This is a genomic window from Streptomyces sp. NPDC002386 (assembly GCF_053593175.1).
The window spans coordinates 286,775-344,445 of sequence record NZ_JBSFBX010000009.1 but is presented as its reverse complement, the minus strand read 5'-3'; the positions used below and the strand labels follow the sequence as shown (position 1 = coordinate 344,445).

47 protein-coding genes (2 of these 47 running past the window's edge) are annotated in these 57,671 nt (G+C 71.3%); 20 read left to right on the top strand and 27 right to left on the bottom strand.

All coding sequences use genetic code 11. The features are described from left to right. The 4 genes from eccCa to ACWCPN_RS20555 all read left to right on the top strand — a co-directional run. On the top strand, positions 1-1,594 hold the 3' end of the coding sequence (gene eccCa / locus ACWCPN_RS20570) for a type VII secretion protein EccCa (protein ID WP_451208010.1). The gene continues 2,381 nt to the left of window position 1, outside the view; 1,594 of the gene's 3,975 nt are visible here — the last part of the coding sequence; the start codon falls outside the window, past its left edge; it ends in the stop codon at positions 1,592-1,594. 177 nt (positions 1,595-1,771) lie between these two features. Next, positions 1,772-2,290, top strand: coding sequence for a hypothetical protein (locus tag ACWCPN_RS20565; RefSeq protein ID WP_451208007.1), 519 nt, complete (start codon positions 1,772-1,774; stop codon positions 2,288-2,290). A gap of 28 nt (positions 2,291-2,318) precedes the next feature. Beyond that, a complete protein-coding gene (locus ACWCPN_RS20560; RefSeq protein ID WP_451208004.1) occupies positions 2,319-4,598 on the top strand; it encodes a hypothetical protein in 2,280 nt (759 codons plus the stop codon). A 12-nt stretch (positions 4,599-4,610) separates the two neighbouring features. Continuing rightward, complete coding sequence (locus ACWCPN_RS20555) at positions 4,611-5,144, top strand: hypothetical protein (protein WP_451208001.1); 534 nt, start codon at positions 4,611-4,613, stop codon at positions 5,142-5,144. Here ACWCPN_RS20555 and ACWCPN_RS20550 read toward each other — a convergent pair. From ACWCPN_RS20550 to ACWCPN_RS20515, 8 genes are all read right to left on the bottom strand, one after another. Then, positions 5,141-7,225 carry a protein kinase domain-containing protein gene (locus ACWCPN_RS20550; RefSeq protein ID WP_451207998.1) on the bottom strand — a complete coding sequence of 695 codons (2,085 nt, stop codon included), beginning with the start codon at positions 7,223-7,225 and terminating at the stop codon, positions 5,141-5,143. The genes ACWCPN_RS20555 and ACWCPN_RS20550 overlap by 4 nt on opposite strands. A gap of 40 nt (positions 7,226-7,265) precedes the next feature. Further along, positions 7,266-9,476, bottom strand: a complete 2,211-nt coding sequence (locus tag ACWCPN_RS20545) for a protein kinase domain-containing protein (RefSeq protein ID WP_451207995.1) — start codon at positions 9,474-9,476, stop codon at positions 7,266-7,268. 11 nt (positions 9,477-9,487) lie between these two features. Then, entirely contained in the window at positions 9,488-10,420 is a 933-nt protein-coding gene (locus ACWCPN_RS20540; protein ID WP_451207992.1) for a serine/threonine protein kinase, read from the bottom strand. A gap of 127 nt (positions 10,421-10,547) precedes the next feature. Continuing rightward, positions 10,548-10,847, bottom strand: a complete 300-nt coding sequence (locus ACWCPN_RS20535) for a WXG100 family type VII secretion target (RefSeq protein WP_143640176.1) — start codon at positions 10,845-10,847, stop codon at positions 10,548-10,550. A 96-nt stretch (positions 10,848-10,943) separates the two neighbouring features. Next, the gene (locus ACWCPN_RS20530) at positions 10,944-11,291 is read right to left on the bottom strand and encodes a WXG100 family type VII secretion target (protein WP_143640178.1); all 348 of its coding nucleotides are present in this window, start codon (positions 11,289-11,291) and stop codon (positions 10,944-10,946) included. 133 nt (positions 11,292-11,424) lie between these two features. Continuing rightward, positions 11,425-12,642, bottom strand: a complete 1,218-nt coding sequence (locus ACWCPN_RS20525) for a S8 family serine peptidase (RefSeq protein ID WP_451207989.1) — start codon at positions 12,640-12,642, stop codon at positions 11,425-11,427. A gap of 90 nt (positions 12,643-12,732) precedes the next feature. Continuing rightward, positions 12,733-12,873 (bottom strand): hypothetical protein, encoded by a 141-nt coding sequence (locus ACWCPN_RS20520; RefSeq protein WP_451207986.1) that lies wholly within the window; start codon positions 12,871-12,873, stop codon positions 12,733-12,735. A gap of 1,651 nt (positions 12,874-14,524) precedes the next feature. Beyond that, positions 14,525-14,926 carry a hypothetical protein gene (locus tag ACWCPN_RS20515; RefSeq protein WP_451207983.1) on the bottom strand — a complete coding sequence of 134 codons (402 nt, stop codon included), beginning with the start codon at positions 14,924-14,926 and terminating at the stop codon, positions 14,525-14,527. Positions 14,927-15,424: 498 nt separating this feature from the next. On the opposite strand from ACWCPN_RS20515, the gene ACWCPN_RS20510 reads away from it, so the two are divergent. The 8 genes from ACWCPN_RS20510 (at position 15,425) to ACWCPN_RS20475 (ending at position 22,524) form a co-directional block, all read left to right on the top strand. Beyond that, positions 15,425-15,880, top strand: a complete 456-nt coding sequence (locus ACWCPN_RS20510) for a hypothetical protein (protein ID WP_451207980.1) — start codon at positions 15,425-15,427, stop codon at positions 15,878-15,880. A gap of 4 nt (positions 15,881-15,884) precedes the next feature. Continuing rightward, positions 15,885-18,176, top strand: coding sequence for a hypothetical protein (locus tag ACWCPN_RS20505; RefSeq protein ID WP_451207977.1), 2,292 nt, complete (start codon positions 15,885-15,887; stop codon positions 18,174-18,176). Between the two features lie 139 nt (positions 18,177-18,315). Beyond that, complete coding sequence (locus ACWCPN_RS20500) at positions 18,316-18,861, top strand: hypothetical protein (RefSeq protein ID WP_451207974.1); 546 nt, start codon at positions 18,316-18,318, stop codon at positions 18,859-18,861. 186 nt (positions 18,862-19,047) lie between these two features. Beyond that, complete coding sequence (locus ACWCPN_RS20495) at positions 19,048-19,401, top strand: DUF4333 domain-containing protein (protein WP_451207971.1); 354 nt, start codon at positions 19,048-19,050, stop codon at positions 19,399-19,401. A 138-nt stretch (positions 19,402-19,539) separates the two neighbouring features. After that, the gene (locus tag ACWCPN_RS20490; protein ID WP_451207969.1) at positions 19,540-19,983 is read left to right on the top strand and encodes a hypothetical protein; all 444 of its coding nucleotides are present in this window, start codon (positions 19,540-19,542) and stop codon (positions 19,981-19,983) included. Between the two features lie 86 nt (positions 19,984-20,069). Beyond that, on the top strand, positions 20,070-21,389 hold the full coding sequence (locus ACWCPN_RS20485; RefSeq protein WP_451207966.1) for a hypothetical protein: 1,320 nt from the start codon (positions 20,070-20,072) through the stop codon (positions 21,387-21,389). 58 nt (positions 21,390-21,447) lie between these two features. Next, positions 21,448-21,945: a hypothetical protein gene (locus ACWCPN_RS20480; protein WP_451207963.1), complete on the top strand. Its 498-nt coding sequence runs from the start codon at positions 21,448-21,450 to the stop codon at positions 21,943-21,945. Positions 21,946-22,011: 66 nt separating this feature from the next. Continuing rightward, on the top strand, positions 22,012-22,524 hold the full coding sequence (locus ACWCPN_RS20475; protein WP_199212222.1) for a hypothetical protein: 513 nt from the start codon (positions 22,012-22,014) through the stop codon (positions 22,522-22,524). Between the two features lie 19 nt (positions 22,525-22,543). Here ACWCPN_RS20475 and ACWCPN_RS20470 read toward each other — a convergent pair whose 3' ends face one another. The 3 genes from ACWCPN_RS20470 to eccB are packed head-to-tail and all read right to left on the bottom strand — an operon-like array spanning position 22,544 to position 25,985. Then, on the bottom strand, positions 22,544-23,152 hold the full coding sequence (locus ACWCPN_RS20470) for a hypothetical protein (RefSeq protein ID WP_451207960.1): 609 nt from the start codon (positions 23,150-23,152) through the stop codon (positions 22,544-22,546). Beyond that, a complete protein-coding gene (mycP, locus tag ACWCPN_RS20465; RefSeq protein WP_451207957.1) occupies positions 23,140-24,438 on the bottom strand; it encodes a type VII secretion-associated serine protease mycosin in 1,299 nt (432 codons plus the stop codon). The genes ACWCPN_RS20470 and mycP overlap by 13 nt, the downstream gene beginning before the upstream one ends. Positions 24,439-24,461: 23 nt before the next feature. Beyond that, on the bottom strand, positions 24,462-25,985 hold the full coding sequence (gene eccB, locus ACWCPN_RS20460; protein ID WP_451207954.1) for a type VII secretion protein EccB: 1,524 nt from the start codon (positions 25,983-25,985) through the stop codon (positions 24,462-24,464). A gap of 206 nt (positions 25,986-26,191) precedes the next feature. On the opposite strand from eccB, the gene eccE reads away from it, so the two are divergent. From eccE to ACWCPN_RS20445, 3 genes are all read left to right on the top strand, one after another. Continuing rightward, positions 26,192-27,562, top strand: a complete 1,371-nt coding sequence (eccE, locus tag ACWCPN_RS20455) for a type VII secretion protein EccE (protein WP_451207951.1) — start codon at positions 26,192-26,194, stop codon at positions 27,560-27,562. Continuing rightward, on the top strand, positions 27,562-28,341 hold the full coding sequence (locus ACWCPN_RS20450; protein WP_199212219.1) for a hypothetical protein: 780 nt from the start codon (positions 27,562-27,564) through the stop codon (positions 28,339-28,341). The genes eccE and ACWCPN_RS20450 overlap by 1 nt, the downstream gene beginning before the upstream one ends. Positions 28,342-28,704: 363 nt before the next feature. Beyond that, entirely contained in the window at positions 28,705-32,208 is a 3,504-nt protein-coding gene (locus ACWCPN_RS20445; RefSeq protein ID WP_451207948.1) for an SCO5717 family growth-regulating ATPase, read from the top strand. 86 nt (positions 32,209-32,294) lie between these two features. Here the strand turns inward: ACWCPN_RS20445 and ACWCPN_RS20440 are convergent, their stop codons facing one another. From ACWCPN_RS20440 to rimP, 9 genes are all read right to left on the bottom strand, one after another. Next, on the bottom strand, positions 32,295-33,242 hold the full coding sequence (locus ACWCPN_RS20440; RefSeq protein ID WP_451207945.1) for a bifunctional riboflavin kinase/FAD synthetase: 948 nt from the start codon (positions 33,240-33,242) through the stop codon (positions 32,295-32,297). A gap of 129 nt (positions 33,243-33,371) precedes the next feature. Further along, complete coding sequence (locus ACWCPN_RS20435; protein ID WP_451208058.1) at positions 33,372-36,956, bottom strand: trypsin-like peptidase domain-containing protein; 3,585 nt, start codon at positions 36,954-36,956, stop codon at positions 33,372-33,374. A gap of 810 nt (positions 36,957-37,766) precedes the next feature. Beyond that, a complete protein-coding gene (gene truB / locus ACWCPN_RS20430) occupies positions 37,767-38,672 on the bottom strand; it encodes a tRNA pseudouridine(55) synthase TruB (RefSeq protein ID WP_451207942.1) in 906 nt (301 codons plus the stop codon). Continuing rightward, positions 38,669-39,130, bottom strand: a complete 462-nt coding sequence (rbfA, locus tag ACWCPN_RS20425; RefSeq protein WP_199212216.1) for a 30S ribosome-binding factor RbfA — start codon at positions 39,128-39,130, stop codon at positions 38,669-38,671. Before rbfA ends, truB begins: the two co-directional genes overlap by 4 nt. 51 nt (positions 39,131-39,181) lie before the next feature. Beyond that, on the bottom strand, positions 39,182-39,475 hold the full coding sequence (locus tag ACWCPN_RS20420) for a DUF503 domain-containing protein (RefSeq protein WP_359556302.1): 294 nt from the start codon (positions 39,473-39,475) through the stop codon (positions 39,182-39,184). Positions 39,476-39,689: 214 nt separating this feature from the next. After that, entirely contained in the window at positions 39,690-42,752 is a 3,063-nt protein-coding gene (infB, locus tag ACWCPN_RS20415; protein ID WP_451207939.1) for a translation initiation factor IF-2, read from the bottom strand. A gap of 149 nt (positions 42,753-42,901) precedes the next feature. Then, positions 42,902-43,198, bottom strand: a complete 297-nt coding sequence (locus ACWCPN_RS20410; protein WP_199212214.1) for a YlxR family protein — start codon at positions 43,196-43,198, stop codon at positions 42,902-42,904. 101 nt (positions 43,199-43,299) lie between these two features. Continuing rightward, a complete protein-coding gene (gene nusA, locus ACWCPN_RS20405) occupies positions 43,300-44,298 on the bottom strand; it encodes a transcription termination factor NusA (protein ID WP_199212213.1) in 999 nt (332 codons plus the stop codon). Positions 44,299-44,300: 2 nt separating this feature from the next. After that, complete coding sequence (rimP, locus tag ACWCPN_RS20400) at positions 44,301-44,810, bottom strand: ribosome maturation factor RimP (RefSeq protein WP_199212212.1); 510 nt, start codon at positions 44,808-44,810, stop codon at positions 44,301-44,303. A gap of 228 nt (positions 44,811-45,038) precedes the next feature. On the opposite strand from rimP, the gene ACWCPN_RS20395 reads away from it, so the two are divergent. The 3 genes from ACWCPN_RS20395 to ACWCPN_RS20385 are packed head-to-tail and all read left to right on the top strand — an operon-like array spanning position 45,039 to position 47,030. Then, positions 45,039-45,587 carry a hypothetical protein gene (locus tag ACWCPN_RS20395; RefSeq protein WP_451207935.1) on the top strand — a complete coding sequence of 183 codons (549 nt, stop codon included), beginning with the start codon at positions 45,039-45,041 and terminating at the stop codon, positions 45,585-45,587. Further along, the gene (locus ACWCPN_RS20390) at positions 45,584-46,069 is read left to right on the top strand and encodes a ferritin-like domain-containing protein (protein WP_451207931.1); all 486 of its coding nucleotides are present in this window, start codon (positions 45,584-45,586) and stop codon (positions 46,067-46,069) included. The genes ACWCPN_RS20395 and ACWCPN_RS20390 overlap by 4 nt, the downstream gene beginning before the upstream one ends. Positions 46,070-46,121: 52 nt before the next feature. Further along, a complete protein-coding gene (locus ACWCPN_RS20385; RefSeq protein ID WP_451207928.1) occupies positions 46,122-47,030 on the top strand; it encodes an aminoglycoside phosphotransferase family protein in 909 nt (302 codons plus the stop codon). Between the two features lie 113 nt (positions 47,031-47,143). On the opposite strand, the gene ACWCPN_RS20380 is transcribed toward ACWCPN_RS20385, so the two are convergent. The 3 genes from ACWCPN_RS20380 to ACWCPN_RS20370 form a co-directional block, all read right to left on the bottom strand. Beyond that, positions 47,144-48,847 (bottom strand): proline--tRNA ligase, encoded by a 1,704-nt coding sequence (locus ACWCPN_RS20380; RefSeq protein WP_392295191.1) that lies wholly within the window; start codon positions 48,845-48,847, stop codon positions 47,144-47,146. A 113-nt stretch (positions 48,848-48,960) separates the two neighbouring features. Then, a complete protein-coding gene (locus tag ACWCPN_RS20375) occupies positions 48,961-49,491 on the bottom strand; it encodes a GNAT family N-acetyltransferase (RefSeq protein ID WP_365129482.1) in 531 nt (176 codons plus the stop codon). Between the two features lie 20 nt (positions 49,492-49,511). Beyond that, positions 49,512-50,360, bottom strand: coding sequence for a GNAT family N-acetyltransferase (locus ACWCPN_RS20370; protein ID WP_451207923.1), 849 nt, complete (start codon positions 50,358-50,360; stop codon positions 49,512-49,514). 265 nt (positions 50,361-50,625) lie between these two features. Here ACWCPN_RS20370 and ACWCPN_RS20365 point away from each other — a divergent pair, with 265 nt between their 5' ends. Then, positions 50,626-52,476 (top strand): SpoIIE family protein phosphatase, encoded by a 1,851-nt coding sequence (locus ACWCPN_RS20365; protein WP_451207920.1) that lies wholly within the window; start codon positions 50,626-50,628, stop codon positions 52,474-52,476. A 180-nt stretch (positions 52,477-52,656) separates the two neighbouring features. Here ACWCPN_RS20365 and ispG read toward each other — a convergent pair whose 3' ends face one another. The 3 genes from ispG to dxr form a co-directional block, all read right to left on the bottom strand. Next, a complete protein-coding gene (ispG, locus tag ACWCPN_RS20360; protein WP_365129479.1) occupies positions 52,657-53,814 on the bottom strand; it encodes a flavodoxin-dependent (E)-4-hydroxy-3-methylbut-2-enyl-diphosphate synthase in 1,158 nt (385 codons plus the stop codon). Positions 53,815-53,983: 169 nt separating this feature from the next. Then, entirely contained in the window at positions 53,984-55,276 is a 1,293-nt protein-coding gene (locus ACWCPN_RS20355; protein WP_199213683.1) for a M50 family metallopeptidase, read from the bottom strand. A gap of 8 nt (positions 55,277-55,284) precedes the next feature. After that, positions 55,285-56,550 (bottom strand): 1-deoxy-D-xylulose-5-phosphate reductoisomerase, encoded by a 1,266-nt coding sequence (gene dxr, locus ACWCPN_RS20350; RefSeq protein WP_451207917.1) that lies wholly within the window; start codon positions 56,548-56,550, stop codon positions 55,285-55,287. 280 nt (positions 56,551-56,830) lie between these two features. On the opposite strand from dxr, the gene ACWCPN_RS20345 reads away from it, so the two are divergent. Next, positions 56,831-57,292 carry a hypothetical protein gene (locus ACWCPN_RS20345; protein WP_392295186.1) on the top strand — a complete coding sequence of 154 codons (462 nt, stop codon included), beginning with the start codon at positions 56,831-56,833 and terminating at the stop codon, positions 57,290-57,292. A gap of 29 nt (positions 57,293-57,321) precedes the next feature. On the opposite strand, the gene ACWCPN_RS20340 is transcribed toward ACWCPN_RS20345, so the two are convergent. Further along, positions 57,322-57,671: the 3' portion of an acyl-CoA dehydrogenase family protein gene (locus tag ACWCPN_RS20340; RefSeq protein ID WP_451207913.1), read on the bottom strand. It continues 1,588 nt past the right edge of the window; the window shows 350 of its 1,938 coding nt (coding positions 1,589-1,938); the start codon falls outside the window, past its right edge — the gene reads right to left on this strand; the stop codon is at positions 57,322-57,324.

The following is a 57,671-nucleotide window of genomic DNA, read 5'->3' as shown; positions in this document are numbered from 1 at the left end:
CGAGGGCGCGGGCCGGCTCGTCATCCCGGTCGGCCTCGTCGACAAGCCGTACGAGCAGCGGCGCGACCCGCTGTGGACGGACTTCGGCGGCGCGGCCGGCCACATGCAGATCGTCGGCGGCCCGCAGTCCGGCAAGTCGACGCTGCTGCGCTCGATCATCGCCTCGTTCGCGCTCACCCACACCCCTCAGGAAGTGCAGCTCTACGGCCTGGACTTCGGCGGTGGCGGCATGGCCGCGGTGGCCGGCCTGCCGCACGTGGGCGGCGTCGCCTCCCGGCTGGACCCCGAGAAGGTCCGGCGCACCGCGGCCGAGGTCTACGGCGTCATGACCCGCCGCGAGGAGTACTTCCGCTCCTCGGGGATCTCCTCCATCGCGGAGTTCCGCTCCCGCCGCGCGCGCGGTGACATCTCGGTGACCGACCAGCCCTGGGGCGACGTCTTCCTGGTCATCGACGGCTGGGGCAACTTCCGCACGGACTACGAGGCGCTGGAGCCGCTGGTCCTGGACATCGCGGCGCGCGGTCTCGGCTACGGCATCCACCTCATCCTCACCGCCTCGCGCTCGATGGAGGTCCGCGCGAACCTCAAGGACCACCTGATGAACCGCCTCGAGCTGCGGCTCGGCGACCCGATGGACTCCGAGTTCGACCGCAAGGTCGCGGCCAACGTCCCCACCGGTGTGCCGGGGCGTGGCCAGACGCCGCAGAAGCAGCACTTCATGGCGGCGGTCCCGCGCATCGACGGCCTCTCCTCCGACACGGACCTCGCGGAGGCGACGAGCGCGCTGGCCGCCGAGGTCACCCGCCACTGGCAGGAGCCGGGCGCGCCGGAGGTGCGTCTGCTGCCCCGCGAGTTCCCCGCGGCGCAGCTCCCGCCGGGCGACCGCTTCCCGCAGCGCGGCGTCTCCTTCGCGCTCGACGAGGACAACCTCGAGCCGGTGTTCGTCGACTTCGAGCAGGACCCGTTCTTCCTGGTGTTCGGCGAGAGCGAGTCCGGCAAGTCGAACCTGCTGAAGCTGCTGATCAAGCGCCTCACCGAGCGCTACGACGGCAACAGCTGCAAGCTGTTCGTCGTCGACAACCGCCGCTCGCTGCTCGGTGTGACACCGCCGTCGCACCTGGCGGAGTACATCCCCATGTCGAACCAGATGCAGCACCACATGGACGCCCTGGCCGACCTGATGCAGCGCCGCACCCCGACCGCCGACGTGACCCCGGAGCAGCTGCGCAACCGCAGCTGGTGGCGGGGCCCCACGGTGTACGTCGTCATCGACGACTACGACCTCGTGTCCACGTCGAGCGGCAACCCGCTGGCAGGCCTGACGGAGCTGCTCCCGTTCGCCCGCGACGTCGGCGTCCGCTTCATCATCGCCCGCTCCACGGCGGGCGCCGGCCGCGCCGGCTACGAGTCCTTCATGCAGCGCATCAAGGAACTCGGCGCCCAGGGTGTCGTTCTCGCGGGCGACCCGGCCGAGGGCGACCTGCTGGGCGGCGTACGGCCCCGCCCGATGCCGGCGGGCCGGGGCGTGTTCGTGTCGCGGAAGCGGGGCAAGCCCATGGTGCAGGTGGGGCAGGTCGCGGAAGAGGTGAACTGAGCCCGCCCGGCCCCGGAGTCCTCCGGGCACCGTCGCCCGGAGGACTCAGGTGGAGTTTTCGCACGCACTCGGGATTGCCACTGCGTCCGTTCACACCTGTTGCTACGTTGACCGGAACTGGACAATCCAAAGTGGACGACGATCACTGGACGCGCGGTTCGCGAGGATGGATCACCCATGGCATGGGACGAGTGGGAGCAGCTCAAGAGCGACGCGGTGACGCGCCAGCAGGGCGGGGAGACGCACATGCGGCTCAACCAGCTGCCGGCCGATCCCGGAGGCGGCCCCACGGCGGTCCCCAGCCAGACCGGTGACCTCAAGGTCACCCAACAGGACCTGGCGAAGATCGGCAGCCACGCCCACACCCTGTACACCCAGCTCTGGGACCGGGCGCGGCTGTCGAACACCAGCGTGGACTCGGCGGCCGGTGATCTGACGACGCAGGGGTTCGCCCTCGGCTCGGGGCTGCGGTACGTGTCGGACAAGTGGTCCACGCAGCTCGACTCGTTGCTGGACGCGTGTGCCCACATCTCCAACCACATGCAGGTCACCAAGAAGATCCACGCGGGCGACGAGGCGTACATCCTGCGGCAGATGAGCAGCATCGACACCCTGGACGCCGGCTTCGACGAGCGAGTCGGCGGGCCGGGTGACCACAACCCGGTGTACGGCTCGCCGGCCAAGCCCGAGAACTGACCGCGACGCACGACGGGGACGCCGACTGATGGATCTTGACGCTCTGCGCTTCGCCAACTTCAAGCAGCTCGACGACGCCGTCGAGGACTGGGCACGGATGGTCCGGAATCTGAAGGACCTCGCGGACGACGCCGAGAAGGGCCTGCACCAGGCCGCGAACAAGGCCGACTGGGCCGGTGAGAACAGCCAGGTCAGCAGGGAGTTCATCGGCAAGACGGCCGGGGAGTTCCAGGACGCCCACACCCAGGCGGAGACGATCCACAACATCCTGAGCGACACCGCCGGGGAGCTGAAGGGCTACCAGAAGCAGCTCAACGCGGCGATCGAGCGGGGGCTGAAGAAGAACCTGACCGTGATGGACACCGGCCAGGGAAGTTTCACCGTGACCATGAACGTGCATCCCGACCGCGCCGCGTCCGGCTACACGCCGCCGGAACACTCCGAACAGGACGTCACCGCCCTGCGCGACGAGGTCGAGGGCATACTCACCAAGGCGACGGAGAGCGACGACTCGGCGAAGACGGTGCTCATGGCCCTCGCCGATCAGACGGACCAAGGCTTCTCGGACGCGAAGTACGAGGACCGCGACACGGCCGACGCCGCCATCAGGGAAGCGGACCGGCTGGCCGCCCTCGCCAAGAAGGACCCGGAGGACCTGTCGCCCGCCGACTTCGACCAGCTCAACGCCGGGCTGAAGGAGTACGCCGACGACCCGCTGTTCGCGGAACGGTTCGCCACCGGGCTCGGGCCGGAGGGGACCCTCGAGTTCTGGGCCGGGATCAACGACCCCCACAAGGCGGCCCGGCTGGGACCGGAGCGTGTCGACCAGTACGGTGACCTGCAGCGCAACCTCAGTCTGACGCTGGCCACCGCCTCCCACAGCGACTCGGCCGCCATGACGGCGTGGAAGAGCACGATGATCGGCCTCGGCGATCAGCCCGTCGGCGGTCAGACAGGTCCTTCGGGCTTCCAGGTCATGAGCAACCTGATGCGGGCCGGCGACTACGACGACCAGTTCCTCAAGAGCTACGGCACCGCTCTCATGACCACCGAGCGCAAGCTCACCGGCAACGGCGAGCACCCCAACATGGCCTGGCAGCACATGGGCGTGGATCCCTGGCTCAACCGCATGGGCGACGACAGCGGCGACGACCCGTTGACGGGCTATCTGAAGGCGCTGTCCAGCAGCCCCGATGCGGCCACGGGCTTCCTCACCGAGCAGTACCTGCCCAAGGACGGGGACCACAAGGAGGCCGTCTCCAACTTCCAGTACCTCTTCGAGGACCGGGAGTGGCCCAAGGAGACCAGCCTCACGGGTGACGACATCTTCACCGGGCAGAACAACCTGGCGCTGGCCATCGAGGCGGGCACGACCGGGCATCCCGCGGGCGAACTCCCGACGGCGGACACCCCGGCGCACAACGACCGGCAGGCCGGTCTCATGGCGAGCGTGGTCAAGTCCATCAGCGAGGAACCGGACCGCCTGACCGACCACGGTTACATGTCCGACAGCATCGGGCAGATGGCGTCGGAGTATCTTCCGGACATCAATCGGGCGACCACGGATGTGGAGTCGAGCGGGGACTCCGAGCAGTGGCACGAGATCGAGAAGCTTTTCCCGGTAGCCGGTGCGTCCGCGCAGATGGACCACGCCGACGTGTCCCGTTTTTTGATCTCCGTCGGACAGAACCCGGAAGGCTATTCCGCCGTAGAGGTGGGCCAGAAGGCGTACATGGCGAACCTCATGGACTACCACCTGAACCCGGACCTGCCGCCCGACCAGCGGTATGCCGCCAGTGCCGAGGACACGGTCAAGGAGATCTCCCGGCGGTCGGCTGAGATCGGAGGCTCCCTGGCCATCGGCCGTCAGGAGGCGGTGCTCGGCCCCGCCAAGGCGGCGGACGACGCCTACAACCACGCCGTCTCGCAGTGGCAGAACGTGGCGAACGGCGTCGTCGGCACCGGCATCGGCGTGGGAACGAGCTTCATCGCCACGCCGGTCGTGGGCGCAGCGGTCGGAGGTGCCGCCGGTACCGTGAGCAGTGTCGTGCTCGGCGAGCTCTTCGACGGCGTCGAGGGCAGCCACCTGGAGGACAGCGGGCTCAGCTCCGCCCAGCTCTGGGAGGACAGCCGTGAGCGGAACACCGCATTGGCTCAGCGTGCGGCCGTCGAGGCGGCCAAGGCGCACCACTCTCCGTATGCCGGCCGGGTCGGCGGATGGGCGATGGACGCGACTCAGAACGGCTTCAACGACGCATCCACGAACGGGCGTCACATGGCCGATGATCTCGAGACAGAAATCCCCTAGCCAGGAACCCTGATGCCGCGTATCCGACCCCGTGCCCTTCCGATCCGCATCGCCGGCCTGGTAGCCGCCGGTCTGGCCGTGGCCGGCTGTTCCTCGGGAGGGCCTGAGGCCAAGCGGGAGTACGCCGTTCCGGCGTCTCTCTGCGGGGTTCCCCTGCCCGCATCCGCACTTGAACCGCTTCTTCCAGCGGGGAAGAAGATCTCCTCCGTGAAGAGCGGTCCCTCCGGTTTCACACGTTGCCGACTGGTGGTCGACGGACGAATCGCCGTCACCAGCATCATCGAGCAACGGGCCTCCGAAACGACGTTGAGCGGCGTCGCTTACAGCACCTACGGCATGTCCGATACTGTCGAGAGGGAGGGAAAGTACGTCATCTCCGATGCGCAGGCAGTCGGGCACGCCTCGTGCGACAAGCCGCAGAAGGCGGACCACGAGACCTTCACCATGGTCCGGGCGGATGCCGAGGACGTCGGCAAAGCGACCATGGAGAAGGTCATCAGCAAGTTCACCGACGCGGTTTCCGCATCGAAGCGGTGTGCGGGTTAGAAGACCGGCAGCGCGTGGAGTGAGCTGTCGTTCCTGATGAAAGCCCTGTTGCCGTCGACCGCGAGGCCGTGACGGTCGGCTTCGGGCAGTTCGTAGGTCCAGCCCTGGTATCCGTTCGCCACGTACACGGCGTTCACCGAGGTCTTGTAGGAGTGGTCGATCGTCCACACGCCGGTGCCCTGGACGAGGACGGGGCTGTCGCTGCTGCCCCCGCTCCGGGAAATCCACTTCCTGCCGCCGTCGCCGGTGTCGCGGCGTTCGGGGAACATCCCGCCGGACGCGTACACGGAGTCCGCGTGCACGGTCGCCGGCCCCCACTCCGCGGGGGCCCTGTACATGTCATGAGTGGTCTTCGACCAGATCTCCGAGCCGTCGGTGATCTTCCGCGCGGTCAGCGTCCTGCCGTTGAGGTAGACGACTCCGTTCCGCGCCACGGGCTCGACCTGGAGCTGCTCCGCCTGATTGGGGCGCTCCCACGCCGTCCGGCCGTCACGCGTCGTCACAGCGAGCACGCTGCCGTCGGTCGTGGCCAGCACCAGGCGTCCGCTGTCGACAGCCGCATGAATGGTGATCTTTCCGCGGTAGGGCGCCGGAATCCGCATGGTCCACCGGATCCTGGCGTCGGAGCGGCCCACGCTGCGCAGCCGATGGTCCTTGGTCATGACGTATACGGCCTCGTCGTCCGCGGCGACGAGAGCCGCCGCGCCGGCGTCGGCGGTCCATTTGGCCTCGCCCGTGGAGGGGACGAACGTCCGCACGACTCCGTCGGCGCTCAGGACCGCCAACAGCCGGTCGGAGAGCGAGAGATAGTGGCCGGCCAGTACGTCATTCACATGCCAGCGTTGCTTGCCGTCGACGACGTTGAAGGCGGCGACGCCACCGTAGACGCCGATCACGACGACGTCCCTGATCGGCAGCGGGGCGCGGGAGTCGGAGTCCACGCCGACGTCGGTGTGCCACAGCGGTTTCGGAGAGCCGTCGATGATGTAGTCGCCGTCGTCCGCGAGCAGCAGGCGGGCCTTCGGGGTCCCCGCGGCGGGCGGGGTCGTGAACGGGTCCGCCTTCCGGTCGGCTCCCTTCTGCCGGAGCAGCCACCACCCGGTCGCCCCGCCGCTCGCGGCGAGCACCGTGCCGCCGGCCGCGAACCCGGTGAGCAGGCGCCGTCTCGTCACAGGTGTCGTCGTGCCCGTCGCAGCTGCCGCGGTGAGCTGTCGGACCTGGCGCTCCCGTTCCTTGATCTCGTCCGCCACCGGGCCTCGCCGCCACACCCGGCCACTGTTTCCGGGCGGGGCGAACGCCGCGCTGATCTGCGCGGGACCGGGCCGTGCACCGGCTTCCTTGGCCAGGCAAGGGGCGATGAGCGAATGCAAGTGCGGGGCCAGGCCGTCCCAGCGTGGCTCGCCGTGGACGACCTCGTACTGCACTGCGGCCACATGGACGCCTTCGAAGGCACGCCGACCGGTGGCCGCGTAGACGAGCACGGCCCCCAGGGAGAACACGTCGGCCGCCGGGGTGACCCGCCGCCCCAGCACCTGCTCGGGCGCCCCGTATCCCGGCGTGACCGGGATCTGACCGGTCGTGGTGAGAGTCAGACCGTGTTCGGGCCGGGCGATGCCGAAGTCGATCACCCGTGGCCCGCTCGACGTCAGCACGATGTTCTGCGGTTTGAGATCGCGATGGATGAACCCGGCGGCGTGGATGTCCCCCAGGGTCCGCGCGACGGATGCCGTCAGAGCCCGGACGGCGGTCTCGTCGAGCGGCCCATGGCCGTCGATCGCCTCATCCAGGGTGGGTCCGGCCAGGTATTCGGTGGCGATCCAGGGCCGTCCGCCCTCGGTCTGCGCGCCCAGCACCGCAGCGACGCCCGAACTCCGCACGGCCTGCGCCGCGAGGGCCTCGCGGACGAAGCGGCGGGCGAGGTTCTGGTCGTGGGCGAGTTCGGGCCGGAGCACCTTGATGGCGGCGACCCCTCCCCTGCCGTCCTCACCGACGTACACCTTTCCCATGCCGCCCTCGCCCAGTACACCGAGCAGGCGGTACGGCCCGAGGCGGAGCGGGTCACCGACACCCAGGGTCTTCATCGCTGACTGCCTTCATCTCTCGTCATCGGTGGGCGGCCGCTCACTTGAGAGGAAAGGCCGCGAGGAACTTTCCGCCCAGTGCGATGGTCACCTTGGCCTTCTCATGGGCGATGAACCGGTCGCCGGTCGTCTTGTAGGACGCTGTGGGCGTGCGCGAGGCGAGATCGACGGCCCAGAGCGCCGAGGCGCGCTTGACGTAGGCGCAGTCGGTGCCGATCACCGGAGCGGCCGCCAGGTCGGCGCCGGCGTCCCCGTCGCCCTTCTCCGCCCACAGGACACGTCCGCTTCCGGCGTCGAAGGCGACGAGTCCGCGGCCCTTCTCCACGGCGTACACCACTCCGCCCTTGACCGCCGGTGGACCGTACGTACGCCCTGGACTGGAGGACCCGGAGTCCCAGACCTGAGCTCCGTCGCTCAACCGCAGGGCCCGCAACCGGCCGCTGCCCAGGTAGAGGCTCCTGGTATCGGTGGCCGGCGTCCGTTGCATGCGACTTGGCGTGACACCGTCGAGCGGCCGCTCCCAGCGGGTTTCTCCCGTACGGGTGTCGCGTACGACGACGCGGACCTTGCCCTCGTTGGTCTCCTGCAGTGCCACCAGTTGGTGGCCGATGACGTCGGCGGCGAGGAAGTGCAGACGGTCGGTGCGATCCGGGCGCGAGGGCAGCGGCTTGGTCCACAGCCTCTTCCCGGTACGGATGTCGACGGCGAAGACCGACCAGGACTGCGACGCGAGGAAGTACTCGTCGTACGTCCCCTGGCCCGCTGCCGCGTACACGACACCATCGGCCGTGCACAGCACCTGATTCTGGCTGATGACACCGTTGAAGTCGGTGAAGCGGGCGAAGCGGTCGTCCGCGACGCCCGTGTCGAGGTCCACGGAGGCCAGGGAGAGAGGAAACCCACCGGGCTTCCCCGCGTTGTACTCGGAACCCTCCGGAGTCAGCATCCGTACGAGCCGCTCGCCGTCGGTCGCCACCTGCCAGTGGATCTCCATCTGGTCCGACGCCCACCGGACGGATCCGGAGAAGGCGTCGATCCCGCCCAGTCCCTTCCCTGCCACCACCGCGACCATGTCGCCCACCGCGAGCGGCTGTGCGGGCGGCACCGTGCCGTACGGCGGATCGGCGACCTGGATCTGCCACACGGAGTCGAGTTTCTTCCTCGGCAGCTGGCTGTTGCTGGGACCGGCCACCGGCGGCTTCGGCTCGGGCCCGGAACCCCGGCGCCAGGCCCAGACCCCCGTCGCGGCGGCCGCCGCGACGAACGCGACTCCTCCTCCGACCAGTAGCAGCCGGCGATGCGGCATCGGCTTGGCCGGTACGGACGGTGGTCCGGCGAGCTCCGCGGGCGGCGCGGGCAGACGCTGCGGGCTGATCTGCCAGACCTCGGTGGCCCTGCGGGCGATGTCGTGGAGCACCGGGTCAGGCAGGTGCCCGGCGAACTCACCCGATCCGTCGTGCAGTTGTGCGGCCAGTTCCGAAGTGGTCGGCCGTCGGAACGGGTTCTTGTCCAGGCACGGACCGAGAACCGGCAGCAGGGCGGCGGGTACGCCGCTGAGGTCCGGCTCGCCGTAGCGGACCCGGTAGAGGAGCTCCGCGGTCTGACCTTGACCGAACGGGGCGCGTCCGGTGACGGCGAAGACGAGTACTCCGGCGAGCGCGAACACGTCACCGGCCGACGTGTGCTCGTCCCCGCTCGCCTGTTCGGGCGACATGAACGCCGGTGTGCCCACCGCGGCACCGGCCCGGGTGAGACGGTCGTCGCCGGCGGCGCGGGCGATACCGAAGTCGATCACCTTCGGTCCGTACGCAGTGACGAGAATGTTGGACGGCTTGAGGTCGCGGTGCACCACGTCGGAATTGTGGAGCTGCCCGAGTGCCCCGCACAGCGCGGCGCCGAGCGCGCGTACGGTCGCCTCGGGGAGCGGGCCGGCCACGTGGACCGCTTCGTCGAGGGGCGGACCGAGCACGTACTCGGTGGCGATCCAGGGAGTCTCGGCCCGGGTGTCCGCGTCGACGACCTGCGCGCCGTGCTGCCCGCCGATGACGCGGGCGGCGTCGGCCTCCAGGCGGAACCTGGTGCGGGCGCCGGAGTCCGAGGCGATCGACGCGTGCATCGTCTTTACGGCGACGGCCCGTCCACCTCCTGAGCGCGCCAGATAGACGGTGCCCATGCCGCCACTGCCGAGGCGGGCGACCGGGCGGTACGGCCCGATGGCGTGCGGGTCGTCGTGAGTGAGCGGAGTAGCCATACGGATGATCGTCAGTCCTGGCGGGAAGCGGACACGGTGGCGCGCGAGATGTCCGCGGCGAGTACGGCGGCCGACTGGTGGGCGATGGCCGCGATCACCCGGCTCGGCAGCCAGCCCGGACCAAGCAGCGGGGCGGTTCCGCTCGTCTGACCGGCATCACCCGAGGCAGGCGCGAACGCCTGCACCAGTTCGGCCAGTTGAGGGCGAGCTCCGGCGTCCCGCGACAGACAGCGGCCGATGGTCGCACGCAGCGCGGGCGGCAGTTCCTCTCTCTCGGGAGCGGTGTAGCCGGTCGCGGCGTACGCCAGTGTCGCGCCCAGTGCGTACACGTCGCCCAGCGGACGCGGAAGGCCGCCGGCCGCCTGCTCGGGCGGGAGGCTGCCGGGCTCCAGACCCGGCAGCCCGGAACGCGCGGCACCCTCCGCTGCCGCCGCCCGTACGGCGCCGAAGCAGGTGAGGCGTGGCCCGTCGGCAGCGAGGAGCACGGCCGCGGGTGAGACGCCGGCGTAGGTGAGGCCCTGCCCGTGGACGACGATCAGAGCTTCGGCCAGAGCCGCCCCGAGGGCCCGGACGGTCCGCTCGGGGAGCGGTCCCCCGTGCACGGCCAGAGCGGTGGGCAGCGGAAGGGCGGGCAGGTACGGGCGTGTGTGCCAGGCGCTCTGCCCGGGGCCCGAGCATGCCGCGGCGGGCGCCATGAACTGACCGAGCAGGTAGCGCGAGGTCTCGGCCTCGGCCAGGAATGCCTGATGGTCGGCACCGGGAAGAGGTGCGCCGAGCAGGACGGTGTGCTCGCCGTCGGCGCTGCGTGCGATGTAGCGCCGCTCCGGCACCGGAATGCGGGTGTGCGGATCGTCCAGCGGGGTGAGGAGGACATACGGGCCGATCCGGCGCGAGGCGGGGACACCCGGGTGTGCCTCGCCGGTCCGAGCGCCTGTCGCGTGCACGTGACTCCCCAGTCCTTCGTCCGCACGGGAAGGTCACTGCCGGCCGCGGCGGCCGTCTGCGGGCCGACGACAGGGTGGGCGCCTCCCGCGCGCGCCCACCCTGGAGTTGCTTCTTGCGAGCCTCGTCCTACTGGAAGTAGCTGGAGGCCTTCTTGTCGCCTTCCATGTACGTACCGCCGGACTGGGCGACGACGTGGCCGATCCCGGTCAGCGCCTGGTGGATGTCGTTCGCCTCCTTGTCCCAGCGGTGCAGCTTCTCGTGGAAGGTGGTCTGGGCCTGGCCCTCCCAGTACTGCATGCTGCTCACCACCATCTTGCGGAGCTCCTGCAGGTCCTGCTCAAGCTGGCTCGCCTCGTTGCCGATCTTCGTCGCCGCGACGTCGAGCCCGTCGTAAGTTACTGACAGACCCTCAGCGTTGTTGGCCATGGCTGTTTACCTCGTCTCGCCTGTGTGTGCCTGTTGTGTGCGCCGGCTGCCCGGCAGTAGCTCTGAGTGCCGCTCGCCCCGTGAAGAGGCCGAGTCTCAGTAGGAGCTGAGGGAGGAGGACTGAACCGTGGGAGCGCCGTCCTGGACGTCGATCTTGTTGACGGACGCGCGCACCTCGTCTTCCTTGCTGTCCTTGATGTTGCGCGTCGCCGTCATCGCCTCGATGACGTCACCGAGGATGTCGCCGATGTTCTTCAGCGACTCGTTGATCTCGTACTGCTTCTTGTCGAACGCGGCACGGCCGATGCCCTGCCACTGACCCTCGAGGCCGTCGATGACGCCCTGAAGGCCGTGTACGCGCTTGCGGATGCCCTCGTACTTCTCGGCCATCCTCTTCTGCAGGTGGATTACTGCGGCATCTTCGAGCTTCTGCTTGTCGGCCATGTCAGCCCGCCCTTTCTTGTCTGTCTCTTCGGTCCAACTGTTTCGGCTCACCGCGCATGTCGGCGCTGTACGACGGTGAGCCCGCACTGCGTGCCCTATCCCGAGAACACAGGGCTACATACGACTGCCGACGTCACCTGGCACGCCGAGCCCGCATGACGGCAGCCCCTCCGCCGCCGATCACGATGACCGCGGCGACGGCGCCGAGTGCGATCCAAAGGGTGTTGCTGTCGCTCGACGACTCCGCGCTCGATCCTGCCGCCGAGGTGCCGCCGGTAGAACCCTTCGCGGGGGCTTGTGACGGGGTTGATGCAGAGGAGGAGGGAGATGCGGAGGGCTTCGTTCCGGACTTTGCCAACACGTCACCGCCGTTCGCCTTGGCGAGCGGGTCCACGTTCGCCGGGCCGGCGTCGTAATGGGGGTCCGCAAGGACAAGTCGAGGACGAACAAGCCCATAGCCAAGGTACTTACTCGGCTTACTCTTCGGCCACTTACGTCCCGCGGTGTCAACGAGCGAACGAACGACCTGATTGACGTTCCAGTCCGGGTGAGCGGACCAGATCAGGGCAGCGGCAGCCGAGGTGATCGCGGTCGCCGCGCTCGTACCTTGACGGTTGCAGTAAGAACGGAACTTGGCGTCACACCAACCGGGAATGCCTTCACCTGGAGCAGCAAAGTCGGCACTGCCGTCGCTTGAGGAGAACTTCGAAACCGAACCAGACTCACCGATTGCCGATACACCAACGACATAGGGGTACCCGGCAGGATAGTCAGCGAGGCCGTTCGTCCCGCTGTTGCCGACCGCAGCTACCAGCAACTTGCCCTTCGAGGCGGCATAGTTGACCGCCGCTTCGTCTTCGTCCGTGGTCATGCCGCCGAATGACATGCTGATGATTTTTGCGTCCGTGTCGGCCGCAGCCCTGAGCGCCTCTGCCGGCTCGGGAGTCTTCTCATGCTCTTCCGCGCCCTTGAGCCCCTCGAGGTCGACTCGGTAGGGAACGATTTTCGCCCCCGGTGCCAGCCCTTTCAGGCCGCCACCCGCTCCTGTGCCGGCGATCAACTCAGCCATGCTTGTTCCGTGACCGGTGTAGTCGTCCGTCGCCCGATAACCGACCTTCTTGGGAACCTCATCCGCGAGGACTTGCCCTTTCAGCGACGGCGTGTTCGGGTTGACGCCCGAGTCGATCACAGCGACCTTGACGCCCTTACCGGTACTCACCTTCCACAACTGGTCGGCCTCCATGTAGTCCAAATACCACTGCTTCGACTGTTCGTCGTACGCAAGGGCACTCGGCGCCAGGCCCACAGTCACAGCGGTCAGGGCGCCGACGATCGCACTCAGTGCACGCACTCGTCCTCCGCGGCGCACCCTGCGGGCCCCTGCATGCTCGGCTCGTCGGCTGATCCCTGACTTCATCGCTTTCTCTGTCCTCACTCGCGGTCAGTCGACCACCGGCGGCACATCACGCCGGGGCTTGTTGGGCAGGTGTGTCTCTTCGTCTTCGACCAGGTAGTCGGGGCGCGGCGCTCCCTGCGTGCCTTCCTCGCCCTCGGGCTTGCCGTTGCGGGCGGTGCCTCGCATGAGTCCCGCACCGCCACGCGTCATGCCGTTGCGCTCAGCTCCCGAGGCGGAATTGCGTGCGGACGGCCTACCCGTAACCGCCTCCGACGCTCCCGTACCGGTGCGGGAGCTGCTTGCTCCTGCACCAGGTCGTGCAGCGGCCTCAGGCGTCCCGAAGACGCCACGCTGCCCGAGTCGACCAGTCGCGGGACGTGAGCTACCGGCACCCTCTTGACCAATGACCGTGCCGCGGGGGATCCGTGCCCCGCCTTTCGCAGCGCCACCGGTGTTCGTAGGCCGTCCACCGACGACCCCGTTGGAGCGGCCGGCACCGGTCGTAGGCCCACCGTTGGCTCGCGGCGCCGCAGTGCCACCAGGCCGCGGCGTACCACCACTGACCGCTCGACTCCCCGGTGTCGACTTCGGCCCTGAAGTGACGCCCTTGACGGCGGACTGTCCTGTCGACGTGGCGCGGCCCATCTGGTTCATGGGACCTTGCCCTCCGGAACGTCCGGAGCCGGCGTTCGTAGGGCTAGGAGTTCCCGCGCGGCCCTGAGCCGAAGGAGGAGTTCGAAATCCTCCCGCACCGTTCAGGCTCCTGCCGGACCCCGCGCTGGGAATCGGAGTCCCGAAGGGGCCGTCCAACACACCCGGCTGACCGCCGTTGGTGGGAGGGGCGCCGATGACAGGCGGAGTATGGCCGGGTACAGGTCCAGCCGTCGTGACCGGAGGCAGTGTTCCAGTGCTGTCGATATTCGTGCCCACAGGCTGAGGCTGCTCGGGGGACGAGACGTGCCCGGGAACATGCTTCACGGGCGCTGCAGCGGTCTCCTGCGGGACGTGCGTGACAGGTTCCGCTGCAACTGTCGTGTGATGCCCCCCGACAAAAGCGGGCGAGCCCGTTGCCGTGGTCCCACCCGATGCCGACCCTCCGGACTCAGGGGCAGCTTCGCTTCGCTGAGGCCTGGGAACACCGACGTCCGGCACACCTTTGAACTCAGGAGCGTTCTTATGCAGAGCCTGCAGCTGCTCGCTGGACACCGCGTAGTACGAGGCCAACCGGTTCATCTGGTTGATCGCTTCTTGGCGGTCCTTCTCCACCTTTACGGCAGCTGCATACTCTTCTTTGCTGGCCGCCTTCTCAGCTCCAGTGAAGTCCTCAGGCCGCTTCCGGTTCGCCGGGTCACGATCCGGCATGGCGCTTCGTACGGACGCAAGGCCCACGGCGGCTGCCGTAATTTGATCGCCCGCACCCCCGGCAAATGTGCTCAGGCTGTACGCGCTCGAGACAAGTCCTGTGCCCCAGGTACGGAAGTCGTCGCCGGCCTTACCGACCCACGGCACCGTGTCGAACTGGCCCTTGAGTTCGTCAGCGGCCGCCGTGATGGCATCGCGTGCGTCCCACAGGGCCTTGCCGGAGGACTCCAGGTCCTCCGGGTCCGTCCGCTCGACCAGGTCAATTATTCTATTGAGAGAGTAGTCGTTGAATTCCGTACGGCTGACCATGGCTTCCGCGTACGGGGTGTCCTTGGCCACACCGCGAATTGCGCCGTTTATGAGGCCCTTGAGCCAGCCGCCCTCGTGAGGATGCTCCGCCGCATCCCGCGCCAGGTCTGCGAAGGTGTTCTGATGGGAGACCCGATCGAGGTCCGCCGCATGCTTGTCGGTCATGTCACCTCACCACATCGGTGCCGCCACCGGCGTACTTGTCACCCTGTGCGTCGAGTTTCTTGATCTCGCCCTGAATTTCCCAGAACCGCCGCCGCTGCTCCTCTTCGAGGTTGTCGAAGGTCCCCTTCGCACCCAGAACGGCGATACCAATCGCCTCGATCTGCAGGTGCAGGGTCTTGGAGAGCGTGGTGAGGCGCTCATGGACCGCGTTGAAAGTCCCGTACAGGGCGTCGGCCTCATGGAACTGCCCGGACGTACTACTCAGCGACCCCTTACGAATCGCCTGCTGCCCGACCCGTGTCGGGTTCCCCGCCGACCCCTCGAGGTCCTTCAGTACGGCGTCCACCCGGCTCACGAACTTCTTCAGCGCGTCGCCGCTGGCCTTCAGGTTCGCCGCTGACACGCCCCCCACCATGTCTGCCGGAAGCACGACGCTCCTCCCCGTTTCCCCGTACGGTTCCCCGGCCTTGGCGGGCCGGGATCAACCACCCGCTCGCCGTACGATCGCAAAGCGAGCCGCGTCTCACAACGCCTTTACCACTCTAGTCAACCTGCCCAACCGGTCCAACCAGGCATGTGTCTTAACTCGGTTACGAGACCGCACCCGACGCCATGGTTTGTCCCATTTTCCTGTTTGCAGCGAACCGGCGCCCGCCTCGCCGCCGTGCCCCTTCAGGGCGGATGAATCGGCTCTGACGCACAGCCGATGTCGACGATGACACCCTCAGTGATCTTCATCAAACCTCTACACCGGATCAGGTGACGTGCTGCGGCCACCGTCCGTGCACCGACCGCGAGTTGCTAGCGTGCGATGAACGCCCTCTCGAGTGACGGCCGACCCGACAGAGCTCAGCGCGACGAGAGGGTGAACCGTAATGATCAGGGGGAAAGGGGCCCGCCGGTGGCTTGGGACGAGTGGGAGCAGCTGAAGGGCGACGCACTGCAGCGTGCTCAAGGCCAGACGCACATGCGGCTCAACCACGTATCGCCCGATTCCGGCGGCACCGCCAACCGCCAAGGAGACCTTCGAGTCAATCAGACCGACCTCGCAGCGGTCGGTGACGCCGCCTACGACTTGTACCAAGCGTTCCAGCACGACAGCGACCTTGCCCGTGTGAACTCGCTGAAGGCCGCGGGTGGCTTGGCGAGCGAGGGATTCGAGATCGGCTCCGCGCTCGACACCGTTGCGCAGCATTGGGCGGACCAGGCGCGGACACTCCTTGATGCCACGGCCCACATCTCCAACCACCTCGATTACACCAAGGGCGCGCATGCCGGCGACGAGGTCTACATCGCCGGCACGCTGAGCGGCATCGCCACGCTCGAGAAGGGTTTCGACGAGCGGAAGGGCAGCTGAGACAGTGGATCTCGACGCACTCCGCTTCGGCAACTTCCAGCAGTTGGGTGAGGCGGTCACCGACTGGCGGAACATGGCGAGGAAGCTGAAGGCCCTCGCCGAGGACGCAGAAAAACACCTCAAGGCACGAGCGCACAGGGCGGACTGGGCGGGCCTCAACGCCGCCGTGACCCGTGACTTCATCGACAAGACCGCCGGGGAATACGCCGATGCGTACACACAGGCCGACACCATCGCCAACATCCTCGGCGACACCCGTGACGAACTCATCGGCTACCGCGCGGAGGTCCAGGCAGCGATCGGGCGCGGTGCCACTCGGAATCACCTGAGCGTGGTGGACACCGGTGACGGAAAGTTCGTCGTCACCCAGAACACCCGCCCCGACTGGGCGTCCGACCCCGGCGGCGGGACCGGCGCAACGAGCCAGCAGGTGGTCGACGACCTGCGTGACGAGATCCAGCGAATCCTGAACAAGGCCGTTGAGAGCGACTCCACGGCCGCCAGAGTTCTGCGTCTTCTGGCCGATCAGGCCAAGTACGGTTTCTCAGGTACCGGTTACGAAGATCGGGACACCGCTGCGAAGGCGATCGCTGACGCCGACAGGCTCGCCAGGATTCTGGCGAAGGACCCTCACGACGTCACGAAAACGGAGCTGGCGACCCTCAACGCGACCCTGGCGAAATACAAGGATGACCCGCTCTTCGCCGAGGAGTTCGCAGAACAGGCCGGCCCGAAGAAGGTACTGACCTTCTACGCCGGTGTCGCCGATCCGTATCAGGGCGAGTACGACCCCGAGCGCAGTAAGCAGGCCAAGCAGCTCCAGAAGAACCTCGGCGTCGTCGTCGGGCAGGCCACGCTCTCGGACAGCGACAGGATGCAGGACTGGGAGCGCCAGATGATCAAGCTGGGCCCGGACCAGCTCGGCATCGACGACGCGGGCAACCCGACCGGTTACGCGGTCATGAGCAACCTGATGCGCTTCGGCGACTACGACGACCAGTTTCTCAATGACTACGGCGGCAAGCTCCTCGCCTATGACAAGCAGGTCAATGGCGAGGGCATCAGCATGTGGGTCAACAATGCCAACCACGGTGACCTCAACTACTGGGGCTACAAGAACGACCGCGGCCGCGACCCCGTGACCGGTTTCCTGGAGGCACTGGGCCACAACCCGGAAGCCTCGACACGGTTCTTCGCCCAGCCCGACGGCGCAGGCGACTCGGTCGACAAAGCATCCGAGGTCAACGACCATCTGAAGTACCTGAGCAAGGAACGCCTCTGGGCCTCCGACGTCACGATGGAGGGTAAGGACGGATACGTCGCGGGGCGTGACTCGCTGGGTCACGCGCTGGAGGCCGCCACAACCGGATACGCGTACGACGTCAGCGCCGACGCCGTCAAGGCCGGCGGCGACCACCGCAACGCCGCGACCGCCGCCGTGATGGAGCAGGTGGCCTATCTCTACGGCAGCGAGGACGGCCCCAAGATGCTGCACGACCAGCCCGAGCTGGCGGACAGTCTGGGCAAGATGGCCGGGGCGTACATCGATGACCTCGACTACAGCTTGTCCGGCCTGGGCGACCATGCTCGCGATGCGGGTGATTTCCCGGCCCAGTACGGTGGCCGGCGCGCCGAATTCGGCAACCAGGGTGCCATTGATTTCCTCAGCGTACTCGGTCAGAACGAGACGTCCCACGGGATTGTGGTAGCACAACAACACGTCTATACCGCGAGTCTTTTGGACGCCCATCCGCCGACGACCGCTTCGAACTACGACCATGGCGTGGACGCCCTCACCATGGAGGCGGAAACGCGAGGGATTCTCGACCACGCACGAGTGCAACAGGCGGCAACCGATTACGGAGTCGACTCAGAGGAATCCAATAAGTCACTCGGCCGGTCCACCGAATGGGGAAAGCTTCTCGTGGGAACCACGGTCGGCGTCGGCGTCGCGGCACTGCCCCTGCCTGGATCGACCGCGGCGGGCGTGGCCATCGCGCCGATTGCGGCAGACTTCGGTGGTGAGGTAGTGAACACGTTCATCGGTCAAGAGATCGACAAGGCCGCCGACGATGCGGAAGACGACCCCCTGGAAAAATCTCAACTCACCAGCCAGGAATTCTACAACAAGGGCATCGGCGACTTGGGGTCGAGTTACCAGCACTACTTCTCGAAGTACGAAGAAGCGGGCGGGAAGGCCGACCACCAACAGGTGACGCAGCAACTCAAGTCGAGTTATGTGGCAACGGGCTCGGCAGAGGACGACTTCCGCGGCAGACCCCCGTACAAGGACTGAGATGCAACGATTTCTGGCGCACTGGACTCTCTTGCGGGCGGTTGGCCATGTAAGACGCGCTGCGCTCATCGCCCTGGGCTCGGCAGTGCTCTGCTCCGGCTGCGCCGCTTCGTCGGGTGGCGGGGCGAAGCCAACGGGTGTGACCGCGGAGAGGCTCTGCGACGGGGCGCTGGACGCCGAAGCCGCCGCGGCACTGGAGCGACTCTTCCACATGAGGCATTTTACGGAGCTGACCGGTGTCAACGGTGCGGGGGAGCCCAATACATTCTCGGTGTCCCGAGCAGTCCGACACCTGCATGACGGCGCGACATCGAGAAGCAAGTGCAGCATCTACAGTACGAAGAGTGGCGACGACTTCCCTCTCCTGCAAATCGAGTTCTATGCAGCAGAGCAACACCCGAATCCCACCAGCAAGGCAAGCAATAGACTGGTGACCTTCCCCGTCGGCGCGTACGCAGCCACCGGGACGAACGGAGCAGATCTTTTCTTCGCCTGCACCACGAAGACAGGTACGGGGGCGACTCACTTCATCAAGGGGGAGATGTTCTCACCCTCTTCCGCTCTCGAGAGTTATCGCAGCGCCCGGGACCATATGGTGGTCCTCAACTCTGTTGCTCGCAGGATTGCCGACGAAGCAGGCTGTTCTTCAGAAGCGGATCTCCCTCGGAAGGTTCCGTCGACCTGAGGCTCTTCCCCCACCGGTGCGGCAATCGGCGACGAGCGGGGGAAGATTTCATGCGTGTGCTCTGAAGGACCGGTGAAGATGGGCAGGTATCGCACTGCCCGGCCGCACCCGCATCACGGTCCGGGCAACCCTCCGGAGTATGCTTCCCGCGTCCTTTTGCCGTGGCCAGCCCGCTCGGAGTGCAGAATGCCCACAACCAGGTCGTACGCGGCCGTTTCGGTCCTTTCGGCTGCCGTTGTCGGCAGCCTGCTCTCCGGTTGCTCGGCCTCCGTCAGCGTCGGGGAGTCCACGCCGAAGCTGTCCTCCGACAAGTTGGCCTCCACGCTTTCCGCGAAGCTCGCCGCCGCCACCGGGCGGCCCAAGCCGGACGTCACCTGCCCCGAGGACCTCAAGGGCAAGGTCGGTACGACGACCCGGTGCACGATCACCGCGGACGACGGCAGCACCCTGGGGGTCTCGGTCAAGGTGACCTCCGTGGAGGACGGGAAGATCAACTTCGATTTCAAGGCCGACGACAAGGCTTCGCCCGCCGCGGGCTGAGGCCGCTCGGCGGAGCCGTCCGGCGGAGTCGTCCGGCGGAGCCGTTCGGCACGGTCGTTCGGCGGGGCCGCGCCAAGGCGCGCTGAAGTAGTGAGAGTTGCCGCGCGGACTCGGCGGCGTACGGGGAGAGGCGGAGTCATGGCAGGGCCGGAAGCAGGACAGACGGCGGACGACGGGGCCGCGCAGCCCGTCGGGATGCGGCTGAACCAGTTGCCCTCCGATCCCGGTGGGTCCTCGGGGCCCCCGCCGCTGCTCGGCGGGCAGAAGGACCTCGCTTCCTCCCCGGCCGAGAAGAAGGCCGCCGCGAAGGCCATCGAGGACCACATCGAGCCGGACACCCGCAAGGCCGGCGACTGGGCGGACACGGACACCGCTTCGGCCGTCTCCGGGTTCCGGGACGGCTGGCACACGTCGGGGGCCCTGAAGAAGGCGCACGAGACGTGGGGCGACCAGGTGAAGAACCTGATGAACATGCTCGCGTCCGACAAGGCGTCGCTGCGGAGCGCCAACACGGTGCTGCAGAACACGGACATCCAGACCGGGACGAACGCCGGCTCGGTGTCGGTGCTCACCGCTTACTGACGCATCCGGCCACTGACACATCCGGGCGCGGTCACCGAACTGCCGTCCCGAACCGGCACGCTGCCACGCCACACAACGGGGAACCCATGCCGAACTACCACGAGATCATGACCACCGACCTGTCCAAGCTCTCCACGGCGGCGGACCGTTGGGACGGGATGGCGAAGGAGTTCAACAAGCAGGAGATCGCCTACAAGCGGGATGTGTGCGGTGTCTCCACGGGTCAGACCTGGACCGGACTGAGCGCGGACGCGGCCGGCCGGCGGTTCGACGTCACGCTCAAGCAGTTCCAGAGCGCGCAGAAGGAGGCCAAGGCGGTCGCCTCGCTGCTGCGTGAGGCGCACACCCAGTTCACCGACCTGCGCAAGAAGCTGGAGTCGGCCCGGGCGGACGCGGTCAAGGCCGGCATGGCGGTGTCCGAGGCGGGCGTGGTCTCCTACGACACCTCGAAGCTCAGCGCCGGCGAGCGCAACGCCATGCACCACGACCCCGACTACCAGCAGTCCGTGCACTCGGCCGTCGCCTCCTGGCAGGCGCACGTGGACAAGGCCGTGAAGGACGTCGTCGAGGCCGACGCCCATGTCGAGACCGCGCTCAAGGCGGTGGTGCTCGACTCCGACGTGAACGACGGCACGCTCACCGGTTTCAACAGCCACGCGCACAGCGGCATCGACAAGTACGTGGCCGAGTCGAAGCAGACCCCGACCAAACCCGACGGGTGGGTCTCCGACGGGGAGGCCGAGGCCTCGGGTCCGGATGTCGGCGCGGAGGCGACCGGGCCGGACACCGGGTCCGGCAAGATGGGCGAGGCCGAGGCGCACGCCGACCTCGGGCGCGCGAGCGCGGAGGGCTCGCTCACCAACGGGCCGGTGAAGCTCGACGGCGAGGCCGAAGCGTACGCGGGCGCCAAGGGTTCCGTGAGCGGCGGCGTCACCCATGAGGGCATTCAGGGGGAGGCCGGCGCCCTGGCGGGCGGCGAGGCCTCGTCCAAGGGCCGCTTCGACGTCGGCCCGGTGGGTGTCTACGGACGTGCCGAGGCCATGGCGGGTGCCGAGGCCGGAGGCCACGCCGGGGTGGGCCTGGAGGGCATCAACCTGGGCGGCGAGGCGTTCGCGGGGGCCAAGGGCGGCGGCACCGTGGGCGCGGACATCGGCGGTATCGGGGCGGGTGTCACCGCCGAGGGCTGGGCCGGTCCGGGTGCCGAGGCCAATCTGGACATCGGGAAGACCCAGGACGGGAAGTGGGAGTTCAAGACCAGTGTGGGTCTCTCCCCCATCGTCGGTGGTGAAGTGGGCTTCGAGTTCACCGTCGACCCGGACAAGGTCACCGACACCGCGGGCGATCTGGCCGATGCCGTCGGCGACGGGCTGAGCTCGGCCGGTGACGCCATCGGCAGCCTCTTCTGATCCAGACTTCTCAGCACCCTCGCGAGGGTGCACCGCTCCAAGGAAGGAGGGCTCGCGCATGGCCACGAGCCTGCCGGTCCCGATCGAGTTCGACCTGCCGGAGGGCTGGCGATCGGCTCCTCCGGACGAGGTCGCCGCCCCCGGCGCCGCGTACGTGGCGGTGCGTCTGCCGTCCGACGGCGGCTTCACCGCCAACATCACGATCGACGGCGAGTACCGCCCGGACCCGGCGACGCTGCCGGAGATCGCCGACGAGTCGGTGGAGCGCCTCGGCCGGGCCATCACCTCGGTCACGGTCACCGGCCGTCGCGAGACGGGCTCCGCCGAGGCTCCTGGCCTCACGCAGACGCTGTCCTTCTCGACCATCGCCGGCGGGGTGCGCCGCGACCTCGTGCAGTCGCAGGTGTACATGTCCATGCTGGACGTCACCGATCCGCACAAGCGGGCGGTGATCCGGTTGATCCTCACCTCGACCGCGGCCCAGCATCCGGCCGTCCTGGACGACTTCAGCGACCTCGTCCGCAGTGTGCGCCCGGGCGGCGGCGCGACGTCGTGACGCGGTCCACGGGAGGCGGCAGGGCGTTTGTTGTGCCGGCGGCGGTGTCCCTCGTAGGTTGAGCCCATGGGACTCTTCGACAGGCTGACCGGAACCCGGCGACCCGCGGACGGTGTCCCGCCGGTCCCGGCGGAGGAGTTGCGCACGGCCTTGCTCGGGCTCAGCCGGCCGGATGTTCCGTACGTCGTCCGCTACGGCGCCGCGGAGGGCGCCGATCTGGTGGCGGAGTGGCGGATCGCGGAGCCCGCCTGGCAGACCTTCTTCGTCGAGTCCCGGATCACGCACGCCGTGCGCATCCGGATGCGGCTGGACCGTGCGGGCCACGAGGTGCGGGCCCTCGAGGAGCAGTGGGAGGTCAGCCGGGTCGGCAGTCCGCCGCGGCTTCAGGTCGCGTCGTCGTACTCGCGCGGGCAGGACCGGACCGTCACGCGGCAGTGGACGCTCGGCCGGGGGGACGACGGCCGGCTGGAGGCGACGGAGACCTTCCGGTTCGACGCGGCGGAGCTGCGAGAGCCCCTGCGGAGCGCCGTGCTGAAGTCCGGCTGGACCTGGCGTGGGGTCGTCCTGGGCAAGCTGTGAGGCCCGGCGGAGGGCGGGGTCAGCACTCCCCGTCCCGTGCCCCGGCCCTCAGCCGGTATCCCCGGAAGGTCAGGGTGCCCGGGTTGCCGCTCACGCCCGGAGGCGTGTAGTCGTGCTTCTTCGCGCGAGTGCGTTCCAGGTGGACGCAGAAGGCCTTGTCCGCGCCGGACGCCGTGACGGTGAGGCGGGCCTCCGTGTCCGTGTCGGTGCCCGCCGGGTCGGCGGAGACGCCGGTCGCGGGGGCGTCGCCGCCGCCGTAGCGGGCGACCCTCTCCTCGGTCAGCGACTCGTAGTCGGTGAAGTAGGAGGAGCTGCCCGTCTCGTCCGTCGTGTAGGTGTAGCCGTCGAGGTCTTCGGTGGCCTGGTGCACCGCGCTGGTCAGCTCGCTGTCGTCCCAGGACGTCCGGTCGGAGACGCCGAAGCCCCGCACCGCCGTGCAGACGCCGACGACGGCGAGGGCCACGAGGACGACGCGGGCCACGACGAAGGCCGAGTCCGGCAGTTCCGGGGCCGACGGGTTGAGGCCGGCACGCCAGGCCCGTACCCGGTCCGCCTTCACACAGGCCACGGCCAGCAGAGCGGCGCACAGGACGAGCAGGAAGACATTCATCTTCGTCAGCGTGTCCATGGGGCTCCTCCCGGCCGCCCCGCACGCCGGCGCCGTGCGTCGCGGACCGCCACGGCCGTGCCGGCCAGGCCCGCGACCAGGACCAGGCCGCCGACGACCACGTAGGTCGCCATGCGGGTGTCGCGTTCCTCCGCCGTCTCGCCGAAGTGCAGGGGGGTGACCGAGGGGGCCTCGCCCCTGGAGACGCCGTCCTCGGGGCGCGGGGACTGGACGGGGTGCTCCGGGTCCACGTCCGTCAGCGCCTTCACCGGGTCCACGACGCCCCAGCCGACCAGCCGGTCGTGGCCGGGGATCGAGCGTTCGGCGGTCTGCTCGATCTGGGCGGTGACCTCCTGGGCCGTCCAGTCCGGGTACTTGGCCTTCAGCAGGGCGGCCACGCCCGCGACGTACGGGGCCGAGAAGCTCGTGCCGTTGTCCGAGCAGTGACCGCCGCCGGGCACGGTGGAGATCATGTCGACGCCGGGAGCGGCGACGCCCACGAAGTCTCCCGACTGTGAGAACGCCGCCCGCTCGTTGTTGCGGTCGGACGCCGCCACCGCGAGCACGCCCGGGTACGACGCCGGGTACGTCACCTTGACGTTGCCGCCCAGGCCGTCGTTTCCGGCCGAGGCGACGACCACGACCTTCCGGTTGAGGGCTTCGTCGACGGCCTGCTGCAGTCGGGCGTCCGGCCGGACCGCGTTGGCCGTGTCCTGGGAGATGTTGATGACGTCGGCGCCGGCCTGGACGGCGTGGCGGATCGCGGTGGCCAGGGTGAGCGCGGTGCCGTCGCCCTCGGCGTCGTTCTGCTTGACCGGGATGATCGTCGCGTCCGGGGCCAGGCCCACGAAGCCGGTCCCCTTGGCGGGCCGGGCCGCGATGATGCCCGCGACGCGGGTGCCGTGGCCGACGGTGTCCGTGGTGCCCGAGCTGTTGCCGCGCTCTATCTTCTCGCCCTTGGCGTTCTTGGCCGGCAGCAGGTTCTTGCCCTTGGACGCGTCGACGGCCTTGGTGAGCTGCGGGTTCTTGACGTCGACACCGGTGTCGATCACGGCCACCCGTACACCCTTGCCGGTGGACTGGGCCCACAGCGCGTCCAGGTTGACGCGCTGCAGCGCCCACGGCCGTCCCGAGTAGTCCTTCGCCGGGAAGGTGCACTGGCCGTCGTCCGCGCGGGCCGGGGTGGCGGGCAGGGCGAAGGTGGTGGCAGTGGCGGTGAGGAGCGCCGCGGCGGCCAGGACCGCGGTCCTGGCGCCGGTGCCGGGGAGTTCGGCGGGCCGGGTACCCGGCGGATTCGACTTCTGCATGAGTGCGTTCTCCTCCCCCGCCGCTACGAGCCCTGCGGCTGCCGCGCCGCCGACTCCGACAGGCGCGGGCCCGTCGGCAGGAACCTCGACCACTCGACGGGGATGGGCGTGGGCGTCACGTTCTCGTAGCCGAGGCGGGTCTGGGCGATCCTCGCCTCGCTCAGCTCCTCCTTGCGCCGCTTGGCGGAGGTACCGACGCCCTGGTCGTCGGTGGTGCTGTCGCTGTTGGACTGCAGGGCGTAGCGCAGGCCGGTGTCGGTGACCAGGAAGACGCCGCCGGCCGCGGTCTCGGTGCCCTGGAACTGCCGGTAGAGCTGGCCGGATCCGGGGGTGACGTAGGCGCTGGAGGAGCCGGTGGGGAGCTGGGCGGGGAAGTCCTTGCCGACCCACGTGGACAGGGTGGTGGCGCCCTTGCCGCCGACCGAACGCATCACGTTGCAGAGGGTGTTGCGGCCGCTGGTGGTGCTGGAGCCGTCGTTCACCGTCCTCGGCTTGTACGCCGGCCAGTGGCGGCCGCCGTCGAACGTCGTGCTGTCGACGACCGCGCCGGGGCTGACCTGCTGCGCCTCACCGGCCTGGCCCACACCGACGAGGTCCCCGCTGTTGAGCAGGAGTGTGGCCGTGAACTCGGAGACGCGGGCCACCTTTCCCTTCAGGACGACGTAGTACTGCATCGTCTGCCCGTCGTACGCCTTGATGACCTCGCCGACCTTGTCGTACCGGCCCAGCAGTTCCGAGGCGCCCGCCTTCTCTCCGGGGGTGCCCTGGATCGACGGGATGGAGACCGGGTCGCCCTTGTGCAGGGTGTCGAGCCAGTCCTGGGAGACGCGCTGCGGGGCGCGCGCCTGGGTGTCGAGGGCCTTGAGGAGTTCCTTGTCGGCCGGGTCGGCGATCTCGTACGCCGTGCCCCGGGCGTCGACCACGTACTGGGTCCTGCCGTCGGGTCCGACGACGTACATGAGGTCGCCGTGGGCGAGCTTGTCGCGCCCGTCCGTCCTGGACCACTCCTTCCGCCCGAGGACGAACGCCGCCTTCTGGATGGCGCGGCCGCCGTCGCCGGGGCGTTCGCAGACGGCCCAGCGCTTGGTGGCCGAGGCCTCGTCCGGGGTGGGCAGGCGGTCGGGGGCGTAGGGGATGCCGATGGTGGCGCCGTGCGGGGGCTTGCCGCTGTCGAGGATCTTCTCGTCGACGGTGATGACGCTGTCCTTGCCGGGGTCCAGCAGGAGCTTGGCGGAGGCCATGTTGAGGACCGGGTGGAGCTGCGTCTGCTTGCCGGTCTTCAGGACGACGTACCGGGTGGTGGACTTGCTCGCGACGATGACGTGTTCTTCCGGGGTGTCCCAGCCCTTGGGCGCGGTGGGGCTGAACATGCCGATCGCGCCGAACACGGCGAGGACGACGGCGCCGACGACGAGGCCGGGCACCAGTGCCTTCAGCGGCTTCGGGGCGCCCTCCTCGGAACCGGAGGGGGAAGGCTGCAGGAATGACGCGAGCGTGCGGCGCTTCGCGAAGGTGTAGGCGTTGAGTTCGTCCCGCCGTGATGCCATCTGTGTCCGCTCTCTCCCCGTTGCGGAGCCGTGGGGGACCTGTGAAGATCCGTCCCCCGCCCTCGGTTGCCTCTGGTGCCTCGACTGTCAGACCCGGCCCCTACTATGCCTGTTGCGTGGCCGTGCGTGTGGCACGGGTAGGGTGCTCAGGGCTTGAAGGGACCGGAGCGCAAGGGATTTCGGGAGAGTTCGGGGGTTTTGGAGTGATGGCTTCCGCAACGCGGGCCCGGTCGCGATCGCAATCGGGGACACGATCGGGCGACGCGGGCCGGTCGGGTGCTCCCGGCCCCGCTTCCTCCGGACGGCGTGGTGAGCGGGCGCCCACGCCCCCTCAGGGCGCTTTCGCTCCGCATCCGGAGTCCCGTTCCGGGCGCGGCGGTTCGTTCGCGGTGCAGCGGCTGGTGCTGCTGGAGATCGCGGGCGCGCTCGTGGTGTGCGGCTGGCTCGCCGGCACGGTGGCGCTGATCGCCGCCGCAGCGATCGCCGCCGTGCTGGTGGTGCTCGCCGTCGTACGGCGCCGGGGACGTTCGCTGCCGGAGTGGCTCGGCACGCTGCTGGCGCTGCGGGCCCGCAACCGGCGGGCCGCGAGCACGCCGGTGCCGGTGGGCACCGACTCCGGACTTGCGCCCGCCGTGGAGTGCGACCCCTCCCTGCGCACGTACAGCCACAGCCGCGGTGACGACCGCGACCAGCGGCCGATCGGCATGGTCGGCGACGGCGGTTTCCTGACGGCGGTGCTCCAGGTGGAGTCGGATGCGGGCGCGCTGCGCGCGGAGCGCGGCCGCAGACCGCTGCCGGTGGCCCTCGTGCGGGACGTCCTCGAAGTCGACGGGATCCACCTGGAGTCGGCGCAGATCGTGGTGCACACGCAGCCCGCGCCCGCGCTGCACCTGCCCCAGCAGTCGGTGGTGGTCAGCAACTACGCGCCGCTGCAGGCGGAGACCGGCTCCCCCGCGGTGCGCATCACGTGGATCGCGCTGAAGCTCGATCCCGAGCTGTGCCCGGAGGCGGTGGCCGCGCGGGGCGGCGGGCTGCTCGGGGCGCAGAAGTGCCTGGCGCGTTCGGCCGAGCACCTGGCGAGCCGGCTGACCGGCGCCGGGTTCCGGGCGAGCGTGCTGAACGAGGAGGAGCTGACGGCGGCGATCGCCACCTCGGCGTGCGCCAACCCCATGGTGACGGCGCAGGCCGCCCAGGCAGGGCGGGGCGAGGCGCCGCAGCGCCGCACCGAGGAGTCCAGCCGGAGCTGGCGCTGCGACAACCGCCGGCACACCACCTACTGGGTGCGCCGCTGGCCGCAACTGGGCGGATCCGGTGGCTCGCTGGCGCAGTTGGTGGCGCGGCTGACCGCGGTGCCCGCGCTGGCGACGACCTTCAGCCTGACCCTGGCCAGGGGCGCGCAGCAGAACGTGTCCATCACGGGTCACCTGCGGATCACCGGCCGCAGCAACCAGGAACTGACCGACGCCCGGCGCGATCTGGAGCGTGCGGCGCGCGAGGCGCGGACCGGGCTCGCCCGTCTGGACCGGGAACAGCTCCCCGGCGTTCTGGCCACCCTGCCGCTCGGAGGTGCCCGCTGATGGCCGTCACGACTTCGCCCGCCCAGCCGGGCGGTTCCCGTCCGGCTGCGGCCCCGTCCCGCACGGGTCTCGGCGAGCGGCTGCGGACCGGTTTCGGCCTGCTGGGCCCCCGCCATCCCCGGCACACCCTGCCTGTGGAGCAGGCCGACGCGCTGTCCCTGCCGATCGGTGACGACGGCGTGGTGGTCGGTGTCGACACCGAGGGGCAGCCGGCCGTGCTCGGGGTCAACCGTCCCACGCCGTTCGACATGGTGCTCATCGGCGGTCTGTGGACCGCGCAGGTCATGGCCCTGCGCGCGGCGGCCACGGGTGCCCGGGTGGCCGTGGAGACCGGACGGGCCCAGGCCTGGATGCCGATGGTGCACGCCATGGGCGGCGGGCAGAACGGTCTCGCGGTGTACGACGTCGGCCGGGTGCCCCCGCAGGGTGCCTCGGCGGGGACGCCGGTGCTGGTGGTGCGGGACTGCGGTATGCGGCCGCCGCGTGGACGGGTGGCGTCGGCGCCGTGGCAGTCGGTGCTGACGTTGCTGCCGTATCTGAGCCCGGTGGCGCCGCGGTTGATGCGTCAGGCGCGTCTGGTGGGTGTGCAGCGGGTGTCGCCGGACGAGGCGGCGGAGATCGGGCGGGTGCTGGCGCTGCCGCGCCCGGAGCTCGAGGCGCTGCCCACGCTTCCGGACGGCGTGACGCTGTGGTGCACCGAGCGGGACCGGCAGTACGTGATGACGCGGGCGACGGACGCCGAGACCGGACTGCTGGGCGTCGCGCGCCGGATGGACTGAACCGCGTCCAACTTGGCCCGTTTTCCTTCTTGATTGGCGACTTTTCGCGTCAATTCCGGCACTGCCGAGGGCTGGAAGTGGTGCGTCTTCGTCACGTTTTGGTGTACGTCGACGGGTGCCGCGCCCCTCGTCGGCCCGGTGTGACACCGCGGAGCAGGCGGGTAAGGGGCGGACGGGCCTGCCGAGCCCGCGCCTTTGGTGATTAGGCTGGGGCGGGGCACGTCGCGAGTTCCCGCGAGCGGGTGGAACGCCTCGCGACCGAGGGGGCCGGTGGCCCACGCGGGGAAGCCCCGGCGACATCGCACGACGGAACGGGGTGCCCCGCGCACGGCATGAGGGTGCCCGACCACACCAGGAGGAACTGTGAGCAGCGATCGGGACGGGATCCGCGGGGGCTGGGCCACACCCGGCGATGACCAGCCCGACGCGGAATCGGCCATCGAGACCACCGGCGAGTTCACCATCGACTACGCCCCGCCCGCCTGGTACACGCAGAACGCGTCCGGGGCCCCGGGGGGTTCGGGTGGCGCGGGCGACGCCGGTGACGCGCACGGTTCCGGCACGGCCGGCGGCTCCGGTGCTGCTCCGCTTCCGCAGTTCCCGTCCGGTTCACCCGACCCGGGGCCGACCGCGCCGACGTACACGACTCCGGCGGCCGGTACGGCGACGCCGGGCGGCCCGTACGCCCCGCCGGTCCCGCCGGCTCCCCCGGCACACGCGCCGGGCGCGCCCTACGCATCGCCCGCTCCTGCCCCGGGGGCGCACTTCGCCTCGCAGGCTCCGGCCGGTGCGCCGTACGCACCTCCCGCGCCGCCGACCGGCAGCCCGGTTCCGGTGCCTCAACTGCCCGAGGGGTTCGAGCCGCAGCAGCTCTCACAGCCGGCCGAGCCGTCGCGGCAGCAGAGCGATGCCGCCGTGCCGCCGACCGCGCCCGAGCCGGACAACGGGGACCTGGAGAGCGGGGCGACCATGCGGTTCTCCGCCGTCGCGCTGAAGCGCGAGATGGCCGAGATCGCGGAGCGCGCGGCCGCCGAGGAGAGGGCCGCCGGCGCTGCGGACGAGGATGCCGCGCAGGGTGCGGAACCGCTCGCCGAAACCGGTGACGTCGCGGCCGGAGCCGCGGACGAGGCCGCTCCGCCGAGCGGCTCCGTCGAGGAGAGTGCCGGCGAGCACGGCAGCGGTGACGGTGACTCCGAGGGCGCCCAGGTCACGGCGACGGCGGGGGACGCCGAGGGAGCGGACGCCGATGCGACCGCTCCGGCCGAGCCGGACGAGGTCACGGAGCCCGCCGGGGCCGACGAGTCCGCCGCCACCGCGGCCGGGGCCGGTCGTACGGATGCGGAAGCGGAGGACGGCACGGAGGCAGGGGCCGCCGCAGGCATCGCCTCCGAGAGCGGCAGTGCGGGCGACGAGTCCGCCGAGCCCGCGTTCGCCCCGCAGGCGCAGGACGGCACGGCTACTGACGCCCAGCCGGACGCGACGGTGTCCGGGGACACCCCGGCGCAGGACGGTACGCCCGAAGGCGGGGCCCCGCAGACCGCCGTCCCGCAGCAGGCCGCCCCCGCCGATCCGGCCGCTCCCGGTACCCCCGAGGGCGCACCGCCCGCCTGGGGGCCGCCGCCCGCGCAGCAGAACGGGCTGCCTCCGCTGCCGCCGTCGTACCAGCCCGCCGCCCCCGCGCCGGCCGCCCAGTGGCCGGCGCAGGCCGCGCCGCCGCAGCAGCCGGGCCCGATGCCGGCCGGTCAGGCGCAGCCCGCCGCCGCGCAGGGTTCCGGCGGGGTACCCGGGCAGCAGCCGCCGTTCCAGCCGCAGGCGCCCCAGCCGGCGCCCGCCGCCTGGCACCAGCCCGGTCAGCCGCCGGCCGCCGGAGCACCCGGGCACCCTGGCCCGACGCCCGAGCAGCCCGGTGGTTACGGCTTCCCGCAGCAGGGACAACAGCAGCCCCACGCCGTCCCCACGCCGCCCGGCGGCTACGGCTTCCCCCAGCCCGGACAACCGGGACAGCCGGGACAGCAGCCGAACGCAGCCGCGCCCCAGCCGCAGCACCCCGGCACGCCCAACCCCCCGGCCCAGCCCGGCGGTTACGGCTTCCCGCAGCAGGGACAACAGCAGCCCCACGCCGTCCCCACTCCCCCCGGCGGCTACGGCTTCCCCCAGCCCGGACAGCCGGGGCAGCAGCCGAACGCAGCCGCGCCCCAGCTGCAGCACCCCGGCACGCCCAACCCCCCGGCCCAGCCCGGCGGTTACGGCTTCCCGCAGCAGGGACAGCAGCAGCCCCACGCCGTCCCCACTCCCCCCAGCGGCTACGGCTTCCCGCAGCCCGGACAACCGGGACAGCCGGGACAGCAGCCGAACGCGCAGAACCCGGAGGCCGGTCCGGCGGCTCAGGCCGCGCAGCCGGCCGCCGACCCGCGGGCCGGTGCGGCCTGGCCGCAGCCGATCCAGCACGACCAGCGGCAGCCGACCAATCCCGGTGCCGCGCCGCTGGGTTACACCGCGGCCGTGGAGCTGTCCTCGGACCGGCTGCTCAACAACAAGCGGCAGAAGGCGAAGAGCGGCCGGCCCGCCGCCGTCGGGTCCCGTTTCAAGCTGGGCGGGAAGAAGGAGGAGGCCGAGCGGCAGCGGAAGCTGGACCTGATCCGCACGCCGGTGCTGTCCTGCTACCGGATCGCGGTCATCAGCCTCAAGGGCGGTGTCGGCAAGACGACCACCACCACCGCCCTCGGCTCGACCCTCGCCTCGGAGCGGCAGGACAAGATCCTCGCGATCGACGCGAACCCGGACGCCGGCACGCTCGGCCGCCGGGTGCGCCGGGAGACCGGGGCGACCATCCGCGATCTGGTCCAGGCGATCCCGTACCTGAACTCGTACATGGACATCCGGCGGTTCACGTCGCAGGCGCCCTCCGGTCTGGAGATCATCGCCAACGACGTCGACCCGGCCGTCTCGACCACGTTCAACGACGAGGACTACCGGCGCGCCATCGACGTGCTGGGCAGGCAGTACCCGGTGATCCTCACCGACTCGGGCACGGGCCTGCTGTACAGCGCGATGCGTGGGGTGCTCGACCTCGCCGACCAGCTCATCATCGTCTCGACGCCGTCCGTCGACGGGGCCAGCAGCGCCAGCACCACCCTGGACTGGCTGTCCGCGCACGGGTACGCCGACCTGGTCTCCCGGTCGATCACGGTCATCTCCGGAGTGCGCGAGACCGGAAAGATGATCAAGGTCGAGGACATCGTGTCGCACTTCGAGACCCGCTGCCGCGGGGTGGTCGTGGTGCCCTTCGACGAGCACCTGGCGGCCGGTGCCGAGGTCGACCTCGACATGATGCGGCCGAAGGTACGGGAGTCGTACTTCAACCTCGCGGCCATGATCGCCGAGGACTTCGTGCGGCACCAGCAGATGCACGGGCTGTGGACCAACGACGGCAACCCGCCCCCGGTGGCCGCCCCGCCGATGCCGGGCCAGTCGATGCCGCCCCAGCCGTACCCCGGCCAGCCGATGCCGGGCCTGCCCTATCCGGGCGGGCCCACGACGGACCAGCCGTATCCCGCTCAGCCGTACCCGGGACAGCCGTACCCCGGACAGCCTCACCAGGGCCAGCCCTATCCGCCGCAGCCCGGCCAGCCGTACGCGCCGCAGCAGCAGCCGTACCCGCCACAGCAGGCGCAGCCGGGCCAGGGACAGCCGTACCCGGAGCAGCAGGCGCAGCCGGGCCAGGCACAGCCGTACCCGGAGCAGCAGGCGCAGCCGGGCCCGCCCCACCCGCAGGGCGCTCCCGGACAGCCCTACCCGCCGCAGCCCGGTCAGCCCGGGGCGCAGCCGCCGCAGGCCCAGCCTCCGCAGGCTCCGCCGCAGCAGTAGGCCGCGGCCGGGGGACGGTACGACGAAGGGCGGCCGGTGCGCATCGCACCGGCCGCCCCTTTTGGGTCCCGGACCCTGCCGGGTCCCTACGCCTCCGCCGCCACGATCTCCCGGCACCGCTTCACGTCTGCGGCCATCTGCTCCAGCAGCGCCTCGAGCGACTCGAACTTCGCCTGGCCGCGGACGTAGGCGACGAACTCGACGGCTACGTGCAGGCCGTACAGGTCGAGGCCGACGCGGTCGATGGCGTACGCCTCGACCGTGCGCTCGGTGCCGTCGAACTGCGGGTTGGTGCCGACCGAGATCGCGGCCGGCATGATCTCGCCCTGCGCGTGCAGGTATCCGGCGTACACGCCGTCGGCCGGGATCGCGGTGTGCGGGAGCGTCTCCACGTTGGCCGTCGGGAAGCCCATCTCACGGCCGCGCTGGGCGCCGCGCACCACCACGCCCTCCACGCGGTGCGGCCGGCCCAGGATCTCGCGGGCACCGGTCACGTCGCCCTCGGCGACCAGACGCCGGGTCAGGGTCGAGGAGAACGGCTCGCCGCCGCCCGCCTCACCGGTGACGTGCAGGTCGACGACCTCGACCTCGAAGTCGTAGATCTTGCCCTGCTCGATGAGGAAGCCGACGTCACCGGCCGCCTTGTGGCCGAAGCGGAAGTTCGGGCCCTCGACGACCGCCTTGGCGTGCAGCTTGTCGACCAGGACCTTGACCACGAAGTCGGCGGGCGACAGCTTCGAGAACTCGGTCGTGAAGGGGAGGATCAGGACCGCGTCGACGCCCAGCTCCGTCATCAGCTCGGCCCGGCGGTGGTGCGGGGCGAGCAGCGGCGGGTGGCTGCCGGGGCGGACGACCTCGCTGGGGTGCGGGTCGAAGGTGACGACGACGGCCGGGACACCCAGCTCGCGGGCGCGGTCCACGGCGTGCTTGATGATCAGCTGGTGGCCGCGGTGGACGCCGTCGTAGGAACCGATGGTGACGACGCTGCGCCCCCAGTCCTGGGGGATGTCCTCCAAGCCACGCCAGCGCTGCACTGTGACCGCTCCTCGAACCCTTGTCCGTGTCTACCGTTGACCTCTTGTGCAGGTCTAAGGGTGCCATGCCGGGTGCCCGGCCCCCGCATCGGCATGGAGGCTGTGACCGGGCGCACGTTCCCCGGCGGGTCAGGCCGGTACGCGGACGCCGGCCAGGTTGTCGATCATGCGGTGGGCGCTGGGGCCCACCAGCGCGGCCCAGTCGCCGGGGGCCTCGCCCAGCCAGCGGGCCATCCGGGCGGCGAAGCCGGGCGCGTGCCGGGCCAGGTCGACGAGGGCGCAGTCGAAGCGGGTGGCGCCGTCGGGCGTGCGGACGAGGAGCAGCCCGGTGCGGTGGACCAGTGCGCGCAGCTCCGCCTCCCGGCCGTCCCCGTGCGGGACCGCGGCGTACAGGACGGCGTCCAGGACGGACGGCTCCCGCTCGCGGGCGAGCAGGAGGTCCAGCAGCTCGCGCCGCAGGGGCCGGGACGCGGGGGCTCCGGGGGCGGCGAGGACGGTGGCGAGGGCCGTCCTGACCTCTTCGGGGCCGTCGTCGAGCAGGCCGGTGACCAGGGGCGGCAGGACGGAGCGGGCGGCGGGGCCCCGGTCCAGGCAGCGGTCCAGGTAGTCGGCCGCGGGCGCGGCCAGTTCCGGGCGCGTCCGCACCGCCTCCCGGACCAGCGCGGCGACCCGGCCGGCGACGGCCTGGTGGGTGACGTCGGCGAGCGTGCGCAGCGTCTTTGCGGCGCCCGGACCGTCGTCGCCGCCCAGGCGGGCGCGGAGCGCCTCCAGGACCGGCTCGGGATGGGTGGTCAGGGCCGGGACCAGGGCGCCGGGCGGGAACAGCGGATCGCCGTCGGTGAAGTGGCGCAGCGCCTCGGTCAGGTGCCGGTCGCGGGTCCCGGGGTCGAGCACCAGGAGGGCGAGGGCGCCGCCGTGCAGGGTGCGGTCGGCGGGACGGGCGAGCAGGGCGAGGGCGGCGTAGCGCAGCAGCTCCCGGTCGGCCGCCGAGTGGACGTGGGGGGCCGTGCGCAGCCCGGACACGACGGCCGCGGCGCGGCGGGCGGCGCGGCCGTCGTGCGCCCAGCGGTCGACGGCCCGGCAGACCGCCGAGGGCTCGTCCTCGGCGAGAACGGCGAGCAGTTCGTCGGCGCGCGGGTGCTCACGGGTCACGAGGACCTCGGTGAGGTCGTCCAGGGCCCCGTGCCGATGGGTGTGCAGCAGCGCCTGGGCGGCGGTCGCCACGGTGGCGTCCGGGGTCGCGGGCAGCGGCCGCTCGTCGTCGAACCAGCCGGCCAGGTGCGGCTGTACGGCACCGGGCCGGTCGGCGAGCAGCCGGGCCACGGCGTCGAGGTGGCGTCCGCCCGCGTCGGCCGGCTCCGGTGGCGCGGTGTCCGCCAGGACCAGCTCGCGCAGCAACGCGAGGCACTCCTCGACCGGCACGGGCAGTGCGGTCCAGAAGGCGGGCCCGAACTCGGCCGGTACGGGACGCTGTTCGCGGCGCCAGGTGACGATGTGGTCGGCGAGGACACGCAGCACCCCGGTGTACGGCGTCGCGTCCGGGACCGCGAGCAGGGTGCGGGCGAGGAGACGGGCGGGCCACCAGGCGCTCGGCTCCATGTCCAGGGCGTCTGTCAACTCCCGTAACCGCAGGCCGAGTTCGCGGTGACCGCGCTGGCGGGCGAGGAGGAGCAGGGCCTGGACCACGGGGCCGGCCCGGTGGTGCGGCAGGGGCGCGAGGCGCGGGTCCCCCGGGGTGCGGGGGTGGTGGACGAGGGCGTCGAGGGCGTCGTCCAGGTCGAGGTGCAGGCCCTGGATCCAGTCGGCCAGTTCCTCGTGGGCGAAGCGGTAGCCGTCGCCGGCCGGGACCAGGAGGCCTTCGGCGAGGACGGCGGAGGCCCAGCCGGAGCCGCCGCCCAGGCGGGCCGGGGCGGGCCCCCAGGGGAACACCGCGTCGAAGGACTCCCGGTCCAGTTCGCCCTGTCCGGTGCCGAGGCTGCGCCGGGCGGCCTGGTGCACCTGCCCGGCCACCCGGGCGGCGAGCCGCCGTACGGCCGTGCCGCGCAGGCCGTTCTCGGCGGCGAGACGGACCGCGACGCGCAGGCACATCAGGTCCAGGTGGGCGGCGAATACCTCGTGCCGGTCCACGGGACCGGAGGGGGACGTGTCGTCCGGAAGGGCGGCACGGACCTCGGAGAGCAGGCGCAGGGTGAGCGGGTGCCGGGCGTCGCGGTGGCCGAGGGTTCCCTCGGGGATGCGGTAACGGGCACGGGCCTCGCGGGCCTCCTCGCGGGTGAGATCGCCGATCCTGACGCACGGCGGCAGCGGGGTCCCGGCGTCCGCCCCCGTGGGCGAGTGGAGCAGTCCGGCGGGGAACTCGGCGCCGGCGCGCTCCCAGTACTCCTCCCGGCAGGCCACCACCAGCCGCGTGCCGGTCTCTCCCAGCCACTGCGCCGTGCCCCTGATCCAGTCGGCCGGCCGACGGGCGAGGGCGGGCGGCATCTCCTCCGGTCCGTCGAGCAGGAGCAGCAGCGGGCGGCCGGCCCGCCGTGCGAGGCCGGCCACCCGCTCGGGGGTGAGGGCGGCGGTGTCCGCGGGGGGCGCGGCGGGACCGGCGGCGACGATGCGCGCGGCACGCGCCAGGCTGCGGCCCACCGCGTCGGCCACGGACTCGTCGGTGTCCTCCAGATCGGCGCCACGCAGCCACAGAGTGGGGGCGGGCCGCTCGGCACCGTGGCGGCGGGCGGCGAGGGCCCCCAGTTCCGTCGTACGGCCGCTGCCCGGGTCGCCGACGAGCCCGAGCACGGCGTGGCCCGCGACGGTCCCGCCATCGGCATCGGCATCGGCATCGGCGAGGGCTTCGGCGAAGACGTTCAACTCGTCCGTCACTTCGGCGCGTCCGACCGGTCGCACCGGAGCGAGGCCGGCCGCCCCGGTGTGCCCGGCCAGGGCGCCGGGCGGCCCGTCCTGGCCCACCGAGGTCGCGGTCAGTTCGAGGACTCCGGCCAGGTTGAGATCGGCGCCGTGGGCGGGCACGGTCGCCGCGTTGCGGGCGAGCAGGTCGGCGAGCGGGCCCTCGGCCGCCGGTCGCAGGGGCACCGCGAACCCGGTGTCGCGCCGGTCGGAGTGCAGGGCGGTGCCGAGCACGCCGAGCACCGCGCCCGTCCCGGCGTCCAGCACCGGTCCCCCGGCCGCGCCACCACCGAGCCGGAGGGCGTCCTGGCCCGCCGTTCCGATGGCGAGTTCCAGGGCGTCCTCGATGAGGTGGAAGCGGTCGGTGGCGGTGTAGGTCACCTGGGTGGCGGCCAGCAGCCGTGCCTCGCGCCAGCAGCCCGCGGCGACTCGGACATAGGTACCGGCCTCGACACGTTCGCGAACGGTCAGTGGCAGCGGCGCCAGGTCCAACCCCTCCGTACGGACCAGGGCCAGGCCCAGTTCGGGCAGCGCGGTGACGGCCTCGGCACCGACCAGACAGGTCCGCTGCCCGGCGGCGTGCAGTACGAGCCGCCCGAGCCCGTCGACGGCTTCGTGACTGGTGAGGAGGGTGCCGCGATGATCAGCGAGAAACCCCGTCCCACGGGGTCGCCCGGCCAGATCACGAATCTGCACGAGCCCGTCGAACCCTCCCCGGTCCGTACCGCCGCCATGGCCGACGGCAACGGCCCGCCCCGGAACAGCGGCCCGGCCCAGGTCACCGGCCCGACTTTGATCATCGACTCCGCTCGGTCCACCCATGACCGTCAGCCCGCCGGCGGACTCCAGGGCACCGATCCCACCCGGAACATCGGCCAAGCCCGGGCCACCGGACCCGCCCCATGCGGCGACACCGCTGAGATCGCACGGGCCGCCGGGGCCGGGGGGCCCGTCGATCGGCTCCGGGCCGTCGGCGTCCCATCGGCCGCAGGTCCCACCGGAAACGTCGGCCGAACCCGGTTCACCAGGCCCACCCGGGGCGTCGGCACCCCTGAAGTCGGCGGTCCGGCCCCGGGCGGCGGACCCGCTCGGGTCGCCAGGCGCCCTCGGGGCGGCGATCCAGCCCGGGAGGCCGGCCCAGGTCGCGTTGACGGTCTGCTTCGGGGCGTCCGCCCCACCCGGTCCACCGGCACGGTCCGCGACGCCGGTGCCGTCCATGAGGCCGTCCGGGCCCGAACGGTCCGGGGCGGTGGCCCCGCCGGCGTCGCCGCCCCTGCGGTCCGGGAAGACCGTGTCGCTCTCGGGGCGGGCGGGGTCGAAGACGTCGGGGGGCTCTGGCTTCTCGTCCTGTGCCGCCATGGCCGTACCCTCCCCGCCCGTACACACGTGCCCTCGTCTTCGACGGTAGGCCGAGGATGATCAGCGGGACAGTTCGCGCGGCGAAAGCGCCCCCTTCCGCTCCCCCGGTTCACTCCGAGCGCCTGCCCGGACGGGTGAATGAGCGCAGGGGGTTGGATACACCCTAGGAGTGGGGGAACCGAGGGGGAACCGTGGAGCGGCGGCAGTGGCGGTACCCCGTGGCCGCCGCCGCTCCACGGGCAGACTCGCGCTCCGGCCGGAGCCGGGCTCCGGTCAGCCGAAGACGGCCAGGCTCTTCGCCTTGCCCTTGTGCTCCTCGACCAGGGCGAGGAACCGGCCCTCCAGGTCGAACACGGCGACGGGACCGGCGCCCGCGTACTCCTCGGGCATCTCCAGGCGGACGCCGTTGAGCAGCAGCCCGGCGCGCCGCACGTCCACCTGCCAGCGCGGGAAGGCGGCCGTGGCCGCCTCGGCGACGGGCATCACGGTCAGCTCCTGCTGGAGCTGGTCCAGCGTCTTCGCGGAGTCGAGCTTGTACGGCCCGACGCGCGTCCTGCGCAGCGCGGTGAGGTGACCGCCGACGCCCAGGTCGGCGCCCAGGTCACGGGCGAGGGCGCGGATGTAGGTGCCGGACGAGCAGACCACCGAGACGATCAGATCGAGCACGGCGGTGCCGTCCTCGGCGACGGCGTCCCGGACGTCGTACACCGCGAAGGAGGACACGGTGACCGGGCGGGCCGGGATCTCGAACTCCTCGCCCTCCCGGGCCCGCTTGTACGACCGCACACCGTTGATCTTGATGGCGCTGACCTTGGACGGCACCTGCATGATGTCGCCGGTCAGCTTGGCGATGCCGGCGTCGATGGCGTCCCGGGTCACCTTGGAGGCGTCCGTGGTGGAGGTGATGTCCCCCTCGGCGTCGTCGGTGAGCGTGTTCTGGCCCAGGCGGATGGTGCCCAGGTACTCCTTCTCGGTCAGCGCGAGGTGCCCGAGGAGCTTGGTGGCGCGCTCGACGCCGAGGACCAGCACGCCGGTCGCCATCGGGTCGAGGGTGCCGGCGTGGCCGACCCGGCGGGTCCGGGCGATGCCGCGCATCTTGGCGACCACGTCGTGCGAAGTGAAGCCCGACGGCTTGTCGACGATGACAAGGCCGTCGGGCGTGGTGTGCTTCTGGGTCATTCCGCGGCGTCGCCGTCCGTCTCGGCGTTCTCGTCCTCGCCCGGCTTGCGGTACGGGTCGGCGCCGCCCGCGTACGCCGCGCCCGCGGAGGCCTCGCGGACCGCCGCGTCGGACTGCCGGGCCCTGTCGAGCAGGTCCTCGATGGTCCGGGCGGTGTCCGGGAGGGCGTCCGCGACGAAGGTGAGGGTCGGCGTGAACTTCACCCCGGCCGCGCGGCCGACCTCGGAGCGCAGGATGCCCTTGGCGCTCTCCAGGCCGGCGGCCGCGGCCTGCCGCTCCTCGTCGTCCCCGTAGACCGTGTAGAAGACGGTCGCCTCCCGCAGGTCACCCGTGACCCGGGTGTCCGTGATGGTGACGTGCGAGCCGAGCCGCGGGTCCTTGATCCCGCGCTGCAGCTTCTGGGCCACCACCTCCCGGATGAGGTCCGCCAGCCTTTTCGCCCGCGCGTTGTCGGCCACTGGTCCGTCTCCCGTTCTTTCTTCTTCTGGCGTTCTGTGGGTTGGTCGTCGTCAGTCGTCTTCACCGTGGAGGCGCCGTCTCACGGACAGCAGTTCCACTTCGGGGCGACCGGCGACCAGCCGTTCGCACCGGTCCAGTACGTCGGCGAGGTGCGCCGTGTCGCCGGAGACCATGGCCATGCCGATGATCGCTCGCCGGTGGAGGTCCATGTGGTCCACCTCGGCCGCGCTCACCGCGTACTTGCGCTGGAGTTCGGCGACGATCGGGCGGACGACGGAGCGCTTCTCCTTCAGCGAGTGGACGTCGCCGAGGAGCAGGTCGAAGGACAGAGTCCCCACGTACATGTGTGTAACCGGTTCACCCGCCGGTACGGGATCGGTGGCCCCGGGACCGTATGGCCGGGGACACCAAGAACGGTACCCCGTACCCGCCGGTGGCTCGACAGGGTTTCCACGGCACCGTCGGCCGGACCGTTGCCCCGGGGACGGAGCCCCCGGGGCAACGGCGCGCCGGCCGGCGGGACCGCAGTCCCGCCGGCCGGCGGCGAACCGTGGGGTGTTACACCCGCGGCTTCTCTCGCATCTCGTACGTCGCGATGACGTCGTCGACCTTGATGTCGTTGAAGTTTCCGAGGTTGATACCACCCTCGTAGCCTTCGCGGATCTCGGTGACGTCGTCCTTGAAGCGACGCAGGCCCTCGATGTTGAGGTTCTCCGCGACCACCTTGCCGTCGCGGATGAGGCGCGCCTTGGTGTTGCGCTTGACCTCGCCGGACCGGATGAGCACACCGGCGATGTTGCCCAGCTTGGACGACTTGAAGACCTCGCGGATCTCCGCCGTGCCGAGCTCGACCTCCTCGTACTCCGGCTTGAGCATGCCCTTGAGGGCCGCCTCGATCTCCTCGATCGCCTGGTAGATGACCGAGTAGTACCGGACGTCCACGCCCTCGCGCTCGGCCATCTGCGCAGCGCGGCCGGCCGCGCGGACGTTGAAGCCGATCACGATGGCGTCCGAGCCCATCGCCAGGTCGATGTCGGACTCCGTGACCGCACCGACGCCGCGGTGCAGGACGCGGATGTCGACCTCTTCGCCGACGTCCAGCTGGAGCAGGGAGGACTCGAGGGCCTCGACGGAACCGGAAGCGTCACCCTTGATGATCAGGTTCAGCTGCTGGACCTCGCCGGCCTTGAGCACCTTGTCCAGGTCCTCCAGCGACACGCGGCGCGTGCGCTTGGCGAACGCGGCGTTGCGCTCACGGGCGGCGCGCTTCTCGGCGATCTGACGGGCCGTACGGTCCTCGTCGACCACCAGGAAGTTGTCGCCCGCACCCGGGACGTTGGTCAGGCCCAGGACCTGGACCGGCGTCGAGGGTCCGGCCTCGGCGACGTTGTTGCCGTTGTCGTCGAGCATGGCGCGCACACGACCGTAGGCGTCGCCCACGACCATCGTGTCGCCGACCCGCAGCGTGCCTCGCTGGACGAGGACCGTCGCCACGGCACCGCGGCCGCGGTCGAGACGGGACTCGATCGAGATGCCCTGCGCGTCCTGGTTCGGGTTGGCCCGCAGGTCGAGCGAGGCGTCGGCCGTGAGGACCACGGCCTCGAGCAGCGAGTCGATGTGCAGACCCTGCTTGGCGGAGATGTCGACGAACATCGTGTCGCCGCCGTACTCCTCGGCCACCAGGCCGTACTCGGTCAGCTGACCGCGCACCTTGGTCGGGTCGGCACCCTCGACGTCGATCTTGTTGACCGCGACGACGATCGGCACCTCGGCGGCCTTGGCGTGGTTGAGCGCCTCGACCGTCTGCGGCATGACGCCGTCGTTGGCCGCGACGACCAGGATCGCGATGTCGGTCGACTTCGCACCACGGGCACGCATGGCGGTGAACGCCTCGTGACCCGGGGTGTCGATGAAGGTGATCTTGCGCTCTTCTTCGTTGACCTCGGTCGCGACCTGGTAGGCACCGATGTGCTGGGTGATGCCGCCGGCCTCGCCCGCGATGACGTTCGTCTTGCGGATGGCGTCGAGCAGTCGGGTCTTACCGTGGTCGACGTGACCCATGACGGTCACGACCGGCGGACGGACGACCAGGTCCTCCTCGGAGCCCTCGTCCTCACCGAACTCGATGTCGAAGGACTCGAGCAGCTCGCGGTCCTCCTCCTCGGGGCTGACGATCTGAACCGTGTAGTTCATCTCGTCGGCGAGGAGCTGCAGCGTCTCGTCGGAGACGGACTGCGTGGCGGTGACCATCTCGCCGAGGTTCATCATGACCGCGACGAGGGACGCCGGGTTGGCGTTGATCTTCTCCGCGAAGTCCGTGAGCGACGCGCCGCGGGAGAGGCGGATGGCCTCGCCGTTGCCGCGCGGCAGCATCACGCCGCCGACGCTCGGGGCCTGCATGGCCTCGTACTCCTGGCGCCTCTGCCGCTTCGACTTGCGGCCACGACGCGCGGGACCGCCGGGACGGCCGAAGGCGCCCTGCGTGCCACCACGGCCACCGGGACCGCCGGGACGGCCACCGAAGCCGGGACGGCCACCGCCGCCACCGGGACCACCGGGACGACCGGCGAAGCCGCCACCGCCGCCACCGGGACCACCGGGACGACCGGCGAAGCCGCCACCGCCGCCACCCGGGCGACCGGCGAAGCCGCCGCCACCCGGACGACCGCCGCCGCCACCGGGACGACCGCCGCCACCGGGACCACGGCCGCCGGGGCCACCGCCACCGGGACGCGGGCCGGCGGCGGGACGCTGAGGCATCATGCCGGGGTTCGGACGCGGACCGGCCGGGCCGGGACGCGGGCCGCCCTGCGGGCGGGGCATGCCGGACGGCGACGGACGGTTACCGCCCGGAGCCTGCGGACGGGGACCGCCGCCCTGGCCACCGGGGGCCTGCGGACGGGGACCGGCGCCGGGGGCACCGGGGCCGCCGGGACGCGGGCCGCCCTGCGGACGGGGCGCCTGCGGGCGCGCCATGCCGGTGGAACCACCGGACGTGAAGGGGTTGTTGCCCGGACGCGGGCCGGCCGGGCGGGCACCCGGACGCGCACCCTGGCCACCGGGGCGCGGGGCACCCTGGCCGGGACGGCCACCCTGGCCCTGACCGGAAGCCGCGGGACGGCCACCGGGCTTCGGCGCACCGGGACGGGCGCCGGGACGCGGGCCCTGCGCGGCCGGAGCCTGCGGGGTCTGCGGAGCCTGCGGGGTCTGCGCCGGCGGAGCGGTGAACTCCGGGGCGGCCGGGGCCGGACGCGGCGCGGGCTTCGGACCCGGGACCGGACGCGGGCCGGGGGCCGGCGTCGAGGCCGCGGGGGCGGACGGAGCCGCGGGCTGCGGGGCGGCCGGCGGCTTGGGGGCACCCGGCTTCGGGGCACCCGGACGGGCCGCCTGCGCCTGAGAGGGCGCGGCGGGCCTGGGGGCAGCCTTACGGGGGGCGGGCTTGCCGGCGGACTTGCCGGAGCCACCGCCCTGGAAGGCGTCGGTCAGCTTGCGTACAACGGGCGCTTCGATCGTCGAAGACGCCGAACGGACGAATTCACCGAGTTCCTGGAGCTTGGCCATGACGACCTTGCTCTCGACACCGAACTCCTTGGCGAGTTCGTAGACCCGGACCTTAGCCACTTCGCTCCTCTGAGGTCCGGGTTGCGTCCGGACCGTCGCTAGTTCATGGGCGTACTCATCGCGTACTCATCGAGTGCTCATCGCAATCTCGACCTGCTTTCGACTCGCGAGGTACCAGGCCGCACGGGGGGTTCCGCGCGGCTCGCTTCTTACGGTGTTGCCTGCTCGGCAACTGTCTGTCGCTCGACGTACCGGCGCAACGCCTTTACGTCGAGCGGCCCGGGGACGCGGAGCGCCCGAGGGAACGCCCGACGGCGTTCCGCCTGGTCGACACAGACCTGGTCGGGGTGTACGTACGCACCCCGGCCGGGCAGCGTACCGCGAGGATCGGGAACGCACTGTTCCTGATCCGCCACGGTCCGCAGCAGAGCGTCTTTGGCCGCTCGCTGCCTGCACCCCACACAGGTGCGTTCAGGGCATGCGCGGGCTCGCGTCCGGCCAGACACTCCTAAGTCTACCTCCCCGCGCCGACCTCACCCCTTCGGGGGAAAAGTCGAACAGTTGCTTGCTGCAGCGTGACGTATTCTCAGCGTCACTCGGCCGGGATCTATTCCCCGTCCCGGTCCTCGGCCTGCTCGGTGTCCGGCCGGATGTCGATCCGCCAGCCGGTCAGCCGGGCGGCGAGCCGGGCGTTCTGGCCCTCCTTGCCGATCGCCAGCGAGAGCTGGTAGTCCGGCACGGTCACCCGGGCGGACCGGGCGGCCAGGTCCACGACGTCCACCTTGCTCACCCGGGCGGGTGACAGCGCGTTCGCCACCATCTCGGCCGGATCGTCCGACCAGTCGACGATGTCGATCTTCTCACCGTTCAGCTCGCCCATGACGTTGCGCACCCGGCCGCCCATCGGGCCGATGCAGGCACCCTTGGCGTTCAGGCCCGAACGGGTGGACCGTACGGCGATCTTGGTGCGGTGACCGGCCTCGCGGGCGATCGCCGCGATCTCGACCGAGCCGTCGGCGATCTCCGGCACCTCCAAGGCGAAGAGCTTCTTCACCAGGTTGGGGTGCGTGCGGGAGAGCGTCACCGAGGGGCCGCGGACGCCCTTGGCCACCCGGACGACGTACGAGCGCAGGCGCATGCCGTGCGGGTACGTCTCGCCCGGCACCTGCTCCTGCACCGGCAGGATGGCCTCGAGCTTGCCGATGTCCACGAGCACGTTCTTGGGGTCGCGGCCCTGCTGGACCACGCCCGTGACGATGTCGCCCTCACGGCCGGCGTACTCGCCGAGCGTCGCGTCGTCCTCGGCGTCGCGCAGCCGCTGCAGGATGACCTGCTTGGCGGTGGTCGCGGCGATCCTGCCGAAGCCGGACGGGGTGTCGTCGAACTCGCGGGGCGCCTGGCCCTCCTCGAGGTCCTCCGGGTCCTCCTTCGCCCACACGGTCACGTGCCCGGTCTCCCGGTTGAGCTCCACGCGCGCGTGCCGGCGGCTTCCCTCGGTGCGGTGGTAGGCGATGAGGAGGGCCGACTCGATCGCCTCGACCAGCAGGTCGAAGGAGATCTCCTTCTCCCGCACCAAGCCCCGCAGGGCGCTCATGTCGATGTCCACGGCTACGCCTCCTCCTCTTCCTTCATGTCCTTCTTGTCCTTGCGGTTGAACTCGACCTGGACGCGCGCCTTCGCGATCTCCGGGAACGCGAGTCTGCGGGCGGTCGCCTTGCGGCCCTTCACCCCGGGCACCTCGACCTCGACGCCGTCCTCGTCCACCTCGAGGATCCTCGCGACCAGTTCGCCGCCCTCGGCCAGCTGGAACCTGACCAGCCGGTCGGTGGCGCGCACGTAGTGCCGGTGCTCGGTGAGGGCGCGCTCGGCGCCGGGGGTGCCGACCTCCAGGTCGTACGTGGCGTCGCCCATCGCGTCGGTCTCGTCGAGCTTCGCCGAGAGCGCGCGGCTCACATCGGCGATCCGGTCCAGGTCCGCTCCGGTGTCGGAGTCGACGGTCACGCGCAGCACACGCTTGCGTCCGACGGATTCCACGGTGATCTCTTCGAGGTCGAGCCCCTGAGAGGTGACGAGCGGTTCCAGCAGCTCTCGCAGCCTCTCGCTCTGGGTGGTGCTCATCCGGGTGACTCCTCGGCCGCGTGTGCTGTTGTGGGATGGGTCGCGTGTCTGGTCAAAGGGTATCCGGTCGCAGGGAGTGTTGCCGTCCACCTGTGTACGCGCGGTGCCGGTGAGTGGCGTACCGGCGGGGCGCGGGTACGGTGATCACGGACAGCCCGTCCCACGGCCGTTGCCCCTCCTTGCCGTTCCCCGTCGTTCCCTCCGTACGAGTGCCCGAGGACGTCTGCAGTGTCGTACTCCCCGCCGCCGCGCACCCCCTCGGGTCCGCGCAGAAGATCCCTGCTCGCCTCGGCCGCCGGGGCCGCCCTGCTGGTGGGCTGCTCGGCCGGCCCCGACTCCGCCGCCGGCGGTGCTTCTTCGGTGAGCGCGCGGGCACGCGCGCGCGCGGCCCGGGACAGCGAGGGGCTGCTGGAGCGGTACGACGCGGTGCTCGCCGCGCACCCCGCGTTGGCGGGGCCGCTGGAACCGCTGCGGGCTCAGGTCGCGGCGCACCGGGCGGCGTTCGCCGGCCACACCGGCACCGCCACCGGCACGCAGGCGCCGGCGTCCGCCTCCGCCGGTTCCACCGCACCGGCGGACTCCGCGTCCTCGCCGGCCCTGACCGTGCCCGCCGGTGAGAAGGACGCGCTGGCGTTCCTCGCCACCGCCGAGCGGAGCCTGGCCGACCGCCGGGCGAAGGACCTGCTGGACGTGCCGGGCGAACTGGCCCGGCTGATGGCGTCGTCGGCGGCGTCCGGGGCTGCGCACGCGTACCTGCTGACCGAGGGGGCCAAGTGAGCGAGCGGGACGGATCGGCCGAACTGACCGCGCTGCAGGCCGCGCTGGCGGCGGAGCACGCCGCGGTGTACGGGTACGGCGTCGTCGGCGGGCGCGTCGGCGACAAGCGGCGGAAGCAGGCGCGGGCGGCCTACGACGCCCACCGGGCACGCCGTGACGCGCTGGTCCGGGAGGTGCGTGAGCTGGGCGGTGAGCCGGTCGCCTCCAGCGCCGCCTACGCGCTGCCGTTCCCGGTGGCGGACTCCGCGGCCGCGGTGCGGCTCGCCGCCGATCTGGAGGAGCGGGTGGCCGGTGTCTACTCGGACCTGGTGCGGGCGACGACCGGGGAGCGGCGCGGCGCGGCCGCCGGGGCGCTGCGGGAGGCCGCGGTGCGGGCGGTGCGCTGGAGCGGGGAGAGCGTAGCCTTCCCTGGGCTCGCCGAACGGACCGGTGACGACACCGGTGCGGCGGGGCCCAGTACCTCGGCGTCCCCGTCGAGGTGACGGCGGGGCCGCCCGTGGGGCAGGCCCAGGAGAGGAAGGAAACGACTCGCGCATGGTTTTCGAACCGCCCCGGCGCCTGGTGCGGGCGCTCGCCGAGACGGCGCCGGCCGGGGACGACTGGCTGGCACGGCTGCCGGAGACGGCCGAACGGACGGTCGCGCGGCGCGAGTTGACGGTGGAACGGGTCCAGGTGCCGGGCGGCCGCAGCAGTCTGGTGGTCCTGGTCCGGCGGGCCGACGGCGCTCCGGCGGTGCTGAAGCTGGCCCCGGGCCGGGCCCGGCCGGAGAGCGAGCGGGCGGCGCTGGCGCACTGGGCGGGACGGGGCGCCGTGCAGCTGCTGGAGTCGGACGACGGGGACAGCGCGGACGGGGCGCTGCTGCTGGAGCGGCTGCACCCGGACGTGTCGGTGCGGTCGCTGCCGGAGGCGAAGGCGCTGCTGGAGGCGGCGGGGACGCTGCGGCGGCTGTGGGTCGAGCCACCGGACGGGACCGCCTTCGAGACGGTGGCGGAGCGGACCGGGCGGCAGGCCGAGGCGATGCGGACGGGCGCGCTGACCGAGCCGGAGACCGCACCGCTGGTGGACGCGGCGCTCACGGCCCGTGCGGAACTGCTGGCCGCTCCGCCGGACCACCGGCTGCTGCACGGCACCTTCCGGCAGAGCAAGGTGCTCGCCGGGGAGCGGATGCACTGGCTGGCGGTGGGCCCGGACCCGGTGGTCGGCGAGTGCGCCTTCGATCTCGCGCGGCTGGTGCGCGACCGGGTGGAGGACCTGATCGCCAACCCGTCCGGCGCGTCCACCACCCGGCGCCGGATCAAGCGGCTCGCGGAGTCCCTGGAGGTGGACCTGGACCGGCTGCGCGGCTGGACCCTGTTCCGCGCCGTGGAGTCCGGGGTCCGGGCCCTGCGAGTGGGCCGCCCCAAGGACGCCGAGCTCCTGCTCGAATTCGCGGGCTGGCTGTAGCCCGACGCTCGCCGGACTCCGGGCTCTACGGCACCCGGTCGGTACCGCTCCCAGCAGCCGACGGCAGCGCGCCCCGCGCCCCCGACGGGGCGCGGGGCGCGGGGGCCTCGGTGTCAGGCGGACAGACGGGCGATGGCGTCCTCGACGGACAGTTCCTCGCGCTCGCCGGTCTTGCGGTCCTTGAGTTCCAGCACGCCCTCGGCGGAGCGGCGGCCGGCCACCAGGATCTGCGGTACGCCGATCAGCTCGGCGTCGGTGAACTTCACGCCCGGGGAGACACCGGCCCGGTCGTCGACCAGGACGCGCAGGCCGGCGGCCCGCAGCCGCTCCGCGACGTCGAGCGCCAGCTCGGTCTGCACCGCCTTGCCGGCGGCGACGACGTGCACGTCGGCCGGGGCGACCTCCCTGGGCCAGACCAGGCCGTGCTCGTCGGCGTGCTGCTCGGCGAGGGCGGCGACCGCGCGGGACACGCCGACACCGTAGGAGCCCATGGTCACGCGGACCGGCTTGCCGTTCTGGCCGAGGACGTCCAGCTTGAGGGCGTCGGCGTACTTGCGGCCGAGCTGGAAGATGTGGCCGATCTCGATGGCGCGGTCCAGCTTCAGGCCGGTGCCGCACTTCGGGCAGGGGTCGCCGTCGCGCACCACCACGACGTCCACGTACTCGTCGACCTCGAAGTCACGGCCGGCGACGACGTTCCTGGCGTGCGTGTGCTCCTTGTTGGCGCCGGTGATCCAGGCGGTGCCGGGGGCCACGCGGGGGTCGGCGACGTACTTCACCTTGTCGCCCAGGCCCTGCGGGCCGACGTAGCCGCGCACCAGGTCGGGGCGGCCGGCGAAGTCCGCCTCGGTGACCATCTCGACGGCCGCCGGGGCGAAGTGCTCCTCCAGCTTGCCGAGGTCCACCTCGCGGTCACCGGGCACGCCGACGGCGACGATCTCGCCGTCCACCTTGACCAGCAGGTTCTTCAGGGTGGCCGAGGCCGGGACACCGAGCGAGGCGGCGAGCGTCTCGATGGTCGGGGTGTCGGGCGTGGGGATCTCCTCGAGCGCGGGGACGTCCGAGCCGTCCACCGGCTGCAGCTCGTAGGTGATCGCCTCCGTGTTGGCGGCGAAGTCGCAGTTCGGGCAGTCGGCGAAGGTGTCCTCGCCGGCCTCGGCGGGGGCGAGGAACTCCTCGGACTTCGAGCCGCCCATGGCGCCGGCGGTGGCCGCGCAGATGCGGTAGTCCAGGCCGAGCCGGTCGAAGATGTTCTGGTAGGCCTGGCGGTGCAGGGCGTAGGACTTGGCCAGGCCCTCGTCGTCGAGGTCGAAGGAGTAGGAGTCCTTCATCAGGAACTCGCGGCCGCGCAGGATGCCGGCGCGGGGGCGGGCCTCGTCACGGAACTTGGACTGGATCTGGTAGAGGATCACCGGCAGGTCCTTGTAGGACGTGCACTGGTCCTTGACCAGCAGGGTGAAGATCTCCTCGTGGGTCGGGCCGAGGAGGTAGTCGCCGCCCTTGCGGTCCTTCAGCCGGAACAGCTCCTGGCCGTACTCGTCCCAGCGGCCGGTGGCGTCGTAGGGCTCGCGCGGCAGCAGGGCGGGGAGGGAGACCTCCTGGCCGCCGATGGCGTCCATCTCCTCGCGGACGATCCGCTCCACGTTGGCGAGGACCTTCTTGCCGAGCGGCAGCCAGGACCAGATGCCCGCGGCGGTGCGGCGGACGTAGCCCGCGCGGACGAGGAGCTTGTGGCTGAGGACCTCGGCGTCCGCCGGGTCGTCGCGCAGCGTCTTCGCCATCAACTGGGACATGCGCTGGACCGGTGCGTTCGCCATGGTTGTCGTACTCCTGCCGGATGGTGGTCCCCCCGCTCGGGCGGAGCCGGGAGTGGGGGAGGGTTATGGCATAGGAGGTTAGCCGGGCGGGCTGTGCCGGTGGAAATCGGTTATCACCTGCGCAGCGGCAGGGGGGCGCCCATCACGGCGTACGGCTTGGCGGCGCTCGGGAAGTGCACCTGGCGGGCGAGGTCGATGTAGCCGAGGGAGTGGTAGAGGCCGCGGGCGGGACTCTCGACGTCGATCGCGGAGAGGATCGAGCGGGGTTCGTCGGCGCCGTCGGTGATGGTGGTGATCAGGCGGCGGCCGACGCCCCGGTTCTGGTGGTCGGGGTGGACGTGCAGTTCGGTGATGACGAAGGAGTCGTCCAGCCAGAATTCGTTCCGCACGGCGCGGAGGTAGGGCTCCACGACGGTGGACCACCAGTGGCCGCGGGAGTTGGGCATGCCGTAGACGAAGCCCACGAGGTGGCCCTGCCCGGTCGTCGCCCCGAGGGCCCGGGCGCCCGGGTACTGCATGTGGCGCTGGACGATCTGGCGGCGTACGGCCACTTCCTCCGGGCCCAGTCCGAAGGCGAGGGCCTGGACGGACAGGGCCTCGTCGACGTGGGCTGCGAGGTCCAGGGGGCCGATCACGAGGTCCATGCGGGGAGGGTACAGGGGCCTCAGAAGAGGATGCTCATGAAGGCTCCCACCTCTTGGAAGCCCACCCGGCGGTACGTGCGCCGCGCCGCGGTGTTGAAGTCGTTCACGTAGAGGCTGACCACGGGCGCCACGTCGGCCAGGGCGTAGCGCAGCACCGCCGCCATGCCGGGCGCCGCCAGGCCCCTCCCCCGGTACTCGGGGGCCACCCACACGCCCTGGATCTGGCAGGCCTGGGGGGTCGCCGCGCCGATCTCCGCCTTGAAGACGACCTTGCCGTGCTCGTCGAGGCGGGCGAAGGAGCGGCCGGAGCCGACGAGTTCGGCGACCCGTGCCTGGTAGAGCAGGCCGCCGTCCCCGGCCAGCGGGGACACCCCGACCTCCTCGGTGAACATCGCCACACACGCCGGCATGATCGTCTCCATCTCGTCCTTGCGGATGCGACGGACGCGGGGATCCGGGGCGATGCCGTGGGGCATGCGGTCGGTGACCATCAGGGGCTGCTGGGCGCGGACCTCGCGGGCCGGACCCCAGTGGGGTTCGAGCAGGCGCCAGAGCTGGGCGGTGGAGTCGGCGGGACCGACGATGGAGGAGCAGCGGCGGCCGGCCCTGCGGGCGCGGTCGGCGAAGGCGCGCACCGCGCGCGGGGTGGCGCAGATGGGGACGAGGTTGGCGCCGGCGTAGCAGAGGGACGTGAGCATGCCGTCCTCGTACCAGCCCCACATCTCGCCGCCGAGCCGCCAGGGGTCGAGGCCCGCGACCTGCACCCGGGAGGTCACGAAGGCGTTCGCGACCGGCTCGCGGTGGAGCACCGCGAGCGCGGCGTCAAGGTCGCTCGGTTCGAGCACCCGGGAGGTGGTCTGGGTCAACACGGGCGGGCCTCACGCTGGGGTTCTGCTGATCTCCGCACTGTACCTGCGGATTCCTGGCGGCGCCGCCCCCCGGTAGCGGACCCGGGCGGGCAGGGGGCGGGCGGCGACACGCCGTGCCGGAGACGGAGCGGTCCGCGGGCGAAGGCGAAAATGCCCTAAGAACCTATTTTTCGGGCGGCGACGGGAACGTGACGGGTGCGGTGCCGGAACGCGCGGTACCGGAACACCGGACGGCCGTCCGTGACGACGACGAGGGCGTGAGCGCATGAGCGGGGCTGACGCGAGCGGTGAGCCGGGGCTCCCGCACGCGATCCTGCGCGACCTGGGCACCGGTGTCTTCACCGTCGACCTGGCCGGGCGCATCACGTACGTCAACCCGTGGGCGGAGCAGCTCCTGGGCCGGGTGGCCGGCGAGATGCTCGGCCAGGACGCGCACGACCTGCTGCACCGCCGTCCCGACGGCAGCGAGGTGCCCCGCGAGCAGTGCCTGATGCGGGCTCCGCTGCACGACAACCGCTCCGTCGGGCAGGGCAGCGAGGAGTACTTCCTGCGGGCCGACGGCACGACCGTGCCGATCATCTGGGCGACCACTCCCCTGCGGCTGGCGGGCCGCAGGGCGGGGCTGGCGATCGTCTTCAGCGACTTCAGCCTGCACCGGGAGGCCGAGCGGCGGGCGGCGGCGCGCACCAGCGCCCTGGAGGCGCTCACGGCCCGGCTGAACCTGGTGTCGAAGATCTCCTCGGTGCTGATCTCGGCCCGGAACCCGACCGGCCAGATGCGCCGGGTGCTGCGGATGCTCGTCCCGGAGCTGGGCGACTGGGCCGCGGTGGCCCTGCGCTCGGAGCGCACGGGCGCGCTGGAGCGGGTCGCCGTCCGCTGTCCCGCGCACCCGCGACGGGCGAAGCGGCTGGAGGGGCCGCTGCCACCGTTGCCGCCCAGGACGCGGCGGGCGCTGACGCGGGCGACCGGCGAGGAGGAGCCCATGCTGCTCGTCGCGGCGGAGCTGCGGGACGGGGACGCCCCGCTCGCCGCGACCCACGGGCCGCTGTTCGAGCGGCTCGGCGGTCACTCGGCCGTCGTGGTGCCGCTGCGCGCCCGCCGGCACCACTACGGGATGCTGACCGTCGGCCGCGCCGACGCCTCCCCCGCGTTCACCGACGCCGAGGTGCGGCTCCTCGCCGACCTGGGCTGGCGGGTGGCGCTGGTGCTGGACAACGAGCGGCTCTACGAGGAGCAGCGCAACGTCGCCGCGACCATGCAGCGCCAGTTGCTGGCCCCGCTGCCCCAGGTGGACCATCTGCGGATGGCCGCGCGCTACCTGCCCGCGCAGCGGGCGATGGAGATCGGCGGCGACTGGTACGACGCCTTCCTGCTCGGCGACGGGGTGATGGCCCTCGTGATCGGGGACGTGGTGGGGCACGACCTGAAGGCCGCCGCCCACATGGCCGAGGTCCGCAACATGCTGCGGGGGCTGGCCTGGGTCGACCGGGAGCCGCCCAGCGTGATCATGCGCCGTCTCGACGAGGCGGTGACGAACACCAGCGACGCCCCGATGGCCACGCTGCTCTTCGCGCGGATCGAGGGTCCCGAGGGCGGGCCCTGGCGGCTGCGCTGGGTGAACGCCGGGCACCCGCCGCCGCTGCTGGTGACCCGCGGGGGCGACGCGCGGTTCCTGACCGGCGGGCACGGCCCGCTGATCGGCATGAGCGCCACGCTGCACCTGGGCCTGAGCTGGCCGGACGCCGCCGAGGAGCTGCCTGCCGAGTGCACGCTGCTGCTCTACACCGACGGTCTCGTGGAGAGCCGGGACCGGCCGATCGACCTCGGCATGGCCAGGCTGCGCCACCACGCCGCGATGCTGGCCGGGCGGCTGGACCAGGGCACCGTGGACGACTTCTGCGACGAGCTGCTGAAGCGGATAGGGCCGAGCGGTGACGACGTCGCCCTGCTCGCGCTGCGGCTGCCGGCCGCCGGCGCGGGCGCCCCCGGCGACCTGAGTCCCCCGCCGCCCCCGCAGTCCCCCTACAGCCCGGCCGCCCCGGACCGCGCCGCCCCCGGCTCGGTCCAGGAGGACGCTCCGGTGCAGGACCCGACCCGGGGCGAACGTGAGGCATGAGGCGTGAGGGCCCCGGTCCCCGCCCGGCCGGCGGTGGGACCCGGGTTCGGCGGTGACAGCCGGACGCCCCGCGCCGGTCCCGCCGGGGCGCGTCCAGCAGGACGTTCCGGTGCGGGCCCGGCGCGGGGCGCGCGGAAGGAAGGAGCCGGCCGGGGCCTGCCGGGCCGGTGTGCGCGGGGCTCAGCCCGCCACCGAGACCTCGGGCTCGCCGGAGGCCACGCCGTCGGCCTCCATGGCCTCGGCGAGCTTCATGGCCTCCTCGATGAGGGTCTCCACGATCTTGGACTCGGGGACGGTCTTGATGACCTCGCCCTTGACGAAGATCTGGCCCTTGCCGTTGCCGGAGGCGACGCCGAGGTCGGCCTCGCGGGCCTCGCCGGGTCCGTTGACGACGCAGCCCATGACGGCCACGCGCAGCGGGACCTCCATGCCGGTCAGTCCGGCGGTGACTTCCTCGGCGAGCTTGTAGACGTCGACCTGGGCGCGGCCGCAGGACGGGCAGGAGACGATCTCCAGGCCGCGCTGCTTGAGGTTGAGGGACTCCAGGATCTGGTTGCCGACCTTGACCTCCTCCACGGGAGGCGCGGACAGGGAGACGCGGATGGTGTCGCCGATGCCCTGGGAGAGCAGGGCGCCGAAGGCGACGGCCGACTTGATGGTGCCCTGGAAGGCGGGGCCCGCCTCGGTGACGCCGAGGTGCAGCGGGTAGTCGCACTGGGCGGCGAGCTGCTTGTAGGCCTCGATCATCACGACCGGGTCGTTGTGCTTGACGGAGATCTTGATGTCGCGGAAGTCGTGCTCCTCGAAGAGGGACGCCTCCCACAGCGCCGACTCGACCAGGGCCTCCGGGGTGGCCTTGCCGTACTTCTGCAGCAGCCGCCGGTCCAGGGAGCCGGCGTTGACGCCGATCCGGATCGGCGTGCCGTGGTCCTTGGCGGCCCGCGCGATCTCCTTGACCTTGTCGTCGAACTGCTTGATGTTGCCCGGGTTGACACGGACGGCGGCGCAGCCGGCCTCGATGGCGGCGAAGACGTACTTGGGCTGGAAGTGGATGTCCGCGATCACCGGGATCTGCGACTTGCGGGCGATGGTCGCCAGCGCGTCGGCGTCGTCCTGCGTGGGGCAGGCCACCCGGACGATCTGGCAGCCGGACGCGGTCAGCTCCGCGATCTGCTGCAGGGTCGCGCCCACGTCGGACGTACGGGTCGTGGTCATCGACTGCACCGAGACGGGCGCGTCCCCGCCGACCGCCACGGTACCGACCTGGATCTGCCGGCTCTTCCGGCGCTCGGCGAGCTTGGTCGGAACGGACGGCATGCCGAGAGAAATCGCAGTCATCTGCTGTGCAACCCCAAGTCGTGGATCAACATCCGGTCCCGTGATCGGCGGGCTCCAGGCTTCGAGATTACGGCACGGGCCCGGGCGCGGGCACATCCCACCCGGCAAACACACCGGACGGAAGGCGGCCCGGGACGGAGTGTCCCGGGCCGCCTCCACCATCCGGTGGCTAGGAGATTTTCACCGGGTTAACGACGTCGGCGATCAGCACGAGGATCGTGAAGCAGACGAAGATCCCCGCGACCACGTACGCCACCGGCATCAGCTTGGCCACGTCGAAGGGGCCCGGGTCCGGGCGGCGCAGCACGCGGGCCACGCCGCGCCGCAGCGACTCCCACAGGGCGCCCGCGATGTGCCCGCCGTCGAGCGGGAGCAGCGGGAGCATGTTGAACAGGAACAGGGAGAGGTTGAACCCGGCGACCACGAACACGGCCATGGCCAGCTGCTGCGAGGCCGGGATGTCCAGCGTGGCGATCTCGCCGGTGACCCGGGCCGCGCCGACGATGCCCATCGGGGAGTCCGGTTCGCGCGGGCCGTCGCCGAAGGCGGCGTCCCACAGGGCGGGGATCTTGCCGGGCAGGGCGATGAGCGAGTCGACGGCGTCGCCCACCCGGTCGGTCATCCAGGTCACGGACTGGCCGAAGTCCTGCTTGACGACCCCGGTGGCGGAGCTGAAGCCGAGGAAGCCCGCCTTGACGTACTTCCCCTGGACGTAGGTTCCGCTGGAGTCCTTCTTGGCCACCTGGTTCGTGGCGATCTTCGCGTGCAGGGTCAGTTCCCGGCCCTTGCGGTCGACGACGATCGCCACGTCCTTGCCCGCGCTGTCCCGGATGAGGTCGGAGAGGGTGTTCCAGTCCCTGGTCGGCGTGCCGGCGAAGGAGACGATGCGGTCGCCGTTCTTCATGCCGGCGGCCGCCGCCGGTGAGGCGGGGTCGGACTTCTTGCAGCTGTCGCGGTTCTCGCTCTGGGCGATGACGCAGGGCGAGACGGAGGCGACGGTGGTGGTCTGCTGCTGGATGCCGAAGCCCATCAGCACGGTGAGGAACAGGCCGATCGCGAGCACCAGGTTCATGAACGGGCCCGCGAACATGACGATGACGCGCTTCCACGGCTTGCGCGTGTAGAACATCCGCGTCTCGTCGCCCTCCTTCAGCTCCTCGAAGGCGGCGGACCGGGCGTCCTCGATCATGCCGCGCCACGGGGAGGTGGAGCGGGCGGAGACCCGGCCGGCGTCGTCGGGCGGGAACATGCCGATCATGCGGATGTAGCCGCCGAGCGGGACGGCCTTGATGCCGTACTCGGTCTCGCCCTTCCGGCGCGACCAGATGGTCGGGCCGAAGCCGACCATGTACTGCGGGACGCGGATGCCGAAGAGCTTGGCCGTGGACAGGTGACCCAGCTCGTGCCACGCGATGGAGACGAGCAGGCCGACCGCGAAGACCACTATGCCGAGGATGAACATCAAGGTCGTCATGCACGCGCCTCCGCGGTCCGGTCTGTCAGTGCGCGGGCCCGGGCCCGCGCCCAGGTCTCCGCTTCGAGGACGTCCGACACGGTGAGTGAGGTTCCCGTGACCGGGGTGCCGTGCTCCTCGACGACCCGGGTGACGGTCTCCATGATCCCGTTGAAGGGCAGTGCGCCGCTGCGGAAGGCCTCGACGCATTCCTCGTTGGCGGCATTGAACACCGCCGGGGCGGTGCCCGCGAGCCGCCCCACGTGACGGGCGAGGTTCACCGAGGGGAAGGCCTCGTCGTCGAGCGGGAAGAACTCCCATGTGGAGGCCTTGCTCCAGTCGAAGGCGGGCGCCGCGTCCGGGACGCGTTCGGGCCAGCCCAGACCGATGGCGATGGGCCCGCGCATGTCGGGGGGCGTCGCCTGGGCGATCGTGGATCCGTCGGTGAACTCGACCATCGAGTGGACATACGACTGCGGGTGCACGACGACCTCAATGCGGTCGAAGGGAATGTCGTAGAGCAGGTGCGCCTCGATGACTTCCAGGCCCTTGTTGACGAGGGTCGCCGAGTTGATCGTGATCACCGGGCCCATGGCCCAGGTGGGGTGCGCGAGGGCGTCCTCGACGGTGACGTCCGCCAGCTCCGCCCTGGTCCGGCCGCGGAACGGGCCGCCGGACGCGGTGACGACGAGCTTGCGCACGTCGGCGCGGGTGCCGGCGGCGAGGGCCTGGAACAGCGCGGCGTGCTCGGAGTCGACCGGGATGATCTGCCCGGGCTTGGCGAGCGCCTTGACCAGCGGGCCGCCGACGATCAGCGACTCCTTGTTGGCGAGCGCGAGGGTGCGGCCCGCCTCCAGGGCGGCCAGGGTGGGCGCGAGTCCGATGGACCCGGTGATGCCGTTCAGCACGGTGTGGCAGTCGGAGGCCGCGAGCTGGGCGGCCGCGTCCGGTCCGGCGACGATCTCGGGCTGCGGCTCCGAGGCGCCGTAGAGCGCGGTCAGCGCCTCGCGCAGGGCCGGCACCGCGTCCTCGCGGGCGACCGCGACGGTCCGCGCCCGCAGGCGGTGCGCCTGCTCGGCGAGCAGGGCCGGGCGGGCGCCGTTCGCGGAGAGGGCGGTGACCCGGAAGCGGTCCGGATGGCGCAGCACGAGGTCGATGGCCTGGGTTCCGATGGACCCGGTGGAACCGAGGATCACCACGTCCTTCGGGCCGTCTCCCGCGAGCGGGTCGTACACGAGGTGCGGGTCGGCGAGGGGCGCGGGGCTGGCGGGACTGTCGGTCATCCCCCCATTGTCGCCGCAAGCCGCGGCCGTCCGGACAGGGCGTCCCCCCCATGAAGGGGAGCGTCCCCGGTTTTCGTCGCCGGATGCGGTGCTTGTCCTCGTCCCTCCTGATGTAGGGCGGGCGTGAGGATCGTCCGTGCCGGGGGTGTCAACGGCGCGACCGCGCGTACCGCCGGACCGGGTGAATTCCCGGGCGTGGGGCCCGCGCTCATGGCATTCTGCCCGCTGGTGCCACGTCCTGGTGGCTCACAGGGGGAGGAGAGAAACCACGATGAACCGCATGCGCACGACCGCGACCGTCCTGGCGGCGGCGGGGGTCTTCACCGCCGCTCAGCTCGGTCTGGGCGGTGTCGCGTCCGCCGCGACGGCGACCAGTTCCGGCTGCCCGGTCGACCTGGTCTACCCGAGCCGCTTCTACGTCGACTCGCACGGCTGGGTGACCAACGGCGGCCTGTACTTCGGGATCAAGAACAAGAGCACCACGAAGAGCTTCTCGAAGGTCACGTTCACCGTGACGAACGTCCGCAACATCCGCTTCGGCACGGCCAAGGCGAAGGGCGGCAAGGTCACCAGGAACACGACCAAGACGGTGGCCGTGTACACCACGACGCTCAAGAAGAAGACCAGCCTCGGGGTGAAGGTGCCCACGCACCTGCTCAACACCCGTTCCTACAAGGTGAAGTTCACCCTGAAGGGCACGGGCTGGAACTGCGCCTCGAACCAGGGCACCTGGGGCGTCTGAGCCCAGGTGCCCGGTCCGGGGCGGGATGTTCAGGCGCCGTAGGGGCGCCGTTCGTTCGGCCGTGCGGACGGTCCGGGGGTCGCGTCGGCGATCCACGGGCCGTCCCCGGACGGGTCGATGACGCCGTCCTCGAGCCAGGTGTAGGTCCTGCCCAGGACTCCTTCGACCACCTTGCGGTCGATGTCGTCGGTGTTGGCCCACAGGCGGCCGAAGAGTTCCTCGACCCTGATGCGGGCCTGGCGGCAGAAGGCGTCGGCGAGCTGGTAGGCCTCGCGGCCGTGGTCGCCCTCGCCGCGCAGCCGCTCGGCGCGGACGCAGGCCGCGCTCATCGCGAACAGTTCGGCGCCGATGTCCACGATCCGGCCGAGGAAGCCCTGCT

Bases quoted from the DNA above. Each gene is read 5' to 3' on its own strand.
- ispG (WP_365129479.1), bottom strand. From the start codon at position 53,814: ATGACTGCGATTTCTCTCGGCATGCCGTCCGTTCCGACCAAGCTCGCC.
- ACWCPN_RS20345 (WP_392295186.1), top strand. From the start codon at position 56,831: ATGCGCACGACCGCGACCGTCCTGGCGGCGGCGGGGGTCTTCACCGCC.
- ACWCPN_RS20520 (WP_451207986.1), bottom strand. From the start codon at position 12,873: ATGCGAGGCACCGCCCGCAACGGCAAGCCCGAGGGCGAGGAAGGCACG.
- ACWCPN_RS20450 (WP_199212219.1), top strand. From the start codon at position 27,562: ATGGCCGTCACGACTTCGCCCGCCCAGCCGGGCGGTTCCCGTCCGGCT.
- dxr (WP_451207917.1), bottom strand. From the start codon at position 56,550: ATGACCGACAGTCCCGCCAGCCCCGCGCCCCTCGCCGACCCGCACCTC.
- ACWCPN_RS20480 (WP_451207963.1), top strand. From the start codon at position 21,448: ATGGCCACGAGCCTGCCGGTCCCGATCGAGTTCGACCTGCCGGAGGGC.
- ACWCPN_RS20375 (WP_365129482.1), bottom strand. From the start codon at position 49,491: ATGGACCTCGTGATCGGCCCCCTGGACCTCGCAGCCCACGTCGACGAG.
- mycP (WP_451207957.1), bottom strand. From the start codon at position 24,438: ATGCAGAAGTCGAATCCGCCGGGTACCCGGCCCGCCGAACTCCCCGGC.
- ACWCPN_RS20435 (WP_451208058.1), bottom strand. From the start codon at position 36,956: ATGGGTGGACCGAGCGGAGTCGATGATCAAAGTCGGGCCGGTGACCTG.
- ACWCPN_RS20485 (WP_451207966.1), top strand. From the start codon at position 20,070: ATGCCGAACTACCACGAGATCATGACCACCGACCTGTCCAAGCTCTCC.
- rimP (WP_199212212.1), bottom strand. From the start codon at position 44,810: ATGAGCACCACCCAGAGCGAGAGGCTGCGAGAGCTGCTGGAACCGCTC.
- truB (WP_451207942.1), bottom strand. From the start codon at position 38,672: ATGACCCAGAAGCACACCACGCCCGACGGCCTTGTCATCGTCGACAAG.
- ACWCPN_RS20495 (WP_451207971.1), top strand. From the start codon at position 19,048: ATGCCCACAACCAGGTCGTACGCGGCCGTTTCGGTCCTTTCGGCTGCC.
- ACWCPN_RS20380 (WP_392295191.1), bottom strand. From the start codon at position 48,847: ATGGCGAACGCACCGGTCCAGCGCATGTCCCAGTTGATGGCGAAGACG.
- ACWCPN_RS20530 (WP_143640178.1), bottom strand. From the start codon at position 11,291: ATGGCCGACAAGCAGAAGCTCGAAGATGCCGCAGTAATCCACCTGCAG.
- ACWCPN_RS20535 (WP_143640176.1), bottom strand. From the start codon at position 10,847: ATGGCCAACAACGCTGAGGGTCTGTCAGTAACTTACGACGGGCTCGAC.
- ACWCPN_RS20490 (WP_451207969.1), top strand. From the start codon at position 19,540: ATGGCAGGGCCGGAAGCAGGACAGACGGCGGACGACGGGGCCGCGCAG.
- ACWCPN_RS20475 (WP_199212222.1), top strand. From the start codon at position 22,012: ATGGGACTCTTCGACAGGCTGACCGGAACCCGGCGACCCGCGGACGGT.
- ACWCPN_RS20565 (WP_451208007.1), top strand. From the start codon at position 1,772: ATGGCATGGGACGAGTGGGAGCAGCTCAAGAGCGACGCGGTGACGCGC.
- ACWCPN_RS20560 (WP_451208004.1), top strand. From the start codon at position 2,319: ATGGATCTTGACGCTCTGCGCTTCGCCAACTTCAAGCAGCTCGACGAC.
- ACWCPN_RS20545 (WP_451207995.1), bottom strand. From the start codon at position 9,476: ATGGCTACTCCGCTCACTCACGACGACCCGCACGCCATCGGGCCGTAC.
- eccB (WP_451207954.1), bottom strand. From the start codon at position 25,985: ATGGCATCACGGCGGGACGAACTCAACGCCTACACCTTCGCGAAGCGC.
- ACWCPN_RS20420 (WP_359556302.1), bottom strand. From the start codon at position 39,475: ATGTACGTGGGGACTCTGTCCTTCGACCTGCTCCTCGGCGACGTCCAC.
- ACWCPN_RS20550 (WP_451207998.1), bottom strand. From the start codon at position 7,225: ATGAAGACCCTGGGTGTCGGTGACCCGCTCCGCCTCGGGCCGTACCGC.
- ACWCPN_RS20365 (WP_451207920.1), top strand. From the start codon at position 50,626: ATGAGCGGGGCTGACGCGAGCGGTGAGCCGGGGCTCCCGCACGCGATC.
- eccE (WP_451207951.1), top strand. From the start codon at position 26,192: ATGGCTTCCGCAACGCGGGCCCGGTCGCGATCGCAATCGGGGACACGA.
- ACWCPN_RS20555 (WP_451208001.1), top strand. From the start codon at position 4,611: ATGCCGCGTATCCGACCCCGTGCCCTTCCGATCCGCATCGCCGGCCTG.
- ACWCPN_RS20355 (WP_199213683.1), bottom strand. From the start codon at position 55,276: ATGTTCATCCTCGGCATAGTGGTCTTCGCGGTCGGCCTGCTCGTCTCC.
- ACWCPN_RS20470 (WP_451207960.1), bottom strand. From the start codon at position 23,152: ATGGACACGCTGACGAAGATGAATGTCTTCCTGCTCGTCCTGTGCGCC.
- ACWCPN_RS20385 (WP_451207928.1), top strand. From the start codon at position 46,122: ATGGTTTTCGAACCGCCCCGGCGCCTGGTGCGGGCGCTCGCCGAGACG.